The sequence below is a fragment of the Kitasatospora sp. NPDC058063 genome, from assembly GCF_042885395.1.
GTDB classification, from domain to species: Bacteria; Actinomycetota; Actinomycetes; order Streptomycetales; family Streptomycetaceae; genus Kitasatospora; species Kitasatospora lactacystinica.
Genome location: NZ_JBHVSD010000002.1, coordinates 569046 through 625440, shown reverse-complemented (window position 1 = coordinate 625440; position 56395 = coordinate 569046). Strand labels below are relative to the sequence as shown.

Below are 56395 nucleotides of genomic sequence, written 5' to 3'. Positions count from 1 at the left end.
CCCCTTCTCCATGGAGGGCATCCCGGACGCGCCGGGCGACGCACCCGCGGCCCGGCCCGCCGACGCCGCCCCGGTCGCCGACCCGTTCGGGACCACGGTCACGGCCGACCAGAAGGCCGATCCGTTCGGCACCACCCTCCCCTCGCAGGGGCCCGCCGTCCCGCCGCCGCCCTCGACCCCGCCCGTCGTCCCGGCCCAGGCCCCGCCCGTCGCGGTGGAAGCGGCGGCACAGGGATCGGAGCAGCCCGAGGACGCGGAGGAGGCGGGTCCGCGCAAGGGCACGCCGGTGATGGTCCCGCCGCCGGACTTCAACCCCTTCTCCATGGAGGGCATCCCGGCCCTGCCGACGGACGAACCGGAGCCGGTAGCCGCGGTCGGCGCCGAGCCGGAGAACCGCCCGTTCGGCTGAGCCGGAGGCGCGACGAGCCGCCGCACGGTGACACGGCGAACGGATGACGGCCGACAGTGAACAGCCGACAGATTTCAGATTTCAGCGAACGAAATCTGAAATCTGTCAGCTGTCATCCGTTACCCGCTTCCGGCCCCACTCCCCCCCCCGGCGCCGACTCCCCTGCCGCGAGCGCCGTCGGAGGTCGGCCGCGATCCGCTCCGCCGTCAACCGCCGCACACCGCCCACGGGTTCACCCACGCTCCGGGCGCACCTGCTCCGCCCCGGCCGGACCGGCTTCGGCGCTCAGCCCGCCCTCCGGCCCAGGTGCACCACGTCCGGCACTCCCCGGGCGACCGGGACCTCGTGCGTCACCACATCCGAGAAGCCCACCGCCCGCAGCGCGTCCTCGAAGGCCTGCGAAGGCTGCGCACTCCACACGGCCAGCACCCCGCCGGGCCGCAACCGGTGCCACAGCACCGTCAGCCCGTCCGCGCCGTACAGCCCGTCGTTGGACTCGGTGACGGTCCAGTCCGGCCCGTTGTCGATGTCGAGGCACAGCGCGTCGTAGCGCTCGCCGTCCGCCGCCGCGAGGTACTCCAGCAGGTCGGTGTGGAGAACCTCGACCCGCTCGTCGTCCAGTGCGCCGTCCGAGAAGACGCCGAGCGGGCCGGTCCGGTGCCAGTCGATGATCGCGGACTCCCGCTCGACGATGGCGATCCGCCCCCAACGCGGCTCGGCCGCCGCGTACGCCAGCGAGAATCCGACCCCGAGGCCCCCGATCAGCACCGACGGCCGCTCGACCGGACCGCCGCCCGTACGGTCCAGCTCGTCCAGCGCCGTCTGGATCAGCAGCCGCTCCGAGCGCCCGTCGGCGGTGTCCATCAGGAAGCAGCCGTTGGCGATGATCTCGAAGTCCCGACCGCGTTGCCGGAGCACCACCTCACCGTACGGGCCCTCCCGCCGGTCGAGCGTGACGACGGCCTCGCGGCCGTCGCGTTCGGGCAGTGCTGTGGTCATCCGTCCTCCTTGGCGGACTCGGGTGAACTCGGTTGAACTCGGCCGCACCACCGCCCTGGTACCGGCGGGCGGGGTGGGCTTGCGCCCGACAATAGCCGAGTCCGCACCGGGGTCCGTCAGGTCGTGACCAGCACCCCCGCGTACGAGACTCCCGCGACGACCACCCAGGATCCGAGCCCGAGCAGGGCGATCCGCCCGCCGGTGCGGGCCATGGTCGGCAGGTGCACCGCACTGCCGAGACCGAACAACGCGGCGGCCAGCAGCAGTTCCTGGGCGTCCGAGGCCAGGCCGAGCGCCCGCTCGGGCAGCACCCCGGTGGTCCGCAGGACGATCATCGCGAGGAAGCCCGCCACGAACAGCGGCACGATCGGCGGACGGTTGCCGGTCTTCACCGACTTCTCACCCGGCTTCCCGTCCGCCTCGCCCTCCGCCGGAGCCCCCGCCGCCGACGTCACCGCCGCCGAAGCCCCGGTCGAAACCCCCGCCGGAGCCCCCGCCGGAGCCCCCGCCGCGACCTTCACCGAAGCCACCCGCGCCATCCGCGCCGCCCGCAGGTTCCGCCGCACCATGACGGCCACCCCCGCGACCAGCGGCGCCAGCAGCACCACGCGCATCAGCTTGACCAGCACCGCCTCCCGCAGCGCACCGGCCCCACTGGCCTGCGCGGTGGCGACCACCTGCCCGACGTCGTGCACGCTCGCCCCGACCCAGCGCCCGAACTCCAGCTCGTCGAGCCCGAGCGGATGCTGGAGCAGCGGGAGCACGGCGATCGCCAGCGTCCCGCACAGGGTGACCAGCGCCACCGAGGCCGCGACGTCCTCCTCCTCGCTGCCCGCCGCCTGGCTGACCGCGCCGATCGCCGAGGCCCCGCAGATCGAGTACCCGGTGGCGACCAGCAGCGGCTGGTCGCCGGGCAGGCCGAGCCGCCGGCCCAGCCAGAGCGTGCCCGCGAAGGTGGCCGCGACCACGGCCAGCACCATGGCCACGGTGGCCCAGCCGAGGCCGAGCACGTCGTCCAGGCTGAGCTTGAGCCCGAGCAGCACGATCCCGAGCCGCATCAGCCGCTTCCCGGCCGTGGACAGCCCCGGCCGGGCGATCCCACGGACCACCGGGCGCACCCCGGGCAGGTGGGCCGCCGCCATGCCGAGCACGACGGCGGCGGTGAGCTTGGGCACGGCCGGCACCAGCGCGTGGACGCCGAGCGCGGCGGCCACCCCGAGGGCGGCGAGCAGCAGCCCGGGGGTGTCCCCCCGCATCGGGGGCAACGAGCGGGTACGGGCGGCGCGGTGCCGGAGGGTCAGTGCCACGCCGGGATCACTGCTGCCCGTCGGCGGGCATCCGGTAGACCCGCCGGATGCTGGTGCCGAGCCGGGAGACGTCCGCACCGTAGACGTGGATGGAGATCGCCGTGCTACTACAGGAGTTGCGCACCAGGTGGATGTCGCCGGGCGGGGCGAAGGCGGCGACGGTACCGGCCGGGCCGGCCACGTGCTCGGTCTCGACCAGCCGGGCGGTGGGGCCGCCGGAGACCAGCCGGTAGCGGGTCTCGCTCTCCTGCCCCTGGTGGACGCCGGCCACGCACCAGGAGACGTGGTCGTGGATCGGGGTCTGCTGCCCGGGGAGCCAGACCAGCGCGACGACGGAGAAGCTGCCGTCCTCCTCGGCGTGCAGGACGTGCTGGCGGTAGCGCTGCGGGTCGCCCTCGCGGTGGGCGGGGGCGAGCAGCGCGTCGGGACCGTCCGGGTCGGCGTGCAGGTGCGGGGCGAGTCGCTCGCCGACCAGGTAGGCGGTGAGCTCCGGCGGGAGTCCGCGGTCCACGACGGCGCGGATCTCACTGATCAGCGCGGTCATCCGCTCGGTGAGTCGGTCGCTGCCGACCGTGGCTGAGGGAGTCATCCCAGCAGGTTCGACCCTGGTGACCTATCACGTCCAAGGAGGGTTGGTAAGGAACCTCCCCACTAACGCTTATATGTCACCAGCCAGCCAGTCACCGGTCACCTACTGCCGGCTACCTACTGCCGCTCGCCCGTTACCGCCTGCCGGTCACCTGCTGCCGGTCGCCGACGCCCTCCTGCTGCCGGTCGCCGCCGGGAGTCGTCACCCGGGTCGGCGCTCAGCACCCGACCCGACTCGCCGCCGCCTGCCGCAGGTGGTCCAGCACCAGCCCGGTGGCCGGGATCCGGCGGTGCTCGCGCAGCACGTACGCACTCACCTGTCGCCGCAGGTGCGGTTCGACGGCCCGCCCGGTGACCTTGCGGTGGCACATGAAGGAGAGCACCAGTGCCGGCATCAGCGCGATCCCGACCCCGGCGGCGACGAGCGACTGCACCGCGAGGTTGTCGTCGGTGGAGAACACGATGTCCGGCGCGAACCCCTCCTCCGCGCAGACGTGCAGCAGGTTGGCCCGGCAGCGCGGACAGCCGGCGATCCAGCGTTCGCCGCCGAGGTCGGCCAGCCGTACGGCGTGCCGGCGGCCGAGCGGGTGCCCGACCGGCAGCAGCACCGTGAGCAGGTCCTCCATCAGCGGGATCTCGTCCACGCCCTCCGGCACCTCGGTGGCCACACCGGGGTAACGGAAGGCCAGCGCGATGTCGCACTCCCCGCGCAGCAGCCGCTGGACGGAGTCCGGCGGCTCGGCCTCCAGCAGTTCGACCCGCACGCCGGGGTGCTCGGCCAGCAGCCGGGCCATCGCCTCGGGTATCAGGGTGGCGTTGGCGCTGGGGAAGGCGCAGACCCGCACCCGTCCGGCGCGCAGCCGGGCGAGTGCGGCGAGCTGCTGCTGGGCGGCGGACATGCTGTCGAGGATCAGCTCGGCGTGCCGGGAGAGTGCCTCGCCGGCCTCGGTGAGCCGCAGTCCGCGCCCGGCCCGGGTGAAGAGCGGAACACCGACGGTGCGTTCGAGCGCCTTCATCTGCTGGGTGATGGCGGGCTGGGTGTAGCCGAGCTCGCGGGCGGCGGCCGAGTAGGAACCGGCCCGGACGACCTCGTGGAACGTCCTGATGTGCCGCGAATCGAACATCGGCTCCATGACCCCTCCCGCCCATCCGTTCTCGACAGCCCCGCTCCGGCCCCGTCCGGACCGTGCTCGGACCGCGCCCGGGCCTCGCCCGGACGCCCGAGAATCATAAGAGGAATTTGGAGGTATCGACCCCAACCCCACCCGTACCTATGGTTCAGCCCCGAACCGGGCTCCTCACTGCTGGGCCGACGGCGGCAGCCCCATCGCCACCTCGGCCTTGACCACCGGTGCCCCGCCGCGCACGCCCGGGCTGCGCCGGCTGCGCCGTTCCACGAAGCGGGCGAGCCAGGAGAGCAGCAGACACATGCCGATGTAGATCGGTGCGATCACCATCACCACCGGGATGAACGGCAGGTCGTAGTCCAGGTTGGTGGCGATCAGCTTGCCCGCGTGGAGGAACTCCTCGTAGGTGATCAGGAAGCCCAGCGAGGTGTCCTTGAGCGCGACCACCAGCTGGCTGATGATGGCCGGCAGCATCGCCCGGTTGGCCTGCGGCACCAGGACGTACGACATCACCTGGGTCTTGCGCATGCCCAGTGCGTACGCCGCCTCCCGCTGCCCCTTGGGCACCGCGAGCACGCCGGCCCGGAACACCTCGGCCAGCACCGAGCCGTTGTAGAGCACCAGCCCGGTCACCAGCGCCCAGAGCGGCTGCACCTTGAGCGCGACGAAGACGAAGAAGATCATCACCAGCACCGGCATGGCCCGGAAGAACTCCACCACCAGTGTGGAGAGCCAGCGCACCACCCGGTGGTCGGAGAGCCGCCCGGCCGCGAACAGCGCGCCGAAGGGCAGCGCGAACAGCACCGTCCAGCCGAAGGCCTTGAGGGTGTTGCCGAGCCCGCGCAGCAGCAGTTCCTGCACGCCCCGGTACTCGAACGGCTGCCACTTGGCGTACGTGAACTGGTTGGTGTGGAACAGCATGTAGATCACCCAGCCGATCAGCGCCGCGATCAGCAGCAGCGCGATCCCGCCGTACAGCCGGTGCCGGGCGAGCGCTTTCGGGCCGGGGATGTCGTACAGCGCCGAGGATTCAACGGTCATCGGGACACCGCCACTCGTCGTTCCAGCAGGTTGAAGACGGCGCTGATGGCCAGGGTGATGATCAGGTATCCGACGGCGATCCAGACGAAGGTCCAGACGATGCTGTAGCCCAGCTCGTTGATGGTCCGGTAGGTGCCCAGCAGCTCGGTGACGCTGAACGAGCCGGCGATCGCCGTGTTCTTGGCCAGCGCGATCATCACACTGCCGAGCGGCGCCACCACCGAGCGGTACGCCTGCGGCAGCACCACCAGGCTCATCGTCTGCCCGAAGCTCATGCCCAGGCTGCGGGCCGCCTCACCCTGCCCGGTCGGCACCGTGTTGATGCCCGAGCGCATCGACTCGCAGACGAAGGCCGAGGTGTAGCAGCCCAGCGCGAGCACCGCGAAGGTGTAGAAGGGCAGGGTGATGTTGAACCGGGGCAGGCCCAGCACCACGATGAAGAACAGCAGCGTCAGCGGCGTGTTGCGCAGCAAGGTCACCCACACCGTCCCGAACACTCGCAGCGGCTTGACCGGCGAGACCCGGAAGCCCGCGATCAGCACGCCCAGCACCAGCGACAGCACGGCACTCACCGCGAACAGCGAGAGCGTGCCGAGGAACCCCTCCCAGTAGGTCGACCAGTTGTCGATCAGCGTTTTCACGGCGCGGCCCTCTCAGTACCGGTCGATCTGCGGCGGGGTGGGCGCCGGCTCCCCGGAGAGGCCGAGGGTCGCCTCGAAGGCCCTCTGCCAGTCGCCGTTCTGGATGTGGTGCTCCAGCGCGTCGTTGATCGCGCCGCGCAGCACGGTGTCCTCCTTCGGCACCCCGATCCCGTACGGCTCGGTCGAGAACAGCGGGCCGACCACCTTGAGCTCGTCCGGCGCCTTGGCCGCGTACCCGAGCAGGATCGCGTTGTCCGTGGTCACCGCGTCGACCTGGTTGGTGATCAGGTTGTCCACGCAGGCCGAATAGGTGTCGTAGCCGATCAGCTCGGCCTTCGGGTACTTCGACTGGATCCGCTGGTACGGCGTCGACCCGGCCGCCGAGCAGACCTTCTTGCCGTCCAGGTCCTCCGGGCCGTGGATGGTGTCGTTGTTCTTGCGCACCAGCAGCGACTGCCCGGCGATGAAGTACGGGCCGGCGAAGCCGACCAGCTTCTTCCGGTTGTCGTTGATGGTGTAGGTGCCGACGTAGTAGTCCACCTGGCCGTTCTGCAGGGCGGTCTCGCGGTTGGCCGAGGCGATGGTCTTGAACTGGATCCGGTCCGGCGGGAAGCCCAGCGAGGCGCCGACCATCTTGGCGATCTCGATGTCGAAGCCGGAGTACTCGCCGGTGGCCGGGTTCTTCTGGCCCAGGTACGGCTGGTCCTCCTTGACGCCGACCACCAGGTGGCCCCGGCTGCGGGCGGCGTCCAGGGTCGGCGAGCCGGTGATCGCGGAGGCGTCCTGCACCTGGTAGCTGGGCAGAGCGCTGGGCTGCGGGCCCTTGGGCGGCGGGGTCCCGGGCTTGCCGCAGCCGGCCGCCAGCGCGGCGAGCAGCAGGGCGACGGCGAGCACGCGTCTGCCCGCCCGGGCGGCGGACCGCATCCCGGTCCGCGCGACCGGCCGCCCCGCAGGGCGCACCACGGGCGTCGTCTCACGGTTCACGGCGCCGCCTCAGTGCTTCAGGATCTTGGACAGGAAGTCCCGGGCGCGATCGCTCTCAGGGGCGCTGAAGAAGTCCTCCGGGGCGCGGTCCTCGACGATCCGGCCGTCGGCCATGAACACCACCCGGTTCGCGGAGGCCCGGGCGAAGCCCATCTCGTGGGTGACCACGATCATCGTCATGCCCTCGCTCGCGAGCTGGCGCATGACGTCCAGCACCTCGTTGATCATCTCGGGGTCGAGCGCCGAGGTGGGCTCGTCGAACAGCAGGGCCTTCGGCTCCATGGCCAGCGCGCGGGCGATCGCGACCCGCTGCTGCTGCCCTCCGGAGAGCTGCGCCGGGTACTTGGCGGCCTGATCGGCGAGGCCCACCCGCTCCAGCAGCGCGTGGGACTTGGCGTCCGCCTCCGCCCTGGGCCGGCCGCGGACCTTGATCTGCGCGAGCGAGACGTTCTGCAGCACGGTCTTGTGCGCGAACAGGTTGAAGGACTGGAACACCATGCCGACCTCGGCGCGCAGCCTGGCCAGGCCCTTGCCCTCCTCGGGCAGCGGGCGGCCGTCGATCAGGATGGTGCCGTCCTCGATCGGCTCCAGCCGGTTGATCGCCCGGCAGAGGGTCGACTTGCCGGAGCCGGACGGGCCGATGACCACGACCACCTCGCCGCGCCCGACCGTCAGCTCGATGTCCTGCAGGACGTGCAGGTCCCCGAAGTGCTTGTTGACCGCGCGCATCTCGATCAGCGGGGTGAAGGCCGAGGCGCCGGCCGGCGCCGGCCCGGGGGCTGCGGTCACCTGTTGCGCCGTCCCTTCAGCAACCAGCCCAGCGCGACGCCCGCGATCAGCGTGGCCAGCAGCGCGATCCAGAGCGGCGCGGTGACGGTGAAGACCCAGAACTGGATCTGGACCCTGTCGAGGTTGGCGAACAGGAACCACACGGCGAGGACGACGATGACGCCGATCCCGATGTAGCGCGTGGGGATGCCGCCGATCTCACCGCGCGGGGAACGGGATGGTCCGTCTGAAATCTTGGTCACCGGAGCAGTCTGCGGGCCTGACGGCCGATTTGCCCGGTTACGCGCTCTTCCGGGGCAGGGAGTAACCCGTACGGGGCAATCAGGCCCCGTACGGGTTTGAGTCCGCTCCGGTCCAGTCCGGCCCGCCTCCGGTCCGACTCCGGTCCGACTCCGGCCGGACCGGAGTCCCGCTACCGCTCGTCCCGCCAGGACCGCCAGAGCGCCGCGTACGGACCGCCCGCCGCGACCAGCTCCGGGTGGCTGCCGTACTCGCTGATCCGCCCGCCCTCGACCACCGCGATCACGTCCGCGTCGTGCGCGGTGTGCAGCCGGTGGGCGATGGCGATGACCGTCCGCCCCTCCAGCACCCGGGAGAGCGAGCGCTCCAGGTGGCGGGCGGCCCGCGGGTCCAGCAGGGAGGTGGCCTCGTCCAGCACCAGGGTGTGCGGATCGGCCAGCACCAGCCGGGCCAGCGCCAGCTGCTGGGCCTGCGGCGGGGTCAGTGAGGTGCCGCCGGAGCCGACCTCGGTGTCCAGGGCATCCGGCAGGGCGTCCACCCAGGCTCCGGCGTCCACGGCGTCCAGCGCGGCCCGCAGCTCGGTGTCGTCCGCCCCGGGCGCGGCCAGCCGCAGGTTGTCCCGCAGGGTGCCGACGAAGACGTGGTGCTCCTGGTTCACCAGGGCGACCTCCGCGCGCACCCGCTCGGCCGGCATCCGCGCCAGCGCCGCCCCGCCGAGGGTCACGCTGCCGCGGCCGGGGGCGTAGATCCCGGCCAGCAGCCGGCCGAGGGTGGACTTGCCCGCGCCGGACGGCCCGACCAGCGCGACCCGGCTGCCCGGGGGAACGTCCAGGCTGATCCCGTGCAGGACGTCGGCGCCCTCGCGGTACCCGAACCGGACGTCCTTCGCCTCGACCCGACGGCCGTCCGGCAGGACGGACTCGTCCCCCTCGTGCTCGGGCACCTCGCGCACGCCGACCAGCCGGGCCAGCGAGGCCTGGCCGACCTGGAGCTCGTCGTACCAGCGCAGGATCATGTCCACCGGGCCGGTCAGCATCTGCGCGTAGAGCACACCGGTGGTCAACTGGCCCACGGTGATCCAGCCTTGGACGGCGAACAGCCCGCCGAACAGCATGGTGGCGAGCACCGCCAAGGTGTAGACCGCGTCGATGGTCGGGAACCAGACCGAGCGCAGCCACAGGGTGTACCGCTCCCAGGCCAGCCACTCGCGCAGCTTGCGGTCGGTCATCCGGACCCGCTGGTCCCCCAGCCGCAGCGCCTCCACCGTCCGCCCGGCGTCCACCGTCTCGGCCAGCACGTTGCTCACCGCCGCGTACCCGGCCGACTCGCTGCGGTAGGACTGCGGTGCACGCCGGAAGTACCAGCGGGAGCTGACCAGCAGCAGCGGCAGCCCGATCAGCGAGGTCAGCGCGAGCAGTGGCGAGGTGACCAGCAGCGCGCCGAGCAGCAGCAGCAACGACACCACGGCGACGGCGAGTTCGGGCACCGCCTCGCGCACCGACTTGTCCAGCCGGTCGATGTCGGTGGTGCCCCGGGAGACCAGGTCACCGGTGCCGGCCCGCTCCAGCACGCCGGTCGGCAGGGCCACCGAGCGGACCAGGAAGTCCTCGCGCAGGTCGGCCAGCACCCGCTCGCCGAGCACCGCGCCGCGCATCCGCGACCAGCCGGTGAAGGCCGCCTGCACCACGAGTGCCAGCAGGTACCAGGCGACCGCCACCGCGATGGTGGACCCGACGGTCCCGGTGGCCAGCGACTCGACCAGGCGCCCGAGCACCCAGGGCCCGACCAGCCCGGCCACGGTCGCCACGGAGTGCAGCGACACCACCGCGGAGAACCCGGCGCGGTGCCGCCGCGCGAGCAGCAGCAGGTATCCGCGCACCGCGGCCGGGGAGCCGACCGGCAGGGTGGCGGCCGGCTCCTGTTCCTCCTGGAACGGAGGCTTCATGACGTGCTCCTCGCGTGCGTAGCAGGGAAGTTGACGATGTTCCTCATACGGCCTCACCCACCGGAGCGGCCACCTCATCACCGCGGGTGACCACGGCCCGGTAGGCCGGCTCGGTGCGCATCAGCTCGCGGTGCGGCCCGGCCGCGACGACCCGGCCCTCCTGCAGCAGCACCACCCGGTCCGCCCGGTCGAGCAGCAGCGGGCTGGTCGCGAACACCACGGTGGTGCGGCCCGCCCGGGTGTCCCGCAGCCCGGAGGCGATCCTCGATTCGGTGTGGGCGTCCACCGCGCTGGTGGGCTCGTCCAGCACCAGCACCGGCGGGTCCGCCAGCAGGGCGCGGGCCAGGGCGAGCCGTTGGCGCTGCCCACCGGAGAGCGAGCGTCCGCGCTCGGTGATCCGGGCGCGCATCGGGTCTCCCCCGCACTCCGGCGAGCCGTCCGCCAGGGCCGTCAGCACGTCCTCCGACCGGGCCGCCGCCAGGGCCGCGGCGGCCGTGACCCGCCCCGAGGACGGGATGTCGAAGAGCTCGGCCAGCGTGCCGGAGAGCAGCACCGGCTCCTTGTCGTGGACCAGCACCGCCGCCCTGGCCTCGGCCAGCGGCACCGCGTCCAGCTCCGTGCCGCCGAGCCGCACCGGGGCCTGCGCCCGCTCGCCCTCGGCCAGCGGGACGTGGCCGCCGAGCCGCTCGGCCAGCGCCCCCGCGAAGTCCGGGTCCCCGCAGACCACCGCGGTCAGCTCGCCGGCCCGCACCGTCAGCCCGCTCGCCGGGTCGTGCAGGTCGGCCTTGTCCGGCCGGACCAGTGCGGCCTCCGCCGTGCCGGCCGTCCGGCCGAGCGAGAGCACCCGGACGGTCCGCGCGGCGGAGACCCGGGCCACGCTCCACGCGTGCGCCGCCTCGCCCAGGATGCGCAGCGGGGCGGCCAGGAAGGCCGTGGCACCGTAGACCGCGATCAGGGTGCCGACGGCGAGCTCGCCGGAGGCCACCAGCCGGGCGCCGTACCAGGTGACGCCGATCACGAACAGGCCTGGCAGCAGGACTTGTTGAGCCTGCATCAGCGACTGGATCCGGGCCGAGCGGACGGCCGCGGCCCGGACCTTCTGGGAGGCGGCCCGGTACCGCTCCAGGAACAGCTCCTCGCCGCCGATGCCGCGCAGCACCCGCAGCCCGGCGACGGTGTCGGCCGCCAGCTCGGTGGCCTTGCCGCCGAGGGTGCGCTGCTGCTCGTAGCGCCGCTCGAACGGCCCGATCAACGGCCAGACGGAGGCCGCCAGCACCGGGACGCCGAGCAGCACCCCGGCCCCGAGCACCGGATCGACCAGCAGCACCGCCACGCTGACGGCCAGCCAGACGATCACCGCCGACCGGACCCGGGCGACCAGTTCGACGTACCAGCCGATCCGCTCGACGTCCCCGCTGCCGACCGCGACGACCTCTCCGGTGGCGATCCGGCGGGACAGCCCGGCCCCGAGGTGCGAGGCCTGCCGGGACACCAACTGCCGTACGTGGGTGGCCGCGTGGATCCAGTTCCAGACCGCCTGGCGGTGCACCAGCACGGCGCCGAGCGCGGCACCCGCGCCGAGCAGCAGCAGGATCCCGCCGGCCCGCCAGATCCCGCCGGCGTCACCGTCCACGGCGGCCTGCACGCCGACCCCGAGCGGTATCGGCAGGGCGGCCCGGCACCCCATCTCGATCAGCGACCAGAGGGTGGCGAGCACCTGCCCGCGCCGCTGGCGGCGCTGCAGCCAGCGCAGGAAGGCCGGGGGTGAGGAGAGGTCGGGACTGCCGGGATCGGCCAGCGGCAGGGGGGTGAGCAGCATGACACTCCGATACGAGCGGTGCGCGGCCACGAGCGCACAGGGGTTCGGGAGAGCTACAGGAGTTCGAGGAACGGCGCACACGGAGCACCGGGGTGACGTGCGCGCAGTGCGGACGGCAGCCCTACGGCGGGCGGCCCGACGAGGAGCGGCCCGAGCCGACAGGCGAATGACGCGCGGCACGGCAGCACGGCTGCGGCGCGACGTCGACGATGCGCCCGGAGCGGAGCCGGACGGGGTGGGATGGGCACGAAGGGCCCGAGAGTCAGGACGTCATGATCGGGAGCCTGCCAACCTCCGCGCGATCTGCGCAACGTGTTTTTCACCACGGCATTTCGCCCCGGCCCGCGCGCTCCGCACCCCGGCCACCGCGAGCCGGACCCGCACGCCCCCCGCACGCCCCGCCAGGGCGGTCCACGCCCCGCCCCGGGTCGGCCGACCCCTCGACCAAACCCCCGCAAAGCTTCACCCAAGATTCGCCCGTTCGGCGGGAACAATCACACCGGGACGCCAGTTGCCCCACTGGAACCACAGGACAATCAGGAGGGCACCCCTTCCCGTGAGCACCATCCCCACCGTCACCCTCAACGACGGCGCGCAGATCCCGCAGCTCGGCTTCGGCGTGTGGCAGGTCCCGGACGCCGAGGCCACCCCGGCCGTCCGCACCGCGATCGAGGCGGGCTACCGCTCCATCGACACCGCGGCCATCTACGAGAACGAGGCCGGCACCGGCGCGGCGATCGCCGAGGCCCTGGCGGGCGGCGTCGCCCGCGAGGACCTCTACATCACCACCAAGCTGTGGAACTCGGGCACCCGCGACTGGTCCGGCGAGCAGGGCCGCGACGCGGTGCTGCGCGAGTTCGACGCCTCGCTGGCCAAGCTCGGCCTCGAATACCTCGACCTCTACCTGATCCACTGGCCGCGCCCGATGCACGGCGACAGCTACCTGAACATCTGGAAGGCCTTCGAGCAGCTGAAGGCGGGCGGCCGGGTCAGGTCGATCGGTGTCTCCAACTTCGGCACCGAGCAGCTGAGCCGCCTGCTGGACGAGGCCTCCGTCGCCCCGGCCCTGAACCAGGTCGAGCTGCACCCGTACTTCCCCCAGGCGGAGCTGCGCGCGTTCCACGCCGAGCACGGCATCGCCACCGAGGCCTGGAGCCCGCTGGGCCAGGGCAAGGACCTGCTCGCCGAGTCCGCCCTGGTGAAGATCGCCGAGAAGCACGGCCGCACGGTCGCCCAGGTGGTGCTGCGCTGGCACCTCCAGAGCGGCGTGATCGCCATCCCGAAGTCGGTCACCCCGTCCCGGATCCGCGAGAACCTGGACGTCGCCGGCTTCGAGCTGGACGCCGAGGACCTCGCGGCGATCGCCGCCGTGGCCACCGGCAAGCGGATCGGCCCGGACCCGCAGGAGTTCGACTGGAACTGACGCCCGGCCCGGGGGCCCGGCCCCCGGACACCCGGATCGTCTGACGGCCGTCATGCCGAAGACCGCCCGCTCCCGTGGGGGGAGCGGGCGGCCTCAGGTGTACCCCGATCCGCCAAAGTCCATGGCCATGGACCCTCAGCGTTTTGGCGAATCGTTTTGGCTACTGCGGCGAAGTCTTGACCTAGAGCCTGCCCGCCTTCGCGATGAGCGCGAGCGCGGCCTCGTGCTCGCTCTCCTCCAGCGGGGCCAGCAGCAGCCGCTGGACCTCGGCCACCCCGGCGGCCGAGCGGTGCAGCAGGTCCTGTCCCGCCGGTGAGAGCGAGAGCAGGTTGCGCCGCCCGTCCGAGGGGTCGCGCCGGCGCTGCACCAGACCGCGGCGCACCAGTCGGCTGACCATCTCGGCCATCGTGGCCTTGTCCAGCGAGGCCAGCTCGCCGACCGTGCGCTGGTCGGCGCCCGGTTCCAGTTCCAGCGCGTCCAGCACCGCGTACTGCGGAGCCGTCAGCTCGGCGCCCACGTGCTCCGACCAGAGCTTGGTGTGCACCTGCTGGCTCACCCTGATCAGGTAGCCGATCGCCCGCTGGGCGTCCAGTATCGGCCGCGCGTCGGTGATGACGGCGACCGCCGCGGGCTCCAGCCTGGCTATCTTGGCCATCACCCGGACGATCTCGACCTGTTCCTCCGCCGTGAGCGGCTCGAACAGGACGCGCTGTACGCGGACCACACCACCGGTGGCCTCGCGCACCGCCTGGGCGCCGCTCTGCGAGAGCGCCAACAGTTTGCGCCGGCCGTCGGCCGGGTCGCGCCTGCGCAGCACCAGGCCGCGGCGGACCAGCCGCGCGACCATCTCCGCCATCGTGGCCTTGTCGAGCGAGGCCCGCTCGCCGACCGTCCGCTGGTCCGCACCCGGTTCCAGGGCCAGGACCAGCAGCACGGCGAACTGCGGAGCCGTGAGATCGGCTCCGACGTGTTCGGACCACAAACGGGTGTGGACCTGCTGTGCAACGCGAATGAGGTGTCCGGGCGACTGCTGCAGTCGCGCAGACACGCGGGTTGTCGGGATCTCCCCCAGCACCATGTATCCGTCCCGATGTCACACCCGGTGTGTGTGGGACACCCGGGTGGGGCAGTAACGGCGAGTGGGCGTCCAGCTATGAGGGAGGGCGCTCCAGCCGTGCAGCCGGTGGCTGCTGGCGGACACTATACAAACGGCGGGCCCTTGCTGGCAGGCAGGGGCGGATAGTAGACGCAGGTTCGGCAACATTGGCATATTTACGGACTGCGAACGGCTTGCAGTAACCCGTTCTCAGCAGAAAGCCGACCGGTCGGTCCTTACCCACCGTCACCTGCGTCTCTCCACCCTGGTCGCCCTCCCTACCCGCCGGTAGGGTGTGGCCACCCCTCTCCGGGGGCTCTCCCCGGGAGGCAACCCCGAGAGAGACGAGACCGAGCATGACCGAGCAGAGCACCGCCCCCCGGGTCGCCGTCGTCACCGGCGCCGCCCGCGGCCTGGGCGCCGCCACCGCCGTCCGGCTGGCCGCCGACGGCTACGCGGTCGCCGTCCTGGACCTCGACGAGGCGGCCGGCAAGGAGACCGTCGACCGGATCACCGCCGCCGGCGGCAGGGCGCTGGCCGTCGGCGCCGACGTCTCGGACGCCGAGCAGGTCCAGGCCGCCGTCGACCGGGTGGCCGCCGAGCTCGGCGCCCCGGTCGTCCTGGTGAACAACGCGGGCGTACTCCGCGACAACCTGCTCTTCAAGATGTCCGAGTCCGACTGGGACACGGTCATCAACGTTCACCTCCGCGGCGCCTTCCTGATGACCCGCGCCGTGCAGAAGCACATGGTCGACGCCGGTTTCGGCCGCATCGTCAACCTGTCCTCCTCCTCGGCCCAGGGCAACCGCGGCCAGGCCAACTACTCGGCCGCCAAGGCGGGGCTCCAGGGCTTCACCAAGACTTTGGCCATTGAGCTGGGCAAGTTCGGCATCACGGCCAACGCGGTCGCCCCCGGCTTTATCGCCACGGACATGACAGCAGCCACCGCCGCCCGGGTCGGCATGGACTTCGAAGACTTCAAGCGGGCCGCGGCCTCGCAGATCCCGGTCCAGCGGGTCGGTGAGCCTGAGGACGTCGCCCACACCATCTCCTTCCTCGCGAGCGAGGGCGCCGGCTTCGTCTCCGGCCAGGTGATCTACGTCGCGGGCGGCCCCCTCGACTGAGCACGGAACCTACACAGGGTTACCACGGAGTGGGAAGCCGGCCGCACCGGCCTCCCGCTCCGTCTGCTTTACCGGGGCTTTTGCAGAATCATTCGACGACCACACTGACTTTCGATCCTGGAATAGTGGAAATCACCCCCCGAGCCAGCCCCGATCGACCCAATTGTCGATTTCCCGGGAAAATGACAATTACCACCGGAATAGCCCTGTCCGGCTGGGTAAGGTCACCCCGTGCAATCCAGAAGTACCCACGCTCCCATTCCGCGCCAGAGGCCGGAGCGCCGCACCCCCGAACCCGACCGCCGGGAACGCCCCACCACCCCGGGACACACCCTCCCCCCGGCCGGCCCCGGCCCCGGTGAACCCGGCTGGCCCCCGATGGGCCGACGGCAGGCCGCCCTGCTCGCCGTCACCCTCGCCGGCTACCTGCTGGTACTGGCCGGGGTCCTGCTCAACACCGAGCTGGTCGACCTCGACTGGTCGGTCCGACTGCTGCGTCCCTACGAGCGGTGGCCCCGGCTGGAGCCGCTGCTCGACACCTGGGTGGTCGCCGGGCAACGCGGGCCCTCGGCGATCGCCGCCTTCTGCTGGCTCGGCTGGCGGGCCCGCCGCCTCGGCCGGCTGCGCCCGCTGCTGGTCATGGGCATCGCGCTGCTGTTGCTCAACGTCACCGTCGGCGCGGTCAAGATCGTCACCGGCCGGCTCGGCCCGCACTACGCCCAGTACGTCGGCTCGCCCGAGCTCTTCTCCGGCGGCACCATCTTCCCCTCCGGCCACACCGCCAACGCGGTGGTCACCTGGGGGGTGCTCGCCTACCTCGCCGTCCGCTGGCGGCGCACCGGCGCGCTGATCGCCGCCGCCACCGCCTGCTCGATCGGCCTGACCACGGTCTACCTGGGCACCCACTGGGTCACCGACGTCCTGGCCGGCTGGGCCGCCGGACTGCTCGTCCTGCTCTCGCTGCCACTGCTGGAGCCCCTGGTAGCCACCGCCGAACAGCGGCTCCACCGGCGCTTCGCCCGCCGGCACCTGCCCTGCTGAACCCGAACCCGAACCCGAATCGCACCCGACCCGAGCCGCCGCGAACCCCGAAGCCGAACCCGGCCCCCGAACCGACGGAACGGGCCGGACCTACCCCTCCCAGCTGCGCTCGACCACACCGTTGCGCACCGCGAGGTTGAGCCGCCCCTGGCGGTACTCCATGGTCATCAGGTCCCCCGGCTCCAGCACCCGGACCGACGCCCAGCCGTGCCTCCGGGCCAGCTCCCGGGCCCGCTCGATCCGCAGCCCCGCGTACCCTTCGCCGTCCTGGCCCCCCGCCCCCGCACCGGCGCCCGGACCCGCCGCGCCGGACCCCGCCCCCACCGCGCCCGAACCCGACATCGCGCCTCCCCGGCTCGCCTCCTCGGACGTACGCTGGAATCGTAGCCCGACCGGCGTGGTCAAGAGGTGAACGGCATGCGCACCACCACCCCGCGACGGTGGCGCAGCGGCACCGAGCCGGCCACCGCCCGCAGCGATCTCAAGCTCCGCTACCTGCTCTCGCTCACCTTCACGCCGCTGTTCGCACTGGCGACGGTGGGTTTCGCGCTCTGGGCGGCCGCCTCCCCCGCCAACGGCGCACCCAGCCGGGGCACCCTCACCGGCTTCGCCGTGGCCTGCGGCCTGCTCACCCTGTTCGCCGCCGTCGATCTCGTGGTGGTGATCCGGCGTCGCCGGACCGAACTCTGACGCGGTGTCTCCCATGGAGTGGGAAGTCGGCCCGGCCGACTTCCCACTCCGCACCGCGGACTTCCCACTCCCCCGCCGCCGATTCCGCGCCCCCGACTCCCGCTCCGCGCCGCCGACTTCCCGCGCCGCGCCACCCGCGGCCCCGGTCTCAGCGGCCGCCGACCGCCTGCTTGACCAGCGTCCGCCCGAAGTCCCACATCAGTCCGCTCCCCCGGTGGGCCTCGTCCATGATGTCGGTGAAGGCGTCCACGAACCGGTCCACATCGCGCTCGGTGATGATCAGCGGCGGGATCAGCTTGATCACTTCCAGGTGGTCGCCGGACACCTGGGTCAGGATGCGGTGCCGCTGCAGCAGCGGCACCACCACCATCTGCGCGAACAGCCCCTTGCGCGCCGCCTGGAGCGCGGTCCAAGCGGTGCGCAGCTTGAGCGACTTGGGCCGGCCGAACTCGATCCCGATCATCAGCCCGCGTCCGCGCACCTCGGCGAGCAGCTCGTAGGTGTCGACCAGTGCGGCCAGCCGTTCGCGGAAGTGGTCGCCGACCTTGCGGGCGTTCTCCACCACCTGCTCGTCGCGCATCACCTCCAGGGTCGCCAGCCCGGCCGCCATGGCCTGGGCGTTGGACCCGAAGCTGGCCGAGTGCACCAGCACCCGGTCCATCGAGGAGTACACCTTCTCGAAGATCCAGCCCTTGCCGAGCGTCGCCCCGATGGGCACGTACCCGCCGGACAGCGCCTTGGCCGCGCAGACGAGGTCGGGCAGGACTCCGTCCTCGTGCTGGTAGGCGAAGAACTCGCCGGTGCGGCCGATGCCGGTCTGCACCTCGTCGCAGATCAGCAGCGCCCTGTGCTCGTGCAGCAGGGCCTGGGCGGCGCGCAACCAGCCGGGCGGCGGAGCCTGGACGCCCTTGCCCTGGATCGGCTCGACGATCAGCCCCGCGACGTCGCCGCGCTTCAACTCCTTGGCCAGCGCGCCGAGATCGCCGAGCGGGATGGCGGTGTCCGGCAGCAGCGGGTCGAAGCCCTTGCGGAATCCGTTCTCCCCATTGACCGAGAGCGAGCCGGTGGTCAGTCCGTGGAAGGCGTGGTCGGCGTAGAGGATCCGCCGGCGTCCGGTGGCGTACCGGGCGAACTTGAGCGCGGTCTCCACCGCCTCGGTGCCGCTGTTGCCGAAGAACACCCGGTCCAGCCCGGGCGCGTACGACAGCAGCCGCTCGGCCAGCAGTCCGGGCAGCGGCGGGCAGTCGAAGCGGAGCAGGTCCGGCAGGTCGAGGTCCATCACCTGCTGGACCGCCGAGCGCACCACCGGGTGGTGGCGGCCGAGCGCGAAGATCCCGAAGCCTGCCAGCATGTCGAGGTACTCGTTGCCCTCGGCGTCGTAGAAGTACTGGCCCTCGGCACGCTCGTAGTACTTGTCGAAGCCGATGGTGTGCAGCATGCGCGGCAACTGCGGATTGAGGTATCGGCTCTGCAACTCGTAGCGCTCGCCGCCGCGTTCGGCGATCAGCGCGGCGAGGTCGAAGGGGCGGTCTGGGTCAGCCGGCATGGCGCGGGTTCGCTCCTCGGGTCGGTAGCAGGTTCTTGGCGAAGACGGCGGTCTGGGCGGCGACCCCGGTGCCGGTCAGTCCGGCCTCCTCCAGGATCTCCCCGCGCGAGGCGTGGCCGAGGAACTCCTGGGGCAGGCCGAGCACCCGCACCGGCACGTCCACGTCGGCGTCGCGCAGCGCCTGGGCGAGGACCGAACCGACGCCGCCGGTACGGCCGTTGTCCTCGACGGTGACCACCAGCCGATGGGCGGAGGCCAGTTCGGGCAGCGCCGGGTCGACGGGCTTGACCCAGCGCGGGTCGACCACGGTCGCGGTGAAGCCCTCGGCGAGCAGCAGCCGGGCCGCGTCCAGGCAGGCGGAGGCGGTGGTGCCGACCGCGACCAGCAGGATCTCCGGCACCCGCCCGGTGCGCAGCAGCACGTCCACCCCGCCGATCCGCTCCACGGCCGGCACCGCGGGCCCGACGTTCCCCTTCGGGAAGCGCACGACGGTCGGGGCGTCCTTGACCTCGACGGCCTCGCGCAGCTGGGCGCGCAGCTGTTCGGCGTCGCGGGGCGCGGCGAGCCGCAGGCCGGGGACCACCTGGAGGATCGACATGTCCCACATGCCGTTGTGCGAGGCGCCGTCCGGCCCGGTCACCCCGGAGCGGTCGAGCACGAAGGTGACGCCCAGCCGGTGCAGGGCGACGTCCATCAGGACCTGGTCGAAGGCCCGGTTGAGGAAGGTCGCGTAGACCGCGACCACCGGGTGCAGCCCGCCGGTGGCCAGCCCCGCCGCACTGGTGACGGCGTGCTGCTCGGCGATCCCGACGTCGAAGGTCCGCTCCGGGTAGGCCTTGGCGAACGGGGCCAGGCCCACCGGCTGGAGCATGGCCGCGGTGATCGCCACCAGGTCCGGCCGCTCGGCGCCGAGGGTGACCAGCTCGTCCCCGAACACCGAGGTCCAGGAGACGCCGCCGCTGGGCGAGATCGGCAGGCAGGTGTAAGGGTCGATCGGGTTGACCGCGTGGAAGCGGTCGGCCTCGTCCTGCTCGGCCGGCCGGTAGCCGCGCCCCTTGACGGTCAGGCAGTGCACGATGACCGGCCCGCCGAAGTTGCGGGCCTGGCGCAGCGCCTGTTCGACCGCGCCCAGGTCGTGGCCGTCGATCGGTCCGAGGTACTTGAGGCCGAGGTCCTCGAACATGCCCTGCGGGGCGAAGGCGTCCTTGAACCCCTTCTTGGCGCCGTGCAGCGCGTCGAAGATCGGCTGGCCGACCAGCGGAGTGCGCTGCAGGGCCTCCTTGCCGAGGGCGAGGAAGCGCTCGTAGCCCTGGGTGGTGCGCAGGGTGGCCAGGTGGTTGGCGAGGCCGCCGATGGTCCTGGCGTAGGAGCGCTCGTTGTCGTTGACGACGATGACCAGCGGCCGGTCGCGCGCCTCGGCGATGTTGTTGAGCGCCTCCCAGGCGAGCCCGCCGGTGAGCGCGCCGTCGCCGATCACCGCGACAGTGTGCCGGTCGTGCTGGCCGAGCAGTCGGGCGGCCTTGGCCAGGCCGTCGGCGTAGGAGAGCGCGGTGGAGGCGTGCGAGTTCTCGACCAGGTCGTGCTCGGACTCGCCGCGCGAGGGGTATCCGGAGAGTCCGCCGCGCATCCGCAGCCGGCTGAAGTCCTGGCGGCCGGTGAGCAGTTTGTGGACGTAGCTCTGGTGTCCGGTGTCGAAGACGATCCGGTCGTACGGCGAGTCGAAGACCCGGTGCAGCGCGATGGTCAGCTCCACCACGCCGAGGTTGGGCCCCAGGTGGCCGCCGGTGCGGGTGACGGCATCGATCAGGAAGTCGCGGATCTCGTCGGCGAGCAGCGGGAGTTCGGCCGCCGGGAGCTTGCGCAGCTCGGCCGGCGACGTGACGCGGGAGAGCAGTGACATGGGTACACCTCACGACTCGGAGCGGTGCGGTGGCGCCTCCGGCCGGCCCGGGCGGCGCGGGGCCCGGCCCGGTTCGGGAACGGACCCGGCCCGGTTGGGCGGAGCCGGCCCGGGCGCGGGGCCCGGGCCGGGGTGCCGACCCGGGGGCCGGCTCCCGTCTCAGCGGCCCTTGTTGCCGCTGACGGTCTCGGTGATGGCGCGCAGCGACTGCTGGAGCGAGCCCATCGTCGCGAGGACGGCGGTCGGCTCGTAGCCGCAGTGGGCCATGCAGTTCTCGCAGCGCGGGTCCTTGCCGCGGCCGTACTTGCTCCAGTCGGTCTTCTCGACCAGTTCGCGGTAGGTCGGCACGTAGCCGTCGGCCATCAGGTAGCAGGGCCGCTGCCAGCCGAACAGCGAGTAGTTGGGGATGCCCCAGGGGGTGCACTCGAAGTCGGCCTTGCCCTCCAGGAAGTCCAGGAAGAGCGGGCTGTGGTTGAGGCGCCAGCGCTTGCGGTTGCCGTCGGCGAAGGCCGTGCGGAAGAGCTCCCTGGTCTGCTCGACGCCGAGGAAGTGCTCCTGGTCTGGCGCCTTCTCGTAGGCGTAGGCGGGCGAGATCATCATCTCGTCCACCTTGAGCTCGTCGTTGAGGTAGTCCAGCACCTCGATGACGGTCTGCGGGGTGTCGGTGTTGAAGAAGGTGCTGTTGGTGGTGACCCGGAAGCCGCGGCGCTTGGCCTCCTTGATCGCAGCCACCGCCTCGTCGAAGGTGCCCTCCTTGGCCACCGATTCGTCGTGCCGCTCGCGCATGCCGTCGATGTGCACCGCGAAGGTGAAGTACGGCGAGGGCGTGAACTTGTCCATCTTCTTGCGCATCAGCAGCGCGTTGGTGCAGAGGAAGACGTACTTGCGGCGCTCGACCAGCTGCCGGACGATCTCGTCGATCTGCGGGTGCATCAGCGGCTCGCCGCCGGCGATCGAGACCATCGGGGCACCCGACTCCAGGACCGCGCCGACCGCCTGGGCCACGGGCATCCGCTGCTTCAGGACACCCGCCGGGTGCTGGATCTTGCCGCAGCCCTCGCAGGCGAGGTTGCAGGCGAAGAGCGGTTCCAGCTCCACGATCAGCGGGAACTTGTCCCGGCGCTTGAACAGCTTCTGCTGCATGAGGTAGGTGCCGACCCGCACGGTCTGGCGCAACGGCATGGCCATGGCTAGCTCGCCTCCTGGGGGAGCGTCGAGGATGTGGGGTGGTTCAGGTCTGCGGAGCCGGGCGCGCGCTCCTGCCGGTACCAGTCGACCAGGGCGGGGACCGTCGCCCGCAGGGTCCGCCAGGCACGCACCCCGGCCGGGAGGGTGCCGAACCGCAGCAGCTCGTGCTCGGGCGTGTCCACCACCACCCGCAGGACGGCCGCCGGCAGCGCGGGCCGCACCTCGCACAGCGCGGCCAGGACGGCGGCGGCCTCCATGTCGACGGCGAGCGCGCCCTGGAGGTGCAGGGCGCGCCGTTCGATGCCGCGCACCACGTGGTCGGCGGTGTGGTGGACGCCGGTGTGCACGGTCAGGCCGCGCTCCTTCAGCGCCCGGGTGAGCCCCGGGCCGGAGTCGACCGGGTACAGGTGGCCCTCGGCGTCGCGCACGCCGTCGGCGGCCACCACGTCGCCGGGCAGGACGCCCGGGCCGACCGCGGCCCCGAAGCCGGCCACCACCACGGCGCCGTAGCCGGTGGGGGCGGAGCCGAGCAGCCGTCGGACGGCCGTCCCGGCGCGCCGCCGGCCGACGCCGGTGCGCACCAGTACCGGGGAGCCGCCGACCGCGCCGCGCCAGTCACCGCCGCGCAGGGCCCAGACCTCGGGGCCCAGGGCGCAGAGCACCAGCAGGGGCGCGGTGGTCACCGGGCCGCCCCGATCGCCGGGGCGCCGTCGGGCCGGCCCGTGCCCGGGGCGCCGTTGAGGTAGCGGCCGAGCGCGGTGACCGGGAAGACCAGCCGGTACAGGTGGTAGTTGATGGAGAAGTCCCACGGGAAGCCGGTGCCGGTGAACTGCGGCTCGTCCCAGGTGCCCTCGGGCAGCTGGGTGCGCACCAGCCAGTCCACGCCGCGCTCCACCGCCGGGTTGGCCCGGCCCTGCGGCCCCTCGCCGGCCGAGAGCAGCGCCATCAGCGCCCACGCGGTCTGCGAGGCGGTGGAGTCGCCGCGCCCGGCCCAGCGCGCCGGGTCGTCGTAGGAGCGCATGTCCTCGCCCCAGCCGCCGTCGGCGTTCTGCCGGTCCTCCAGCCACCGCACCGCCCGGCGGATCGCCGGGTGCTCGTCCGGGACGCCGGCCGCCACCAGGGCGGGCAGCACCGAGCCCGTGCCGTAGATGTAGTTGGTGCCCCAGCGGCCGAACCAGGAGCCGTCCGCCTCCTGGTTGCGCAGCAGCCATTCGACGCCGCGCCTGGTCCGGGGGTCGCGGGAGCGGCCGGTCTCGGCGAGCATCTCCACCACGTGCGCGGTGACGTCGGCGGACGGCGGGTCGACCACCTCGCCGAAGTCGCAGAACGGCAGCCTGTTGGGCAGCGTGCCGGTGTTGTCCACGTCGAAGGCGCCCCAGGCGCCGTTCTTGGACTGCATGCCGAGGTTCCACAGCACGCCCCGGTCCACCGCCGCGTCGACCTTGCCCGGATCGGGGTGGGCGACCCGGCGCAGCGCGAGCACGACCTCGGCGGTGTCGTCGATGTCGGGGTAGGTGTCGTTCTCGAACTCGAAGGCCCAGCCGCCGGGGGCGAGCCCGGGCCGCTTCACGGCCCAGTCGCCGGGTTTGCGGATCTCCTCGCCGAGCATCCAGTCGACGGCGGAGACCAGCGCCGGGTGGTCGGCCGGCACCCCGGCGTCGACCAGGGCGATGGTGGCCAGGCAGGTGTCCCAGACCGGGGACTGGCAGGCCTCCAGCCAGCGCTTGCCGTCCTCGGTGTGCACGGTGAAGCGGTCGAAGGAGGAGAGCCCGGCCTTCACCACCGGGTGCTCCAGCTCGTAGCCCTCCAGGTGCAGGGCGATCAGCGAGTAGACCGCGGGGGGCTGGATGCCGCCCCAGCAGCCGTCGGCCTCCTGCCGTTCGACGATCCAGCGGCAGGCCTGGGAGACGGCCAGTCGGCGCAGCGGGCGGAAGGCCCGGCGGTGGTAGGCGTGCAGCGCCTTGTCGAGGCGTTCGAAGAGGCCGTCCCAGGTGGTGGCGGGGGCGAGCGGCCGGTGGGGGTACGGGTCGTTCGGGTCGGTGTGCAGCTCGGTGAGCGCGAAGGGGGCCGGACGGACCGGGCGGTGGGACGAGACGACGGTCAGCGGGACGATGGTCTGGCGGGCCCAGCAACCGAAGGCGTAGATGTTCAGCGGCAGCCACTTGGGCAGGAAGATGATCTCGGGCGGCATCTCGGGCAGCCGGTCCCAGGGCCACCAGCCGAACAGCGCGAGCCAGATCCGGGTGAACACCCGGGCGGCCGCGATGCCCCCGGCGGAGCGGACGTAGCGCGCGGCGGCCAGCATGTGCGGGGCGTCCGGGTCGTCGCCGGCCAGCTTGAGCGCGACGTACGCCTCGACGGTGGTGGACAGCTCGGGCGGTCCGCCGTGGAAGGTGGACCAGGTGCCGTCCTCGCGCTGCTGGGAGCGGATCCACTCGGCAGTGGCGTGGGTCAGCTCCTCAGTGCGGATTCCAAGGAACTGGCGGAGCAGTAAATCCTCGGCATCCATGGTGACGTTGGTCTCCAGGTCGCCCTTCCACCAGCCCTCGGACGACTGCAGGGAGAGCAGGTGGGTGGTGGCGCGGGCCAGGGCCTCCCGCGCGTCGGCCGGCCGCAGGTCCGCTCCACCGGCCGGCCGGAGCTGGTCGGTGTCCTCGGGCTGCCACCGCCCCGTGCCCAGCAGGGCCGGGGGGCGGTCGCCCACCGCGACCGGCTCGGGATCGTACTCAGGGTCGAGCCGGCCGTCCGCGGTTGCTGTCAACGTAACGTCACCTCTCTCGTACCACCACGAATTCGGCGAGTGCGACGAAGTGCTCGCGCACCTCGTCGGTCATGGGCACCTCGTCCAGGGCGGCGAGGGCAGTCGTGTGCTGGCGGCGGGCCTCCTCCCGGGTCCAGGCGCGGCCGCCGGCCTCCTCGATCAGCGCGGCCCGGTCGGCGAGCTCGGGCTCGCTCTCCTCCCCGCGTCCCTTCGGGTCGGCCAGTTGCTCGGCGAGCCGGCGCGAGGCCACTCCGCCCTCGGCCAGTGCGGCGGCCACCGGCAGGGACTTCTTGCGCTGGCGCAGGTCTCCCCAGTGCGGCTTGCCGGTGACCTCGGTGGCACCCCAGATGCCGAGCAGGTCGTCGACCGCCTGGAAGGCCAGGCCGAGGTGGTGGCCGTAGCGCTGGAGCGCGCCGGAGACCTTGTCGTCGGCGCCGGCCAGGACGGCGCCGATCGCCGAGGCGGCGGCCAGCAGTGCCGCCGTCTTGCCGCCCTCCATCTCCAGGCACTCCGCGACCGTGACGCTGTCGCGCTGTTCGAAGGCGACGTCCATGGCCTGGCCGTCGATCAGCCGGCGGGTCGCCGTGGTGAGCAGTCGGACGGCACGCGCGGCGTCGGTGGCGCTGGCGCCGCCGGTCACCGCGGCGTCGAGCAGCACCTCGGTGCCGAGCGTCGCCAGGGCGTCGCCGACCAGGATCGCCTGGGCCGGCCCGAAGACCGTCCAGGCGGTGGCCCGGTGCCGTCGGGTCTCGTCACCGTCCATCAGATCATCATGGAGGAGGGAGAAGTTGTGCACCAGTTCAACCGCGACCCCGCCGGGCACCCCCACCTCGGCCGCCGCGCCGGTGGCCCGGGCGGACAGCAGCGCCAGCGCCGGGCGCACGGCCTTGCCGCCGTCCCCCGTCACCGGCGTGCCGTCCCGGTCGATCCAGCCGAAGTGGTAGGCGGCGACGGTGTCCATGGGTGCGGCCAAACGGGCGACGGCGGCCCGTAGCGGCGGGGTGCAGAGCGTACGGCTGCGGGCGAGCAGCTCCGGCACCGAGACCGGTTCGGCGTGCGCCGTGCCTCCGACGGCGAAGCCGGTGCGTGACTCCACGTGCGTTCCCTCTCCCTCGTGGTGCCGGACCGCACGGGGCGGCCGGGTGCCGGCAGTGCGGCAGGTGTCGAATCGAGTGCCGGTGCCGATGGTGCCGGTGTCGGTGGTGCCGATATCAGTGGTGCCGGTGTCGGTGGCGCCGGTGCGGCCGGACGGGCCGCTGCCGGTGGTTGCGCCGATGCGCTCGACGGTACGCCCGTCGGCTCTGGCGGGCTCTCCGGCGGCGGGGCCCGCCGTCACCTGGGCCACCTCCCGTCGCCGCGGTCCACCGGCACCCGGGTGCCGGCCGCGGCGAGCGCGGCGTCCGCCGCGGCGTGGCCGCTGCGCACGGCCCCTTCCATGGTCGCGGGCCAGCCGGTGGCCGTCCACGAGCCGGCCAGCAGCAGGCCGACGACGTCGGTACGGGCCGACGGGCGCAGCGCCCCGTTGCCCGGGGCCGGGTCGAAGGTGGCGGTGCGCTCCCGGGTGACGAAGAAGTCCAGCACCTCCGCCTGGGCCGCGGCCGGCAGCAGCCGCCCCAGCTCCGGCAGGTAGCGGCGGCGCAGCTCGGCGACCGGGAGGTCGATCTCGTCCTGCGCGGCGGACTGCGACAGCGCCAGGTACTGGGCGCCCGGGTTGGCCCGGCCCAGCGGGGCGGCGGCCAGGCCGGAGTGCGCCGTGCGGTCGAAGACCCATTGGACCGGGGAGCCGAGCGCGGCGAAGAACGGCCGGCGCAGCACCTTGCGGTCGTAGATCACGTGCACGTTGAGGATCGGCGCGGTGCCGAAGCCGGCCAGCCGGTCCTGCCCGGAGATCGCGTTCGGCGGCAGCAGCGCGGCCGTGCTGTCCTGGGCGCCGGCCAGCACCACGGTGTCGGCGGTGAGCAGTTCCCCGCTCTCCAGCCGGACGTCGTGCTGCGGCGCGGCCGGCTTCAGTTCGGCCACCCGGGACCGCAGCAGCACCCGGACGCCGGCCCGCTCCAGCTCGGCGAGCGCCCGGTCGTGGTGGATCGTGCCGAGCGGGACGGCGGAGACGCCGATGTCCGAGGCACCCGGGTCGGAGAGCAGACCGGTCTTGAACACCATCCCGGCGAGAGCCATCGACACCTGGTCGGCCCGGCCGTTCAGGGTGGCGACGCCGACCAGGTCCCACAGGGCGGCCTGGGTGGCGGCGTTCTGCCCGTTGCGGCGCAGCCACTCGCCGAAGGAGATCGCGTCCAGCTCCGGGTCGGCGAGGTCCAGCCGCTGCAGGGCGAGCGCGCCGCGGACCACCCGGGCGCGGTCGGCCGGGGACAGGTGCGGGTAGCGGGCCAGGCTGGCGGCCAGGTGCAGCGGGACGGGCAGGCCGGCCCGGCGCAGCCGCCCGAGGGTGCGCACCGGGGCGGCCTGCGGCCCGGTGACGGAGAGCACCGGGATGTCGAGGCGCTCCTGGAGGTGGACCAGCCGGGTGGCGCCGAGCCGCTCCAGCAGGCCGCGGTAGGCGGTGCAGCAGCGCAGGTAGACGTGCTGGCCGTTGTCGACGGTCAGCTCGCCGCGCTGGAAGGAGAAGGCCAGGCCGCCGAGCCGCGGCCGCCCCTCGGCGAGGGTGACCCGGTGGCCGGCCTCGGCGAGGCGCAGTGCGGTGGTGATCCCGGCCAGACCGCCGCCGACCACGACGGCGGCCGGGCGCGCGGCATCGGCTCGCCCGGTCATCGGCCCTCCCCCTCGCAGTCGGTGGACCGCCCGCAGGCGGTCGCCGAAGCCGGTACTCGTCCGGTCGGCACGGATCTACCCGCACGTGATTCCACGCTGACACAGCGTGACAGAACTGGTGTGAGAATCAAGAACGCCCCCCGGCGAGCCCGGAAAGCGCCACGTACGCCTTCTCCCAGCCCGGCAGGGAGACCCGGCCGCGCAGCACCGACTCCGGGTCGGTGGCGATCCGGCCGAGCAGCCGGTGGTAGATCCCGGCCATCGCGGCGGTGCAGGCACGGCTGCGGCGGTCGAGCATCGGCAGCAGCCGCAGGCCCTCCTCGAAGGCCGCCTGGGCGCGGGCGGCCTCGAAGGCCACCAGGCCGGTGAAGTCCGCGCCGACCGGCGGCTCCGGCAGGGCGAAGCCCTGCTCGCAGCCGAACCGGACCAGGTCCTCGGCGGGCAGGTAGGTGCGGCCGTTCAGGGCGTCCTCGCGCAGGTCGCGCAGGATGTTGGTGAGCTGCAGCGCCAGGCCCAGGGTGTCCGCGTAGCGCGCCCCGAGCTCCGGGTCGTCGCAGCCGTAGACGCCCAGCGAGAGCCGCCCGATCGCGCCCGCCACGCAGCGGCAGTAGACCTTCAGCTCCTCGTAGGTCTGGTACTCGGCGCCCTTGAGGTCCATCTCGACGCCGTCGATCAGCTCGTCGAAGCCGCCGAGCGGGATCGGGAAGCGCCGGGCCGCGTCGGCCAGGGCGACCTTGATCGGGTCGGTGTCGTCCTCGGCGACGACCCCGGAGCGGACCTCGTCCACCAGTTCCCGGGTGCGCAGCAGTGCCTCGGCCTTGCGGTCGTCCGGGAGGTCGCCGTCTCCGATGTCGTCCACCCGGCGGGCCAGGGCGTACAGGGCCGACATGGCCAGCCGCTTGGGTTCGGGCAGCAGCCGGATGCCGTAGCTGAAGTTGCGCGCCTGCAGTCCGGTGACTGCCTCGCAGTACCGGTACGCCGCCATGACCTGGGCCGACGCCAGTGGTGATACCGCCACTCGGGCGTTCACCTTCCCTTCGCGAAGATGGCCGCCGCCTTCGCTGCGAGGCGGCGCTTGTCAGGCTTCGCCTGCTGGGCGAGCACGTCGTACCCGGCGTCCTCGACGGCCGCCAGGGCCGCGTAGCCGCCTGCGGTGAATCCCGCCAGGAGCAGTCGAAGCCTCCCCCGAACCGTACCTACCAATGGTGCGCCGCGGTCGAGCAGGGTGCGGGCCCGCTCGACCTCGAAGGCGATCAGCTCGCGCACCGCGCCGTCGGCGGAGGGGGCGGCGAGGTCCGCCTCGGTGACGCCGAAGCGGGCCAGGTCCTCGGCGGGCAGGTAGATCCGGCCGTGGGCGAGGTCCTCGGCCACGTCCTGGATGTGCTCGGCGACCTGGAGGCCGCTGCACACGGCGTCCGAGAGCTCGATCCGCTCGGGGGTGGAAACGCCGGCGATGGCCAGCACGAGGCGGCCGACCGGGTCGGCGGAGAGGGTGCAGTAGCCGAGCAGGTCGTCGAAGGTGGCGTAGCGGGCGGTGGTCTGGTCCACCCGGTTGGCCTCGATCAGACGGCGGAACGGCTCGGGGGTCAGGCCGTGCCGGTCGACCAGCGGGACGAGCGCGTCCAGCAGCGGGTGGCGGGGCTGGTCGGTGCCGGTTCCGGAGCCGCCGGCGGTGCGCAGCGCGGTCTCGAAGACCCGGTCGAGGTCGTGCTCCAGTCCGTCGAGCAGGGCGAGCCGGAAGGCGGTCTCCTGCGGGGTCGGCGGGCCGGGCTGGGCCGAAGGGGTGGCGGGGGGCGGCTGCTCGACCCCGAGCAGGCGGGCGGTGGCGGCCGGGTCGGCCAGGTCGCCGTCGCCGGCGTCGTCGACCAGGCGGGCGAAGCCGTACACCGCCATCAGGTCGTCGCGCCAGGCCGCGGGCAGGAAGAAGGGGGCTACGGGGAAGTTCTCCGCGCCCGCCTTGTCCAGGGTCTGTCCTGCGGAACCGTTCACCGGCGTATCTCTGGGCTGGGCCGAAGCCGACACTGCTGTCACTCCCCCGTTCTACACCGCGTGGCACGACCGGCCCGACTCGGACACGCGTCCGAGCGCGGGGGCCACGCACGGCACACCGCCCCCCGGGACCACCAGGCTGGCACGCCGGGGCCCGGCGGAAAAGAGCGCCCCGCCCCGGGCACCGCGCGCTCACCCCCGCGGCGGTGGGCCGGCCGGGGCCGCGCGGCGTACGGACCGGGCCGCGGGCACGGTGAAGGGCCGGCTCCGGAAGTTCCGGAACCGGCCCCTGGGGTGTGACGGAGACTACGGTCGGTCGCCGCGCTCGTAGCGGCTGACGACCTCCTCGGTGGGTCCGTCCATGACCAGCTCGCCGGCCTCGATCCATATGGTCCGCTCGCAGACCTCGCGGATCGAGTTGTTGTCGTGGCTGACCAGGAAGACCGTACCGGCGGACTTGCGCAGCTCGTCGATCCGGCGCTTGCTGCGCTGCTGGAAGGCCTGGTCGCCGGTGGCGAGGGCCTCGTCGATCAGCAGCACGTCGTGGGTCTTCGCGGCCGCGATCGAGAAGCGCAGCCGGGCGCCCATGCCGGAGGAGTAGGTGCGCATCGGCAGGGAGATGAAGTCGCCCTTGTCGTTGATGCCGGAGAAGTCGACGATGTCCTGGTAGCGCGCCTTCACCTGGGCCGGGGTCATGCCCATCGCCAGGCAGCCGAGGATGACGTTGCGCTCACCGGTGAGCTCGTTCATCAGCGCGGCGTTGACGCCCAGCAGCGAGGGCTGGCCGTTGGTGTAGATGCCGCCCTTCTCGGTCGGCAGCAGGCCCGCGATGGCCGCCAGCATGGTCGACTTGCCGGAGCCGTTGGAGCCGATCAGGCCGATCGCCTCACCCTTGTACGCGGTGAAGCTGACGCCCTTGACCGCGTGCACCTCGCGCACGCCGGAGGCGCGCTTGCGGCTGATGATGCGGCTCAGCGCCGAGGTGGCGCTGCCCTTGCCGGAGCCGGCGCCGTGCACCTTGTAGACGATGTGCACGTCGTCGACGACGACGGTGGGCTCGCGGGCCACGTCCGTGTCCAGGACGGTGTCGCTCTTGCTCAGGTCGATGTCAGCCACGGCCGTACTCCTCCTCGGCCTTCCAGAAGAAGACGTATCCGACGACGAACATGCCCACGCCCCAGGCGAGGCCGTACGCCCACTGGTGCGGCGGGAGGGCCTGGTGCACCGGCTGGTGCGGGTTGTAGATGACCGGCGCGAAGGCGTGCCGCAGCAGGTCCATGTAGATCGACGCCGGGTTGAGCGACATCAGCGTCTGGATGTAGTGCGGCCAGTGGGTGATCTTGTCCTGGATGCTGAACATCACACCGGACAGGAACATCCAGGCGCGCATCACGAACGGGATCAGCTGGGAGATGTCGCTGGTCCGGGAGCCGATCCGGGCCATCACCAGCGAGATGCCGGTGTTGAAGAGCGTCTGCAGGAGCAGCGCCGGGATGATCAGCAGCCAGGTCCGGCCCGGGGTGATGCCGGCGGCGAGCACGGTGACGACCAGCACGACCATGGAGATCAGCAGCTGCTGGAGCTGGATCACGGTGAAGGCGATCGGGAGGCTGGCCCGGGGGAAGTGCAGCGCCCGGATCAGCCCGAGGTTGTCGGAGATCGCCCGGGTGCCGGCCTGCACCGCGTTCTGGGTGAACTGGAAGACGAAGACGCCGATGCAGAGCCAGGCGATGTAGGTGTTGTCCGGGAAGCCCTGCTTGCTCGCCAGGATCACGCCGAAGACCAGGTAGAACACCGCGCAGTTGAGCAGCGGGGTCACCACCTGCCACAGCTGGCCGAGCTTGGCGTTGGTGTACTGGGCCACCAGGCGGGCGGTGGCGAAGGCCCAGATGAAGTGGCGCCGGGCCCAGAGCTGCTTGGAGTAGGCGAACAGGCCGGGACGGGCACCGCTGACCGCCAGACCGTACTTGTCCGCAAGCTGCTTGGGGGTCAGGCCCGCGTCCACCCCTCTGGGGGCCGAGAGGCTGACGGGTTCACTCACTGTCGACACATTCGTCCTTCACGCGGGATCGGTCGGGGCGGCCGGTCGGCGAGGTCCGCCGGTGCACCGATGGGGATCCACTGGGATCTCGGGGGAGCCGGCCGGTGTGTGGGCACCGGCCGCAGCGATCGGGCATTCGATGCGGGTGCCATCGGATGCGATCAGATGATCGGTGGTCGGCCCAGCCTGGTCAGTCGCCAGACGGTACGCCACCGCATGGGCCGCCGCGGACCGCAGGGTTCGCGCCAGCCCGCCCGGAACCCGCCCCACCAGGCCTTCAGCGCCTCCGGGGAGGGGCGGCGGGCCAGGGTCAGCAGGAACCAGGTTCCCGGATAGAGAGGCACCAACAGGGCCGGAAGGTTCCGCCTCGCGAGCCAGACCCGGTTGCGGGCCACGTTGTGGAAGTAGGTCGCGTGGCGGGCCGGCGAGGTCGTGGGGTGGTGCAGCACCACGTCCGCCCGGTAGTCGATGGCCCAGCCGGCGTCCAGCGCGCGCCACGCGAGGTCGGTCTCCTCGTGGGCGTAGAAGAACTCGGCGGGCAGCTGCCCGGCCTGCTCGAACACCTTGCAGCGCACCGCGCTCGCGCCGCCGAGGAAGGTCGTCACCCGGGACGAGCGCAGCGGGTCGCTGGCGCGCAGCCGGGGGACATGGCGGCGCTGGGTGACCCCGGTGTCCGGATCCGCGATCCGGAAGGCGACGATGCCCAGCTCCGGGTCGGCGGTGAAGGCCTCGCGCAGCAGGCGGGCCGAGTCGGTGCGCGGCAGGTTCCCGTCGTCGTCCAGGAAGAGGACCGCGTCGATGTCCGCCCCGTCCCGGCCGAACAGCTCGATGCCGACGTTGCGCCCGCCCGGGATGCCCAGGTTCTCCGGCAGCTCGACGCTGCGCACGCCCTCCGGCAGCGGGGGCAGCTTCGCGCCCTGGCCGACCACGGCCAGTTCGACCGCCGGGCCCTCCTGGGCGCGGACGGCCTCGATCAGGGCGTTCAGCTCGGCCGGCCGGTTGCCCATGGTGATGATCACGGCGCCGAGGCGGAAGTTCTCCGCGGTGGTCCCGTTCATCGCAGCCTGCTGGAGAGGACGATGCTCAGCAGGTGCAGCACGGTCTGGAGCATCGCGATCGCCGCCAGGACGACCACCGCGAGCCGGGTGAAGAGGAGTCCGCCGTGCACGGCGTCCGCGACGCCGGCGGCCAGGACGAACAGCGAGGCCTCGACCGCGCCGACCAGGCGGTGGAACTTCAGGAAGGAGGCCGCCCGGCGGGCCCTGGCGACGGAGGACGACCGCGGCACCGAGGCGCTGTCCTCGACGGCCGTCATGCCGCTGCGCGCCCGGGCCACGTCCACCAGGTCGGTCTCGGACTTGATCAGGATCGCGCCGAGCGCGGCCAGGGTGCCGAGGAAGGCCCACTCCCAGTGCGACCCGGCGCCCTCGCGGTGCAGCAGGTCGGTGGCGCGCAGGCCGAGGCCGGTCAGCAGGGCCGCCTCGGACATGTAGTGGCCGACCCGGTCCAGGTAGACCCCGGTGAGCGAGGTCTGCCGGCGCCAGCGGGCCACCTCGCCGTCCACGCAGTCCAGCAACAGGTAGACCTGGATCAGCAGGGCGCCCAGGACGGCGCCCGCGATGCCCGGCACGACCAGCGCGGCACCGGCCAGGATGCCGGTGAACATCATCAGGTACGTCAGGCCGTTGGGCGTGATCGCCGTCATGGTGGAGAGCACGCGGGTGATCCGCAGCGAGATCTTCCGCATGTACAGGCGTCCGGCCCAGTGCTCGGCGCTGCGGCGCTGGAGCATGCCCTCCGGGTGGATCACCGCGCGCAGTTCCTCGATCGAGGGCCTGCGGCTCAGGTCCACCGGGGGCCGTTGGGCTCCCGCGGTGGAGGGGTCAGCTGTTGACGGCTTGGACATAGTCGGCGTACGCGTCCCTGATTGCGGAAGGGGAGAGGTCGAGGTGTTCGAGGATGGTGAAGCGCCCCGGTCGGGTGTTCGGAGCGTAGTGCACCGCTTCGGTGAACTCCGCCTCGGTGAAGCCGATCTGAGCGGCGGTCACCGGCAGTCCGTGGCTCGCCAGGCGCTCCACGATCAGACCGGTCAGCTCGCGCTCGCCCCGCAGGAAGCTGGCGAAGGCGGCACCGAGGCCGACCTGCTCGCCGTGCTGGGCGGACCGCTTGGGATACAGCACGTCCAGGGCATGCGAGATCTCGTGGCAGGCACCCGACGAGGGCCGGGTGCTGCCCGCGATGTTCATCGCGATGCCGGACAGTACCAGGGCCTCGGCGAGCGCCGTCAGGAGGTCCTGGTCCTGGGTACCGCCCGGGTGCCGCAGCAGATTCTCGCCCGCCGAGCGGGCCATCGCCACGGCCAGTCCGTCCACCGGCTCACCGGTCACCGCGTGCGACAGCTCCCAGTCCGCGCACGCGGAGATGTTGGAGACGACGTCGCCCACGCCGGCCGCCACGAAGCGCGGCGGGGCCTGCCGGATCACGTCCAGGTCGACCACGATGCCGATCGGGCTGGGCACCCCGTAGGAGCCGCGCCCGGCGTCGTTGTCCAGGGTGGAGACCGGCGAGCAGATGCCGTCGTGGGCCAGGTTGGTGGCGACCGCGACCAGCGGCAGGCCGACCCGGGCCGCGGCGTACTTGGCGGCGTCGATGATCTTGCCGCCGCCAAGGCCCACGATCGCGTCGTAGTGCCCGCCGCGCATCGCCTCGGCCAGCCGCACCGCGCTGTCCAGGCTGCCGTCGTCCACGTTGTACCAGTCGGCTCCGGGCAGGGCCGGCTCCAGGCGACGGCGCATGGCCGAGCCGGAGCCGTTGCTGATCGCGACCGCGATCCGGCCCGAGGCCGACAGCCGCTGGTCCGCGAGGATGCCGCCGAGCGCGTCCAGCGCGCCCGGGCGGATCTCGACGAACAGCGGCGACGGAACCAGTCGGGTCAGTACCGGCACGCGATCTCCCGCGCCTTCGCCAGGTCGTCGTGGTTGTCGACCTCGACCCAGGAGACCTCGCCGATCGGCTGCACGTCGATCCGCAGGCCGCGGTTCACCATCTCCTGGTAGCCGTCCTCGTAGTACAGCTGCGGGTCGCGCTCGTAAGTGGCGCGCAGCGCGTCGGTCAGGTCGGCGGCGGCGGACGGGTTGATCACCGTGACGCCGATGTACTCGCCGGTCGCCTCGGCCGGCTCCATCAGCTTGGTGATGCGGCGCATGCCCGTGGCCGGGTCGACGATCACCTTCATCTCCTCGTCGGCGAGCTTCTTCACCGTGTCGAGGGCGAGCAGGATGCCGGGGGCGGTGCCGGACTCGGTCAGCCGCCGGTTGCCCTCCAGCATGGTCCGCTGGACGGAGACCGGGTGGACGGTGTCGCCGTTGGCGAGCAGCAGGCCCTCGGCGAACAGCTCGCGGGCGCACCACAGCGAGTAGGCGTTGTTCCACTCCTCGGCCTTGTCGTTCTCGACCAGGTGGAGCTTGACGCCGTACTTGTTCTCCAGGGCGTCCTTGCGGTCGTACACCGCCTCCTTGCGGTAGCCGACGACGATCGCGGCCTCGCGCAGTCCGACCTCGGCGAAGTTGCCGAGCGTGAGGTCCAGGACGGTCCGTTCCCCGTCGACCGGCACCAGAGCCTTGGGCAGGGTGTCGGTGTACGGGCGCAGCCGGCGGCCGGCGCCGGCTGCCAGAACGAGGCCGATCATGCGGGTCTCCTGATCCGTCGTGCTGTGCGCGGATCTGTGCCGGAGGTCGGCGGCGCCACCGGTTCGCCCGGACCGGCGTTCGACCGGGGCGGGCGGCGGCGCGCCGGTGCCGGCACAGATCCGGGCACCGTGTCGTATGTGATGGTAGGCGACCGGGGCGACCGGCCAGAACGCGCCCGTGGGCCCGGGGCGGCCGACGGGGCGGCGGGACCGGGGCTGCGGGCGGGGTGGCGGGCGGGCAGGACGGCGGCCGGAACGGCAGGCGGAACGGCGGCCGCGGCGGCGGTGGAGCGGCCCGAGGTGACGGTGGAACGGCCCGGGGTCCGCACCGGCTCCGCCGGGCCGGTCGAACGGGCTCCGAACGCGCGGCGAACGGTTCTGCGATTTCCGTGCCCCTTTCGGGGGCTTCCCGGATCCTTCTCTGGCCGGTTTCCGATTCCTCCGGGTCATGATCCGTCCGGTTGTGCGTGGGACCCCTGGCGAGTGCCACCCATACGGCAGACTGGAGCCCGACGCCGGCGCCGGTGCCCCTGCTGTGTCCGCCGCACTCCACCCGGTGCGTCGGAGACACCCGATGCTCCCGTTGCTCCCGCTCCCGAAAGAGGCCCCATGCCCCAGAGTCTGCCGACCGACCCGACGCACTTCGCCGCCGAGATCGACACCGGTCTCGACGTGGAGACCGATGTCACGGTCGACCCCCGGGCCACCGGATCCGCCCCGGCCGGAGCCGAGATCCTGCTGGAACTGGTCGACGACGAGGGCGTCACGATCGGCACGGGCGAGAAGCTCTGGGCCCACCAGCAGCCGGGCCGCCTGCACCGGGCGTTCTCCGTCTTCCTGTTCGACCGCCAGGGCCGGCTGCTGCTCCAGCGCCGGGCGCTCGGCAAGTACCACTCCCCCGGCGTCTGGTCGAACACCTGCTGCGGCCACCCGTACCCGGACGAGCCGCCGTTCGTCGCCGCCGCCCGGCGCACCGCCGAGGAGCTGGGCGTCGCCCCGGCGCTGCTGTGCGAGGCGGGCACCGTCCGCTACGACCTGCCGGACGAGGCCTCCGGGCTGATCGAGCGGGAGTGGAACCACCTGTTCGTGGGACTTGTCACCGCGCCGGTCGAGCCGACCCCGGAGGAGGTGGACGACTTCGCCTTCGTGACCGCGCAGGAGCTGCGGGAGCTGCGGGCGGAGCGGCCGTTCTCGGTCTGGTTCGAGACGGTCTTCGAGGCCGCGCTGCCGGGCATCCGGGAGATCGCCGGGCGGGACTGGTAGTCCTGGTCCGACCGCCCCGGCCGCTCCGACCGTCGACCCGACCGTCGGCCCGGTCGTCGGCCCGGCCGGTCAGTGGCCGGGCTCCGGGGGGACGGGCAGCGAGGCCCAGATGACCTTGCCGCCCTCCCCGGTGTGTTCGACGTCGCACACCCCGCCGGCCTGCAGGGTGACGCTCTTCACCAGCAGCAGGCCGCGCCCGCCGGTGCTCGCGGTGTCGTTCTCCAGCGCCTTCGGCCGGTACGGATCGCCGTCCTCGACCGACACCCGCACCGAGGCCCGGCGCACCGACAGCTCGGTGACCACCTCGGGGGACAGCTCGGCGGCGTGCGTCACCGCGTTGCTCACCAGCTCCGAAACGATCAGCAGCAGGTCGTCCACCAGCTCCTGGTAGCGCACCCCGGCCATGCCCTGGGCCAGCAGACGGTCCCGCACCGCGTGCCGGGTGAGCGGCACCGAGGCCTCGGTGGCGGGCACCGGGAAGCGCCACACGCCCTCGGCGGGACCTCCGGAGACCGTGGCCCCGCCCCGGCCCTCCACCCGCCTGTCGCGTCTCGGTTCGGCCTTCGCCGCTCCGCTGATCTGCTCCACGTCCAGCCGCCCTTCGTCCGCGACCCGGGAATCAGGCGATCCGCTTCATGGCGCCCTCGGTCCACAGACGCTACGAGAGCCGTCGCGGCGGCCGTGGCACCGTCGACAAGTTGCCCGTGTCGGACCGATTCCGGCCGCAACCGACCGCGGCCGGTGCGGGAGTCGACCGGTTCCTTCGCGGACGCCACCGGTTCGGGCCGGATTCGAGCGCGTTCCCAGGCCGTACCAACCTGTGCGGGCCGCACTCCGGGCCGTGTGCGGGCGGTACGGGCCGCGTTCCGGGCACGCTCCGGGCTCGCCGCGGACCCGCTGCGGGCGCGGTACGGCCCGGGCGCCGCGGCCCGCGGGGGCCGGACGGGCCTCGGACCAGGATGTCCGGTGGCCCCGCCCCGAGGAAGCGCAGGTGAGAAGCACTCCAGAACCCTGGTAATGTTCTCTCTGTCGCCGAGGGGGCGAGGAAAAAACCCCCGAAGCACACACCCGGTCCGGGTGGCGGAATGGCAGACGCGCTAGCTTGAGGTGCTAGTGCCCTTTATCGGGCGTGGGGGTTCAAGTCCCCCCTCGGACACAGCCGAATTCCCCGTGGGAGCCGAAAGGCACCCACGGGGAATTTCGTTTTTCGGGCCGCCCCTTTCCCGGGCCGGCCCCGGTCGCCATCCCCGGCCACCACTCCTTCCGGGCACTGTGGCCTCGGTCTCCTCGCCGGTCCGCACCGGCCCGGACGCCGGACACGAGATGGCAACAATCGGACGGTTTGAGCTTCCTCTGAGGTATTCGCCCGTTTTCGGAACATAGGCTGCTCTCCGTTTGTCCGAAATAGCGACTCAAAATCGCAAAAACACCGACACCACCCGATGAACCACGAGCGAGAGGACCGATACGTTGAGTGAGCCCGAATCGTCGACGGCATCACACCAGAACTACCGCCGATCGCTCGGCACGATCAGCCTGACCGCGGTCGGGCTGGGGTCGATCATCGGCTCCGGGTGGCTGTTCGGTGCCGAGCGGGCCGCCAAGCTCGCCGGACCCGCCTCGATCCTCGCCTGGGTGATCGGTGCCGCGGTGGCGCTGACCATCGCGCTCACCTACAGCGAGCTGGGCTCGATGTTCCCCAAGGCCGGCGGCATGGTCCGGTACGGCCAGTACTCGCACGGGTCGCTGGCCGGCTACCTGGCCGCCTGGGCCAACTGGATCGCCATCGTCTCGGTCATCCCGGGTGAGGCCACCGCCTCCGTGCAGTACATGAGCTCCTGGCACTTCGGCTGGGCACAGGGGTTGTTCGACGGCAAGGAGCTGACCCTCAGCGGAGTGGCGCTGGCCAGCGTGCTGCTGCTCGTCTACTTCGCCCTCAACTGGTTCGCGATCACGCTGTTCGCCAAGACCAACACCGCGATCACCGTCTTCAAGGTCGTCGTCCCGACGGTGACCGCCGGTGCGCTGCTCTTCGCGCACTTCGACACCGCCCACTTCACCGACCACGGCGGCTTCGCGCCGAACGGCTGGAGCTCGGTGTTCACCGCCGTCGCGGTCTCCGGCATCGTCTGGGCCTTCAACGGCTTCCAGTCCCCGCTCAACCTGGCCGGCGAGGCCCGCAACCCCGGCAAGTCGCTGCCGAAGGCCGTCATCGGCTCGATCCTGATCGCCCTGGTGATCTACGTCGCGCTGCAGATCGCCTTCCTCGGCGCCATCCCCGGCGGCGACCTGGCGAACGGCTGGAGCAACCTCTCCTACACCTCGCCGCTGGCCGACCTGGCCATCGCCTGGGGCCTGAACTGGCTGGCGATCACGCTGTACGCGGACGCCTTCATCTCGCCCTCCGGCACCGGCATGATCTACGCCGCCACCACCTCGCGCATGATCCACGGCGTGCAGGAGAACGGCCACCTGCCCAAGATCTTCGGCAAGGTCGACGCCAAGACCGGCATCCCGCGCCCGGCGCTGGTGCTCAACCTGGTGGTCGCCTTCCTGTTCCTCGCGGTCTTCCGCGGCTGGGGCTCGCTGGCCGAGATCGTCTCGGTGGCCACCGTGATCTCGTACATCACCGGCCCGGTCGCCGTGATGGCGCTGCGCCGCCTGGCCCCGGACCTGCCCCGGCCGGTCCGGCTGCGCGCCATGCCGGTGATCGCCCCGGTCGCGATGGTGTTCGGCTCGCTGGTGCTCTACTGGGCCCGCTGGCCGCTCACCGGCAAGGTCATCCTGCTGATGGCCGCCGGTCTGCCGATCTGGGCCTGGTACGAGCTGCGCAAGCCGTTCGCCGAGCTGAAGCCGCACCTGAAGGCGGGCGCCTGGATGGTCGCGTACCTGTTCGTGATGGCCGGCGTCTCCTGGGCGGGCAGCGCCGACTTCGGCGGGCACGACTACCTGCCGCAGGGCTGGGACCTGCTGATCGTCGCCGCGATCGGGCTGGCGTTCTACCGCTGGGGCGTCGCCAGCGCCTGGGCCAACCCCTCGCTGGCCGCGGTCCGCGAGGAGATGGCCGAGGAGGCCCGGAGCGCCGCGCCGGACGACGCCACGGAGCCCTCGCGGGTCTGAGGCGCCTGAGCGCGTGAACTCACGGTGAAGGGCCGGTCGGAATCCTCCGACCGGCCCTTCGGCGTGCGCGGGGACCGTGCGCGGGGACTGTGTGCGGGGACCGTTCGCGGGGACTGTGTGCGGGGACCGTTCGCGGTGCGCTCCGTTCCCGGTGCGCTCCGTTCCCCGTGTATGTCCATCCTGCCGTGGCGGGCACCCCCGGGTCACCGTCTTCGGGGATGATCTTCGTCGCGGTTTCCGCGCCTAGCGTGGTCGCGGGCGGTCCTCGACGGGAGGGCCCGGGCAGGGAGCGTCGTCGACGTGACGGAAGCGCAGCAGTACGGTCAGGATCCGGCCCTCGTGCGGGAGCTGACCGGGATGATGGCCGAGGACAGCGCGGCCGCCCGGCTGGCGAACAGTCCCGACCTGGCCGATCAGGCGGCCTGGCGCCGGCTCACCGCCCGGCACGGCGACCGGCTCGCGGAGATCATGGCGGCGCACGGCTGGCCGACCGAACGCACCGTCGGCCCCGAGGCCGCCCGGGCGGCCTGGCTGGTGGCGCAGCACGCGGACCGGCAGCTCGACGTCCAGCGGCGGGCGGTGGCCCTGATGGGCGGGGCCGTCGCCAGGGGCGAGGCCAGCGCCCGCGACCTGGCCTTCCTCCAGGACCGGCTGGCGGTCAACGAGGGCCGGGAGCAGCGCTACGGGACGCAGATCGGCGCGGTGACGGACGGCCGCCCGGTGCCGTGGCCCTGCGAGGAGCCCGAGCGGCTGGACGAGCGGCGGGCCGAGGTGGGCATCGAGCCGTTCGACGAGTACACCGCGCGGTTCGCCCCGAAGTAACCGTCACGTCCGCCGGTCGGGATTGACTCTTGCGCGCGGCCGTCCGCGCCGCATTGACTGACCTCCGACCAGCGCTGCTGGTCGAGGGTCGGCTGAGTGGACGAGAGGACGATCGGTGCGGCAGTACGCGCAGTACCCGGAGCACGGCGACCAGTACATCGACGGCGAGTGGCGGCCCTCCGGTGACACCGGATCGATCACCGTGCTGAACCCGGCGACCGAGCAGGTGCTGGCCACGGTGCCGGCCGGCGGTCCGGCCGACATCGACGCGGCGGTGACGGCGGCCCGCCGGGCGGCCCGGAGCTGGGGCTCCACCACCCGCGAGGAGCGGCTGGCCCTGCTGACCCGGCTGCGGGACGGGATCGCCGCCGCGCAGAACGAGATCACCGAGACCGTCGTCGCCGAGCTGGGCTCGCCGGTCGGCTTCGCCGGGGCCGTGCACGCCGGGCTGCCGCTCTCCGTGGCGACCTCCTACCTGACCCTCCTCGCCGAGCACCCCTTCGAGGAGCGGATCGGCAACTCGGTGGTGCACGCCGAGCCGGCCGGGGTGGTCGCGGCGATCACGCCCTGGAACTACCCGCTGCACCAGATCGTGGCCAAGGCCGTCCCGGCGCTGGCGGCCGGCTGCCCCGTGGTCCTCAAACCGGCCGAGGACACCCCGCTGGTGGCCCGGCTGTTCGCCCGGCTGGTGCACGAGGCCGGCTTCCCGGCCGGCACCTTCCACCTGGTGACCGGCACCGGCGCGGTGGCGGGCGCGGCGCTCGTCGGGCACCGGGAAGTGGACCTGGTCTCCTTCACCGGCTCCACAGCCGTCGGCCGGCAGATCGCCGAGACGGCCGGCCGGGGGCTGAAGCGGGTCTCCCTGGAACTGGGCGGCAAGTCCGCCAACGTGGTGCTGCCGGGTGCCGACCTGGCCCGCGCGGTCAAGGCCAACGTCGCCAACGTCTTCGCCAACTCGGGCCAGACCTGCAGCGCGCTGACCCGGCTGCTGGTGCACGAGGACCAGTACGACGAGGCGGTCGCCCGGGCCGAGGAGCTCGCCGCCCAGTACCGGCCGGGCGACCCGACCGACCCGCGGACCCGGATCGGCCCGCTGGTCAACGCCAAGCAGCTGGACCGGGTGCGCGGCTACATCGACGGCGCGCTGGCCGAGGGCGCCCGGCTCGTCGTCGGCGGCTCGGAGCCCGTCGCCGAACTGCCCACCGGCTACTACGTCCGCCCGACCGTGCTCGCCGACGTGACCCCGGAGATGACGGTGGCCCAGGAGGAGGTCTTCGGCCCGGTCCTGGCGATACTCCGCTACCGCGACGAGGACCACGCCGCCGAACTCGCCAACGGCACCCCGTACGGCCTGGGCGGCGGCGTCTGGGCCCGCGACACCGACACCGCCGCCGCCTTCGCCCGCCGCCTCGACACCGGCCAGGTGGACCTCAACGGCGGCCGCTTCAACCCGCTCGCGCCCTTCGGCGGCTACAAGAACTCGGGCCTCGGCCGGGAGCTGGGCCGCCACGGGCTGGAGGAGTTCCTCCAGTACAAGTCCCTGCAGTACTGACGGCATCCCTGGCCATGGCGGTGCGCGGGCCGTTCGGTCCGCCACCTCCGGGCCGGCTCGCACCGACCGGCTCATCCGGGCCGGGAAGTGACGCACATCTCGGCGGATCGGCAATCCACTGGGCAGTGCGGAACCAAGATCGCGCGGAAACTGGGGCCACAGAGACCCGTACACCGAGGGAAGGCCCCGTCATGCGAGCGATCCGTCCCCTTGTCACCGGTCCGGCCGGCCCTCAGACTCCGCGCCGGATGGCGTCGTCCACCCAGGAGGTCATGGCAGAGCTGCAACGGAGCGACGCCAAGGCCACCGGCATCGGAGCCGCGGCCGTCGGCGGCATCACCATGGCGACCGCGCTGAGCAGCGCGCTGCCGCCGTTCTCCCCGCTGGCCAAGGCTACGCTCCTGGGCGTCCTCACCCTCCTGATCGGCTCGCTCGCCCTGTCCTTGGCAGCCGCCAGGCCCCAGCTCCGCCACGACGGCCACCGCGCTCTCTCCTACTTGGAATTCGCCGGTTTGACGCCGGAACAGTTGGTCGAATCGTTCTCGGAGCGGAATTCCGGTGATCTCGCAACGGCGCACGCACAACGCCTGGTGGAGCTTTCCCGGCTCGTCCTGCGGAAGTACCGCCTTCTCCGGCGTGCGGTCGATCTGCTGTCCTGTGGGCTGGTGTTGGGCACACTGGCCGCCGGTCTGATGCTTGCGGCACACTGAGCGGATCATGGTGTCGGCCGGCAACTCGGTGATCCGCCGACCGTGAACCCGGCCACCGGAGGCGCCACATGCAGGAGTCACACCGAGAGTTCCTGAGTGACGAGAATTGGATCCTCCTCCAGCGGCTGGCGCCGGTGCGCTACCGCGCGTCCCGCGCCACCCTGCTGCGGCAGGACGAACCCGCCACCTGTGTCGTGCTCCTGGAGACCGGCAGCGTGATGGTGACCGCCGACGGCCCTCGTGGCAGCGAGCAGCTGCTCGCGGTCCGCGGCAACGGCGAACTCCTCGGTGAGATGTCGGTGTTGGCGGAGGGAGTGCGCAGCGCGACCGTACGGACCCTTGAGCCCTGCCAGGTCCGCGTGATCCCGGCTGTGGACTTCACGGACTTCATCGAATCGCAGGGCCTGTTGCGACCGTTGCTCAGGCATTCCTACAGTCGGCTCCGCGAAGCCGACCGGACCAAGCTGGAACTCGCGACCGGATCCGTCGCGCTCCGGCTGTCCGGTCTTCTCATGCGGCTCTCCGGCCCGGCAACGCCCAACGGCCCGTCCCGGATCCGGCTGCCGCAGGAGGACCTCGCCAGGCTCATCGGTGCCTCACGCAACGCCGTCGGCAAGGTCCTGAAGGAGTGGAGCCGACACGGCTGGCTGACCACGGCTCCGAGCGGTGGTGTGACGGTAACCGACGTACGGGCGCTGTGTGCGCACGCCGCCGAGCAGTAGCACGCCGACGTCTCCTTGGAGTGGCGCAGGTCACTTCCGCTCTGCCCTCCGTTGGGCAGCACCGACCGCCCGGTCGGAGGCATGATCGCTGCCTGGCACACGGACCTCGGATTCGCCCCCGCACCAGGAGGACAAACAGGCATGCTCCCCGCCCCCGTTGACATGGACGACCTCCCACCCGACCTGGCCATCCTCGTGGTCGACATCGTCGGCTACAGCAAGGTGCCGGAGACCGCAATGCCCGGCATGCGGGCTGCGCTGGACAACGCCGTCGCCGAGACCTTCACCCACATCGGCCTGGCCGCGCTCTGGGCCGACGAGCGCCGGGGCAGCGACACAGGTGACGGCTGGATCAGGATCGTGCCCGCCGCGAAGGTCGTACGGCTGGTCGACCCGGGCATCGCGCTCCTGGAGGACGCTCTGCGCCGCCATGACCGGGCGCGACGCGCTCACGATCCGGTCCTGCGGACCCGGCTGAGCATCCACCTCGGCCCGCTCTCCCCCGATCACCGGGGCGACGCCATCAATGACGCCTGCCGCCTGGTGGACAGTGAGGAGGTCCGCGTCGCGGCCGACGTGGCCGCAGAGCACGAATCGTTCGTCGCGGCGATCCTCTCGGACGAGGTCTACCGACGAGCCGTCGCGGCCGCTCGCACGTACACGCTGGCCGAGCGGGACTTCCTGGAGGTCTCGGCAGTCGTGCCGAAGAAGCAGTTCCGCCGCACCTCCTGGGTCCACGTGCCGCGACTCGCGCCCGTGACGATCAAGGCGTCCCTCGGCCGGGGGGAACCGCCCGTGGAGCCCGCACCGAGCCCCGCGCCCGGTCCACAGCTCACCTTCAACGGCAGCGTCGGCACGGCCATCGGAACAGTCGCGACGCTGAACATGGGGGGCGTCAACCTCGCATGACCAGGGACGACTTGGAGCGGATCCAGGCCTTCCTGCCCGCGCCGGTCCGCACTGCTCCGGCCGGTGCCACCAGGAAGCCCGTCACGCCGGAGCACACTGCGCCCTCGTTGACCTTCATGGCGGACGTCGGGGTCGCCATCGGCCAGGTCGACAGGATGTATCAGGAGATCCGACAGGACTTCCTGGAGGCCCGGAGGCTGGACCGCACCAAGCTGCTCGAGTCCCGGACGTTCGCCCTTCCCTCCGCTTGGAAGGCCGTCCGGGCCCAGCTGGCCGACGCCTTGGCGGACCCCGAGGTCCGGGTGATCATCATGGTGGCGCCGCGCGGCTACGGCTCGACCACCTTCGTCCACCATGTCCTGGCGCACCACACACCGTTCGAGACGAAGCTCGTCGAACTCGAACCGGACGGGCCGCGCCCGAAGGTGTCGAGGATCCGCCGGGAGCACGGGCGCGCCTACCAGTTGGACCTCAAGGACCCGCTCACCGACCACCCATCGACGGCGTTCCTCGACGACCTCGCTGCGAGCGTCCCGGAGCTGAAGCAGGTCAGCTCGACCTGGGTCCTCAACATCGCCGCGGATCTCTGGACCGAACAGCGAACCTGGCCCGTCGCCCCCGGGGTCCGGGTGGTAGAACTCCGTTCCCCGCCGGAGCCGTTCGCCGTCGCGGAACGCCATCTGACCGCAGCCGGCATGCCCTGGCTCGTGCCGTACCTCCGGTCGGACACCGCCCGGGTCCATCTGTCGTCCCTGCGCAACGCGGTGGAGGCCGTACGCGCCGCCGGCGCCGTGGCCGAACAGTGGCTGGAGTTCAAGCGCGACCACTCGGAGGAGGCCCGCTGGATCGAGGAAGGAAAGCTCGGCCGGCCCGATGAAGCGGGCGACAACGCGTGCCATCCCGAACTCCGCACGAGCATCGAGAACGCCCTCGGTGACTGGCGCACCGAGTTGGACGGCGTCTTCGCACACGGCGGCGACACCGGCGGTGCGCTGTCCCTGCCCGACCGGTGCCTGCTGCTCTCCCTCGCCCTCCACCGAGTCGCGCCGGCCGCCAAGATCTCACGGGATGCCCGTGCCCTGGAGGACCTGATCGCCAAGAAGGACCGGACGCACGCTCCGACGAACCTCGGCCAGGTCTTCGCCGGGCGCGGACTTCGGCAGAGGCTCACCGCCCTCCATGCGACGGTGAGTTCCCAGGACATCGCCGCGTTCAGTCGCCCGGGCTACGCCCAGGCCGTCCTCACGTACGTCTGGGACAACTACGAGGACATGCGATCCGTCCTGTTGGAGTGGCTGATCTCGACCGCCCCGGCCGAGCGGGCCGAGGCGGACAAGAGCATCTCCGCGCTGACCACGCTGGCTGCCCGACACCAGGCGCCGACGGTTCTGACCGAGATCCGCGACACCGCCCACGAGTCCGGACGATCGGACATGTGCGCGGCCGTCATGACACGCGTGCTCAAAGACGCGGGGATGGAGCGGGCCGCGTGGGCCCGGCTCTACGACTGGGCCGACGACCGCCGCCTTGGGACGCAGTCCGTGGTTGTCGACGTGGCCGAGCACGTCCTGACCGCCGAAGACCCCGGGGGCAGGGACCACCGAAAGGCGATGACGCGGCTGCGTCGGGTTGCCTCGACCTCGAAGGACCAGTCCCTCCTCGCCGGTGTCCTGGCCGTCTTCCACCGTCTCGGCCACCGGGAGGAGGGACGGAACCTGCTGCTCTCCGAGGTGCTGCGCTGGCGCGAGAAGAAGGCCCGCCGATCCGGGAAGATCGCCTTGCTGGGGCTGATGGCGCAGTTCGACGGCCCGCGGCCCTGGCTGCTCGGCACGGCCAATGAGAAGGCCCGTACCGAGATCGACGAAGGCCTGCGGGACCTCCTGGCGGACCCGCAGTTCGAGCCACAGGCGGTCCCCGCCATCTGCGCGTGGTTCAAGGCCGCGGCAACCGACACCGCGGCGTACGCCGCCGTCCGGAACCGCGTCGTGCCCGCGCTGGGCGGGCAGTCGTCACGGGACGCCGGCATCGACCTGTTCCACCAGGTCGGCCGACTGCTCCTGCCCGATGGCACCCAGGTCGGCGACGACCTCTGGGCCTCGCTCGTCCGGCTACGGCGCTCCTGAAGCCCGCGTCACCGGCAAGGGAAGTGCGCGGAGGACCGCCAGCGGCCGACAACTTTCAGCGAACAGATGACAGATTTCGAAATCTGTCATCTGTTCGCCGTCTGCCGTCCGCCGTCAGACCAGGTCGACGCCCGGGTAGAGCGGGTACGGGGCGAGCAGGTCGGCGGCGCGCTTGGCGGTGGCGTCGCGGAGGGCGGCGTCCAGGCTGTAGGCGGCCTTGGACGGGGAGCCCTTGGCCGTGGTGGTGGGGGCGGTGGCGCTCAGGACGGTGTGGATCAGGTCGGCGATCTCGTCCATCTCCGCGGTGCCGAGGCCGCGGGTGGTGAGGGCCGGGGTGCCGAGGCGGACGCCCGAGGTGTACCAGGCGCCGTTCGGGTCCAGCGGGACGGAGTTGCGGTTGGTGACGATGCCCGAGTCGAGCAGGGCCGCCTCGGCCTGGCGGCCGGTCAGGCCGTAGCCGGAGACGTCGGCGAGGACCAGGTGGTTGTCGGTACCGCCGGTGACCAGCTTGCCGCCGCGGCGCAGCAGGCCCTCGGCGAGCGCCTGGGCGTTGGCGACGACGGCGCGGGCGTAGGCCTGGAACTCGGGGCGGCGGGCCTCGGCGAGGGCGACCGCCTTGGCGGCCATGACGTGCGAGAGCGGGCCGCCGAGCACCAGCGGGCAGCCGCGGTCGACGTGCTCGGCCAGTTCGGACTGGCACAGCACCATGCCGCCGCGCGGGCCGCGCAGGGACTTGTGGGTGGTGGTGGTGACGATGTGGGCGTGCGGGACCGGGTCGTGGTCGCCGGTCAGCACCTTGCCCGCGACCAGGCCGGCGAAGTGCGCCATGTCGACCATGAGGGTCGCACCGACCTCGTCCGCGATCTCGCGCATCCTGCGGAAGTTCACCAGGCGCGGGTAGGCGGAGTAGCCGGCGACGATGATCAGCGGGCGGAAGTCGCGGGCGGTCTCGCGCAGCGCGTCGTAGTCGATCAGGCCGGTGGCCGGGTCGGTGCCGTAGCTGCGCTGCTCGAACATCTTGCCCGAGATGTTGGGCCGGAAGCCGTGGGTGAGGTGGCCGCCGGTGTCCAGGGACATGCCGAGCATCCGCTGGTTGCCGAGCTCCTGGCGCAGCCGCGCCCAGTCCTCCTCGGTGAGGTCGTTGACGTTGCGCACCTCGGCGCGCTCCAGGGCCGGGCTCTCGACCCGCTGGGAGAGGACGGCCCAGAAGGCGGTGAGGTTGGCGTCGATGCCGGAGTGCGGCTGGACGTAGGCGTGGTCGGCGCCGAACAGCTCGCGGGCGTGCTCGGCGGCGATGCTCTCGACGGTGTCGACGTTGCGGCAGCCCGCGTAGAAGCGGCGGCCGACGGTGCCCTCGGCGTACTTGTCGCTGAGCCAGTTGCCCATGGTGAGCAGGACCGCCGGGGAGGCGTAGTTCTCGCTGGCGATCAGCTTGAGCGAGGCGCGCTGGTCCGCCAACTCCTGGCCGATGGCGGCGGCGATCCGGGGTTCGACGCCGGCGACCACGTCGAGAGCGCTGCGGAAGGCGGTGTCGGCCGCGGCGGAGGCGGCGGTGTGGGGCTGCTGGGCCATGGCGGTCTCCTGGTGGGGATGCGGGGGCCCAGGCGCTCGGCAAGTTCACGTGAGGATTCACGGGGCCGCTTCCCGATGGTTGATTCCATCCCTACGCGCCAGTTGCGGCCCACCGGGATCGTACCAACACCGGAGGGACTGTGGCGGAGGTCTCAGAATGCGGAACGGGCAGTCCGCTATGTTCCGCTATGTCCGTTCTTTTGCAACACCGGTGTTTCGGCGAAATGAAGCCGCCACATATCCCGAAACAGTTCCGCAGGAATGACCCGAACGACCGCCGAAGGTGATTTGCGGAACCTCGGACGCATCCGATCCAATGGCGCTCGAACGGCCACCGGGAAAACCCCGGGACGCCGTACCGGAAATGCACACCAGCGCACCCTCACCCATGGGGCGGCGGAGAATTCGGGGGTTACGCCTCATGGCAGCGGTCGACACCGTCCCAGGCACCACGGCCGGGCCCGCGCCCGCCGCCGACCCCGGCCCGCTCCGCCGGATCCTGCGCGACCGGGTCGGCGCCGCCGCCCTGGCTGTGGTGGTGCTGTTCCTGCTGCTCGCCCTCGGCGCCCCGCTGGTCGCCGCGCTGTACGGGAAGAACCCGGTCGACCACTACGGCCAGAACGTCCCGGGCCTGCTCAGCGACAGCGGACTGCCGATGCTGCCGAACGGCGGGATCTCCGGCGACTTCTGGTTCGGCCTGGAGCCCGGCCTCGGCCGGGACGTGTTCACCCAGCTGCTGTACGGCATCCGCACCTCGCTGCTGATCGCCTTCGCGGCCGCCGCGGTGACCACCACCCTGGGCGTGCTGGCCGGCGTCGCGGTCGGCTACCTGGGCGGGATCACGGACCGACTGTTCGGATTCCTCGCGAATGTGCTGCTGGCCTTTCCCACGCTGCTCCTGCTGCTCGCGCTCAGCCCGGTGATCCAGTCCCGTTTGGTCGACCCGGGCACCGCGGAACCGGAGTGGATGCAGTTCCTGGTGCTGATCCTGGTTTTCTCGGCGTTCGGCTGGATTCCGCTCGCGCTTTCCCTGCGGGCCACCGTCCGCTCGCTCCGGGAAAGGGATTTCGTGCAGTCCGCACGGGCCCAGGGCGCCGGCCGGTTCCATGTCGTCGTCCACGAACTTCTGCCGAATGTGCGCTCGCAGCTGCTGGTGCACGCCACCATGGCGGTGCCGACCTTCGTGGCCTCGGAGGCCGCGCTGTCCTTCCTCGGTGTCGGCATCACCGAGCCGGTCCCGGACTGGGGGCGGATGATCGCGCGCGGCTCCGAGGTCTTCCGGGCCGACCCCACCTACATGGTGTTCCCCGGCGTGGCGCTGCTGCTGTTCGTCATCGCCTTCAACCTGCTCGGCGACGCCGTCCGGGACGCGCTGGACCCGCGCGCCCGCACTGCCCGCTGACCCCCTCGCCTCCTCCCTTCCATCAACCCGAGCCCGCCCCGGCACGATCCGCCGGGGCAAGGAGAGATTCGCCATGCGCTGGACCAGACCGTCCCTCGCCGTCATCGCCACCGCCCTGCTGGCGACCTCCTGCTCGGCCGGCGCGGGCAGCACCACCGGCTCCGGCGGCGCCGCCGGGGCCTCCGCCAAGGAGACCTCCCCGCTGACCGCCGTGCTCGGCAGCGAGCAGGAGAGCGCCGGCCCGGCCCCGGCCGTCCCGGGCGCCCGCGCGGGCGGCACGGTGAACGTGTACAACAGCGTGGAGTTCCGCCACCTCGACCCGCAGAAGGTCTACGCGGGCGCCACCTACAACGCCTCGCTGCTCTGGGGCCGCCAGCTGACCCAGTACCAGGTCGTGGACGGCAAGGCCAAGCTGGTCGGCGACCTGGCCACCGACACCGGCACCCCGGCCGACGGCGGCCGCACCTGGACGTACCGCCTCAAGCCGGGCGTCGCCTGGGAGGACGGGCAGCCGATCACCGCCCAGGACGTCAAGTACGGCATCGAGCGCACCTTCGGCAAGGGCTACGAGGTCGGCCCGCCGTACTGGCCGCAGTGGCTCACCGGCGAGGCCAGCTACGAGGCGGCGCGCACCAAGTACGCGGGCCCGCAGGCCGGCGACCTGGACGCGATCGAGACGCCGGACGAGCGCACGATCGTCTTCCGCTTCCCGCAGCCGCAGGCCGACGTCCCGTACATGGCCGCGCAGTCCTCCTCCTCCCCGGTGCGCCGGGACAAGGACACCGGGACGGACTACGACCGGCTGCCGTTCGCGACCGGGCCGTACCGGATCGTCGAGCACGTCCAGAACACCCGCATGGTGCTGGAGCGCAACCCGGCCTGGAAGCCCGAGACGGACCCGATCCGCAGCCAGTACCCGGAGAAGTTCGTCTTCACGTACGGCAAGGAGGCGCTCAACCTCAACCAGGAGATCCTCTCCGGACGGGACGGCGGCGCCAACGCCACCACCGCCTCCGACACCCTCTCCGCCGAGCTGTACCAGACCACCGACACCGACCCGAAGGCCAAGGAACTGGTGGTCTCCGGACGGCAGGGCGCCTTCGTCACCCAGCTGATGATCAACAACGAGCGGGTGCCCGACGTCGAGGTCCGCAAGGCGCTGCACCTGGCCTACCCGCGCCAGCAGGCCCGCCAGGTCCAGGGCGGCGCCCGGACCGGCGAGCTGGCCACCACGCTGAGCTCCCCCGCGCTGATCGACTACCAGAAGTACGACCTCTACCCGGCCAGGCCCGAGGGCGACCCGGAGGCCGCCAGGGCCGCGCTCGCCAAGGCCAAGCAGGCGCCCGGGAGCCTGACCTACGCGTACCGCAACACCCCGACCGGGCAGCGCGTCGCGCAGGTGCTGGTCGATGGCTTCGGCAAGGCCGGGATCACCGTCGTGCCCAAGCCGGTCGACCCCAAGGCCTTCCTGGACGAGGTGCACCGCACCGACTCCCCGTACGACTTGTTCGAGGAGACCAGCTCGGTCGACTGGCCGACCCCGTCCACCCTCGTCCCGTTCTCCTTCGACGGCCGGGCCGGCAGCGACATCAACTCCGCGCGCTACCGCAACCCGGAGGTCGACAAGGAGATCGACCGGATCAACCAGATCGGCGAACCCCGCGCCAAGGCCAAGGAGCTGTACGCGCTGGAGCAGACCGTGATGAAGGACCTGCCGGTGCTGCCGTTCGCCTACCCGACGGTCAATCAGCTGCGCGGCAGCAACGTCGGCGGGGCGTTCGTCCACCCGATCTACGGGACCGTCTCGCTGGCCTGGCTGTACCTGAAGTCCTGAGTGCCGGGGCCCGCTCCCGCTCCCGTTCCTGTTTCCCGGGTTCCACGGGTTCCACGAAATCCACGGCGGAACGGGGGCGGGCCCCTTCCCCGCTCCCCGCTCGCCCGCTCCCTCCCGCCCGCTTCCCGCTCAGCTGCTCGCCCTCCGCGCGCCTCCCCCGTCACGTCGACCCCGGATCGGCCATGCTCTCCTTCGTCCTGCGGCGGACCGCCCAGGCCCTCGCGGTCCTGGTCGCGGTGTCCGCCGCCGCCTTCGCCCTCTTCTACGCCGCGCCCGCCGACCCGGCCCGCGCCGCCTGCGGCCCGCGCTGCGACAGCGGGCAGGTCGCGGCGGTGCGCCAGAGCATGGGTCTGGACCAGCCGCTGCTCACCCAGTACACCGACTACCTGGTCGGCGTGGTCGCCGGGCGGGACATCGGCGACGTGGACGGCTCGACCATCCACTGCGACGCCCCCTGCCTCGGCTACTCCTACCGGCTGCACCAGCCCGTCACCGAGGCACTGGCCGACCACCTGCCCGTCACCCTCTCGCTGACCGCCGGGGCGCTCGCCGTCCTGCTGGTGTTCGGCCTCGGCACCGGGTTCGTCTCCGCGCTGCGGCACGGGCGGCGGACCGACCGGCTGCTCTCCGGCTTCACCCTGGTCGGCGCAAGCGTGCAGATCTACTTCCTCGGGTACGTCGCGCAGTGGCTGCTGGTGTACTCCACCGGGCTGCTGCCGCTGCCCTCCTACACCCCGCCGGCCGAGGACCCGGCCGCCTGGGCGGGCGGGATGCTGCTCCCCTGGTTCGTCCTCGGCTTCGTCAACTCGGCCGTGTTCGCCCGGCTTTCGCGCTCGCAGCTGCTGGAGACGATGAACGAGGAGTACGTCCGCACGGCCCGCGGCAAGGGCCTGGGACGGCTGCGCGCCCACCTGAAGTACACCTCGCGCGGCGCCGCCGGGCCGCTGGTGCAGCTGATCGGGCTGGAGGCCGGGGTGCTGCTCGGCGGAGCCGTGATCACCGAGACGGTGTTCGGCCTGAACGGGGTCGGGCGGTTCGCCGCGGAGGCCGTCGCCGGGCAGGACCTGCCCGCCGTGGTCGGCGCAGTGCTGCTGGCCGCCTGCTTCATGGTGCTGTTCGTCGCGCTGGCCGACCTCGCGGTCGCCTGGCTCGATCCGCGTGTGCGGCTGAGCTGATGGGGAGTCCTTCGATGAAATCCACTGTTCCCGGGGACGGCGTGCGGCACGAAGGGGCGAAGGGCACCGCGGCGGGGAGCGACGAGCCGGTGCTGAGCGTCCGCGACCTGACCGTCGCCTTCGCCGACCCGCGCGGCGGCGCACCCGTGACCGCCGTCCGGAACCTCTCCTTCGACCTCGCGCCGGGTGAAGTCCTGGGCCTGGTCGGCGAGTCGGGCTCCGGCAAGTCGACCGTCGGGCTCGCCGTCCTCGGCCTGCACGACCCGCGCACCACCACCGTCACCGGCTCGATCCGGCTGGACGGACAGGAGGTCGTCGGTGCCGAGGAGTCCGCGCTGCGCGGGGTGCGGGGCGGACGGGCCGCGCTGGTCTTCCAGGACGCGCTCACCGCGCTCAGCCCCTTCCACGGCGTGGGCGCCCAGCTCGCCGAGATATACCGGCTGCACCACTCGGGCACGGGCCGCGCCGAGGCGGGCCGGCGGGCAGCCGAGATGCTCGACCGGGTCGGCATCCCGGCGGTCCGGAGCCGCGACTACCCGCACCAGTTCTCCGGCGGCATGCGCCAGCGGGTGATGATCGCGATGGCGCTGATGAACGACCCCCGGCTGATCATCGCGGACGAGCCGACCACCGCCCTGGACGCCCGCGTCCAGCGGCAGGTCCTCGACCTGCTCGGCGAGTTGCAGCGCGAGCACGGGACGGCGGTGCTGCTGGTCAGCCACGACCTGGGTGTGGTCGCCGGGACGACGGACCGCACGCTGGTCATGCGCGGCGGGGCCGGGATCGAGTCCGCTCCGACCGCCGAGCTGCTGGCCGCGCCGCGCGAGCCGTACACCCGGGCCCTGGTGGGCGCGGCGCTCCGGCTGGACTCGGTACCGGGCACCGCCCTGCCGACGGTCGACGAGCCGACACCCTCGCGGACGTTCCGGCCGCGGACCGTCGGGCGCCCCGAGCGCTGGCTGGTCGAGGTGGACGACCTGTCCGTGCACTTCCCGGGGCGCCGGCGCTTCCCCGGCCTGCGGGCCGAACCGGTCCGGGCCGTCGAGGGCGTCGGCCTGCGGATCGCCCCGGGCGAGACACTCGGGCTGGTCGGCGAGTCCGGCTCCGGGAAGTCCACCACCTCGCGGGTCCTGGCCGGACTGCAACGACCCACCGGCGGAAGGGTGCTGTACGACGGCCAGGACGTCACCCGGCCCGACCGGGAGCTCCGGAAGCGGCTCAGCCGCGAGATCCAGCTGGTCTTCCAGGACCCGTACGCCTCGCTCAACCCGCGCCGGACGATCGGCCGGACCCTGGACACCCCGCTGCGCCTGCACACCGCGCTCGGCCCGGCCGAACGGCGGGAGCGCTCCGTCGAACTGCTGGAGCAGGTCGGGCTGGAGGCTGGTCACCTGGACCGCTACCCGCACGAGTTCTCCGGCGGGCAGCGCCAGCGGATCGGCATCGCCCGGGCGCTGGCCCCGCAGCCGCGGCTGATCATCGCCGACGAGCCGGTCTCCGCGCTCGACGTGTCGGTGCAGGCCCAGGTGCTCAACCTGCTGATGGAGCTGCGCGAACGGCTCGGCGTGGCCTTCCTGTTCGTCTCCCACGACCTCGCGGTGGTGCGGCACTTCTGCGACCGGGTGGCGGTGATGCACCGGGGCCGGCTGGTCGAGTCCACCGACCGGGACCAGCTCTTCGAGGCGCCGCACACCGCGTACACGAGGGAACTGCTGGCGGCGGTGCACTGAGACGGTCCGGGCTGCCGGGCCGTCCGCCGGGCGAGCGGCTCGACGGACGGCCCTGCGGCCCGGCGGCCCGGCGGCCCGGCGGACGGCTCGGCGAGTGGCGTGGGAGTGAACGGGCAGGTCGTTCGCCGTTCGTTCGGCTGCGCCGGTCCGGCTCAAGACGCTAGCGTGCAGGCGATGTGACGTAGGAGACCCGAGCAAGGAATCACCAACCGAGGAGGCACATTTGTCGGACGACCTGCTCATCGCAAAGATCAACCACGGCTTCGATCACCTCGACGCCGACGGCGACGGCCTGCTCACCGAGCGGGACCACGTCCTGATGGGCCTCTCGGTGGCCCGCTCGCTCGGCCATCAGGAGGGTTCCGAGGCCGAGGCCGTGATAGTCCGCGCCTACCTGACGACCTGGCACGACCTGCACCTCGCCCGGCTGCCCGCCGGCACCGAGGCGATCACCCGTCAGCAGTTCGTCACCTCGACCGGCTCGCTCGCCGACGACCCCGAGGCCGCGCGCGAGATCCTCGGCGCGCTCGCCGAGGCCTTCCTCGCCGTCGCCGACGCCGACCGCAGCGGGACGGTGGACGCCGGTGAGTTCTTCGTCTTCCAGCGCGGCCACTTCGCCGGCCTCTCCCGCGACGACGCCGACGAGGCCTTCCGCCACCTCGACACCGACGGCGACGGCGTGCTCTCCGCCGCCGAGTTCACCACCGCGATCATCGAGTTCTGGACCAGCCGCGACCCGGACGCGCCCGGCAACTGGTGGACGGGCAAGCCGCCGTACGCCTTCTGAGCCGTACCGCGGACGACCCGCCCCCGTGAGCCGGAAGCGCGGGGGCGGGCCGCCGTTGACGCCGTGGCCGCCGTGGACACCGTGAGCAGCGTGGCCGTCGTCCGGGGCGGTGGTGGTGGGCCGGGCTCAGCTCCGAGCGGTCGGCTCCTTCGCCGGACGGGCCGGACTCCCGGCGCGCGATGAGCCGCCCGAACGCCGGCTGACGCTCACCACCAGGCAGACGCCCGCCACCACGATCGCGCCGCCCGCGAGGGTCGGGCCGGTCAGCGGTTCGGCGAGGATTAGCCAGCCCAGCAGCACCGCGACCACCGGGTTGACGTAGGCGTAGGTGGCGACCAGGGTCAGCGGGGCCGACCGCAGCAGCCAGGCGTACGCGGTGAAGGCGAGCAGCGAGCCGAACATCACCAGGTAGGCGAGGGCCAGCCAGGACCGCCCGGAGACCGTTCCGAGGTCCAGCCCGTGCTGCTCACCACGGCCCAGTCCGATCACCAGGTCGCCGACTCCGCCGACCAGCATCTGGTAGGCGCTCGCGGCCAGCACGTTGTCGGGCATCGGGATCTTCTTGGTCGCGAAGGAGCCGGTCGCCCAGAGCAGGGTGGCAGCGATGATCATGATCACGCCGGCCGGCTCGATCGACCCGCCGATCGCGGGCGCCGACAGGACGCCGAGGCCGACCAGTCCGAGCAGCACCCCGGCCAGCTCGGCGGGCCTCGGACGCTCGCCGCCGACCGCCGTGAGCACCACCATCCACAGCGGGACCGCGGCCACCAGCAGGGCGGCCAGCCCGGAGGGGACGGAGGTCTCGCCCAGGACCACCAGTCCGTTGCCGCCGGTCAGCAGCAGCAGGCCGACCAGGGCGGAGGAGGCCAGCTGCCGCTTGGTCACCTTCAGACCGGCCGGGCCCTGCCGCACCAGGAGGTAGCCGGTCAGCAGCAGGCCGGCGACGAGGAAGCGCGCGGCGGCGGAGAGGAAGGACGGCATCGTCTCCACGGCGATCCGGATCGCGAGGTACGTCGACCCCCAGACGACGTAGACCACGAGGAGGGCCACCCAGACCGCGCCGCCGAGGCGGGGGCCGCGGGTGGGGGCCGCCTTGGCCCTGACGGCGGCGTCGGCGGCGACGGCCGCGTCGGCAGGGACGGCGGCGTCGGCGCGGACAGGGGCGTCGGCGGGGACGGGAACGTCGGGAGCCACGCCGGGGGTCGGGCCGGGATCCGCGGCCGGTTGGGAGGGTGAAGCGGGCGATGTCATGGGTGTCCCCCTTGGACGGTGCTGGCCGAACATCCGACATGACAGCGCATGGACGGCCCGGTGCGCCAGTCCGTATCGGAACCCGGACCGCGGGACGTACGGTGGGCGATCCCCGACGAGGAGGTCGAACCCGTGCCCGCATCCGAGGAGTCCCTGCCGTTCTTCGTGTACGGCACCCTGCGCAGCGGCGGCCGCAATCACGCCGCCCACCTGGCCGGACGCTGCGCCGAGATCCGGCCGGCGGTCCTGGAGGGTGCCGCGCTGCACGAGGGTCCCGGCTT

50 protein-coding genes, 1 tRNA gene and 1 riboswitch (2 of these 52 only partly in view) are annotated in these 56395 nt (G+C 72.4%); of the genes, 20 read left to right on the top strand and 31 right to left on the bottom strand.

The window, feature by feature from the left end; genetic code table 11:
• Positions 1–409, top strand: partial view of a hypothetical protein gene (locus tag ACFVUY_RS06440; RefSeq protein WP_387727748.1) — the 3' portion only. 1520 nt of this gene lie to the left of the window's left edge; the window shows 409 of its 1929 coding nt (coding positions 1521–1929); the start codon falls outside the window, past its left edge; it ends in the stop codon at positions 407–409.
• A gap of 285 nt (positions 410–694) precedes the next feature.
• Here the strand turns inward: ACFVUY_RS06440 and ACFVUY_RS06435 are convergent, their stop codons facing one another.
• The 11 genes from ACFVUY_RS06435 to ACFVUY_RS06385 form a co-directional block, all read right to left on the bottom strand.
• A complete protein-coding gene (locus tag ACFVUY_RS06435; RefSeq protein ID WP_387727746.1) occupies positions 695–1408 on the bottom strand; it encodes a spermidine synthase in 714 nt (237 codons plus the stop codon).
• A gap of 116 nt (positions 1409–1524) precedes the next feature.
• The gene (locus ACFVUY_RS06430) at positions 1525–2664 is read right to left on the bottom strand and encodes a YeiH family protein (protein ID WP_387727831.1); all 1140 of its coding nucleotides are present in this window, start codon (positions 2662–2664) and stop codon (positions 1525–1527) included.
• A gap of 58 nt (positions 2665–2722) precedes the next feature.
• Positions 2723–3304 (bottom strand): cysteine dioxygenase family protein, encoded by a 582-nt coding sequence (locus ACFVUY_RS06425; RefSeq protein ID WP_359911665.1) that lies wholly within the window; start codon positions 3302–3304, stop codon positions 2723–2725.
• Between the two features lie 217 nt (positions 3305–3521).
• On the bottom strand, positions 3522–4427 hold the full coding sequence (locus ACFVUY_RS06420; RefSeq protein ID WP_359911662.1) for a LysR family transcriptional regulator: 906 nt from the start codon (positions 4425–4427) through the stop codon (positions 3522–3524).
• Positions 4428–4601: 174 nt separating this feature from the next.
• A complete protein-coding gene (locus tag ACFVUY_RS06415) occupies positions 4602–5471 on the bottom strand; it encodes an amino acid ABC transporter permease (protein WP_359911659.1) in 870 nt (289 codons plus the stop codon).
• Positions 5468–6112: an amino acid ABC transporter permease gene (locus tag ACFVUY_RS06410; RefSeq protein ID WP_359911656.1), complete on the bottom strand. Its 645-nt coding sequence runs from the start codon at positions 6110–6112 to the stop codon at positions 5468–5470. Before ACFVUY_RS06410 ends, ACFVUY_RS06415 begins: the two co-directional genes overlap by 4 nt.
• Before the next feature lie 12 nt (positions 6113–6124).
• Positions 6125–7036 carry a glutamate ABC transporter substrate-binding protein gene (locus ACFVUY_RS06405; protein WP_387685371.1) on the bottom strand — a complete coding sequence of 304 codons (912 nt, stop codon included), beginning with the start codon at positions 7034–7036 and terminating at the stop codon, positions 6125–6127.
• Positions 7037–7105: 69 nt separating this feature from the next.
• Entirely contained in the window at positions 7106–7834 is a 729-nt protein-coding gene (locus tag ACFVUY_RS06400; RefSeq protein ID WP_387727829.1) for an amino acid ABC transporter ATP-binding protein, read from the bottom strand.
• A gap of 47 nt (positions 7835–7881) precedes the next feature.
• Positions 7882–8127, bottom strand: a complete 246-nt coding sequence (locus tag ACFVUY_RS06395) for a LapA family protein (RefSeq protein WP_359911650.1) — start codon at positions 8125–8127, stop codon at positions 7882–7884.
• A gap of 170 nt (positions 8128–8297) precedes the next feature.
• Positions 8298–10070, bottom strand: a complete 1773-nt coding sequence (locus ACFVUY_RS06390) for an ABC transporter ATP-binding protein (RefSeq protein ID WP_387727744.1) — start codon at positions 10068–10070, stop codon at positions 8298–8300.
• Positions 10071–10113: 43 nt separating this feature from the next.
• Complete coding sequence (locus ACFVUY_RS06385) at positions 10114–11889, bottom strand: ABC transporter transmembrane domain-containing protein (RefSeq protein WP_387727743.1); 1776 nt, start codon at positions 11887–11889, stop codon at positions 10114–10116.
• A 556-nt stretch (positions 11890–12445) separates the two neighbouring features.
• Here ACFVUY_RS06385 and ACFVUY_RS06380 point away from each other — a divergent pair.
• Positions 12446–13312: an aldo/keto reductase gene (locus ACFVUY_RS06380; RefSeq protein ID WP_387727741.1), complete on the top strand. Its 867-nt coding sequence runs from the start codon at positions 12446–12448 to the stop codon at positions 13310–13312.
• A 181-nt stretch (positions 13313–13493) separates the two neighbouring features.
• On the opposite strand, the gene ACFVUY_RS06375 is transcribed toward ACFVUY_RS06380, so the two are convergent.
• Complete coding sequence (locus tag ACFVUY_RS06375; protein ID WP_387685267.1) at positions 13494–14294, bottom strand: MarR family winged helix-turn-helix transcriptional regulator; 801 nt, start codon at positions 14292–14294, stop codon at positions 13494–13496.
• Positions 14295–14764: 470 nt separating this feature from the next.
• On the opposite strand from ACFVUY_RS06375, the gene fabG reads away from it, so the two are divergent.
• Together fabG and ACFVUY_RS06365 are read left to right on the top strand one after the other, a co-directional pair.
• Entirely contained in the window at positions 14765–15532 is a 768-nt protein-coding gene (gene fabG / locus ACFVUY_RS06370; protein WP_387685265.1) for a 3-oxoacyl-ACP reductase FabG, read from the top strand.
• A 231-nt stretch (positions 15533–15763) separates the two neighbouring features.
• Positions 15764–16573 carry a phosphatase PAP2 family protein gene (locus ACFVUY_RS06365; RefSeq protein WP_387727739.1) on the top strand — a complete coding sequence of 270 codons (810 nt, stop codon included), beginning with the start codon at positions 15764–15766 and terminating at the stop codon, positions 16571–16573.
• Positions 16574–16663: 90 nt separating this feature from the next.
• Here ACFVUY_RS06365 and ACFVUY_RS06360 read toward each other — a convergent pair whose 3' ends face one another.
• Positions 16664–16915, bottom strand: a complete 252-nt coding sequence (locus ACFVUY_RS06360) for an I78 family peptidase inhibitor (RefSeq protein ID WP_387685261.1) — start codon at positions 16913–16915, stop codon at positions 16664–16666.
• 75 nt (positions 16916–16990) lie between these two features.
• Between ACFVUY_RS06360 and ACFVUY_RS06355 the strand changes: the two genes are divergently transcribed.
• Positions 16991–17263, top strand: coding sequence for a DUF6343 family protein (locus tag ACFVUY_RS06355; protein WP_387685259.1), 273 nt, complete (start codon positions 16991–16993; stop codon positions 17261–17263).
• A gap of 148 nt (positions 17264–17411) precedes the next feature.
• On the opposite strand, the gene ACFVUY_RS06350 is transcribed toward ACFVUY_RS06355, so the two are convergent.
• The 15 genes from ACFVUY_RS06350 to ACFVUY_RS06280 form a co-directional block, all read right to left on the bottom strand.
• Positions 17412–18809, bottom strand: a complete 1398-nt coding sequence (locus ACFVUY_RS06350) for an aspartate aminotransferase family protein (RefSeq protein WP_387727737.1) — start codon at positions 18807–18809, stop codon at positions 17412–17414.
• Positions 18799–20709, bottom strand: coding sequence for a 1-deoxy-D-xylulose-5-phosphate synthase (gene dxs, locus ACFVUY_RS06345; protein WP_387727735.1), 1911 nt, complete (start codon positions 20707–20709; stop codon positions 18799–18801). Before dxs ends, ACFVUY_RS06350 begins: the two co-directional genes overlap by 11 nt.
• Before the next feature lie 159 nt (positions 20710–20868).
• Entirely contained in the window at positions 20869–21897 is a 1029-nt protein-coding gene (hpnH, locus tag ACFVUY_RS06340) for an adenosyl-hopene transferase HpnH (protein ID WP_359901601.1), read from the bottom strand.
• Between the two features lie 2 nt (positions 21898–21899).
• Positions 21900–22580: a 1-hydroxy-2-methyl-2-butenyl 4-diphosphate reductase gene (locus ACFVUY_RS06335; RefSeq protein WP_387685253.1), complete on the bottom strand. Its 681-nt coding sequence runs from the start codon at positions 22578–22580 to the stop codon at positions 21900–21902.
• Positions 22577–24514 (bottom strand): squalene--hopene cyclase, encoded by a 1938-nt coding sequence (gene shc / locus ACFVUY_RS06330; RefSeq protein ID WP_387727827.1) that lies wholly within the window; start codon positions 24512–24514, stop codon positions 22577–22579. Before shc ends, ACFVUY_RS06335 begins: the two co-directional genes overlap by 4 nt.
• Before the next feature lie 151 nt (positions 24515–24665).
• Positions 24666–25754 carry a polyprenyl synthetase family protein gene (locus ACFVUY_RS06325; RefSeq protein ID WP_387727825.1) on the bottom strand — a complete coding sequence of 363 codons (1089 nt, stop codon included), beginning with the start codon at positions 25752–25754 and terminating at the stop codon, positions 24666–24668.
• 236 nt (positions 25755–25990) lie between these two features.
• Positions 25991–27424 carry a hydroxysqualene dehydroxylase HpnE gene (hpnE, locus tag ACFVUY_RS06320; RefSeq protein WP_387727733.1) on the bottom strand — a complete coding sequence of 478 codons (1434 nt, stop codon included), beginning with the start codon at positions 27422–27424 and terminating at the stop codon, positions 25991–25993.
• A gap of 127 nt (positions 27425–27551) precedes the next feature.
• Entirely contained in the window at positions 27552–28409 is an 858-nt protein-coding gene (hpnD, locus tag ACFVUY_RS06315) for a presqualene diphosphate synthase HpnD (RefSeq protein WP_380539628.1), read from the bottom strand.
• 41 nt (positions 28410–28450) lie between these two features.
• Entirely contained in the window at positions 28451–29413 is a 963-nt protein-coding gene (gene hpnC / locus ACFVUY_RS06310) for a squalene synthase HpnC (protein WP_387727732.1), read from the bottom strand.
• A 306-nt stretch (positions 29414–29719) separates the two neighbouring features.
• The gene (locus ACFVUY_RS06305; protein WP_387685246.1) at positions 29720–30529 is read right to left on the bottom strand and encodes an ABC transporter ATP-binding protein; all 810 of its coding nucleotides are present in this window, start codon (positions 30527–30529) and stop codon (positions 29720–29722) included.
• On the bottom strand, positions 30522–31463 hold the full coding sequence (locus ACFVUY_RS06300; RefSeq protein WP_380348796.1) for an ABC transporter permease: 942 nt from the start codon (positions 31461–31463) through the stop codon (positions 30522–30524). Before ACFVUY_RS06300 ends, ACFVUY_RS06305 begins: the two co-directional genes overlap by 8 nt.
• Positions 31464–31615: 152 nt before the next feature.
• Positions 31616–32512: a glycosyltransferase family 2 protein gene (locus tag ACFVUY_RS06295; RefSeq protein ID WP_387727730.1), complete on the bottom strand. Its 897-nt coding sequence runs from the start codon at positions 32510–32512 to the stop codon at positions 31616–31618.
• Positions 32509–33246, bottom strand: a complete 738-nt coding sequence (locus ACFVUY_RS06290) for a CDP-alcohol phosphatidyltransferase family protein (RefSeq protein ID WP_359901747.1) — start codon at positions 33244–33246, stop codon at positions 32509–32511. The genes ACFVUY_RS06295 and ACFVUY_RS06290 overlap by 4 nt, the downstream gene beginning before the upstream one ends.
• Before the next feature lie 91 nt (positions 33247–33337).
• Positions 33338–34399: an iron-containing alcohol dehydrogenase family protein gene (locus ACFVUY_RS06285; protein ID WP_359901620.1), complete on the bottom strand. Its 1062-nt coding sequence runs from the start codon at positions 34397–34399 to the stop codon at positions 33338–33340.
• A complete protein-coding gene (locus tag ACFVUY_RS06280; RefSeq protein ID WP_359901623.1) occupies positions 34387–35142 on the bottom strand; it encodes a phosphocholine cytidylyltransferase family protein in 756 nt (251 codons plus the stop codon). Before ACFVUY_RS06280 ends, ACFVUY_RS06285 begins: the two co-directional genes overlap by 13 nt.
• Before the next feature lie 609 nt (positions 35143–35751).
• Here ACFVUY_RS06280 and idi point away from each other — a divergent pair.
• Positions 35752–36405, top strand: coding sequence for an isopentenyl-diphosphate Delta-isomerase (idi, locus tag ACFVUY_RS06275; RefSeq protein WP_387685241.1), 654 nt, complete (start codon positions 35752–35754; stop codon positions 36403–36405).
• Between the two features lie 69 nt (positions 36406–36474).
• Here idi and ACFVUY_RS06270 read toward each other — a convergent pair whose 3' ends face one another.
• The gene (locus ACFVUY_RS06270; protein ID WP_387685362.1) at positions 36475–36942 is read right to left on the bottom strand and encodes an ATP-binding protein; all 468 of its coding nucleotides are present in this window, start codon (positions 36940–36942) and stop codon (positions 36475–36477) included.
• 534 nt (positions 36943–37476) lie between these two features.
• Between ACFVUY_RS06270 and ACFVUY_RS06265 the strand changes: the two genes are divergently transcribed.
• The 8 genes from ACFVUY_RS06265 (at position 37477) to ACFVUY_RS06230 (ending at position 46363) form a co-directional block, all read left to right on the top strand.
• A tRNA-Leu gene (locus ACFVUY_RS06265) sits at positions 37477–37561 on the top strand.
• A gap of 314 nt (positions 37562–37875) precedes the next feature.
• Positions 37876–39525: an APC family permease gene (locus ACFVUY_RS06260; RefSeq protein ID WP_387727728.1), complete on the top strand. Its 1650-nt coding sequence runs from the start codon at positions 37876–37878 to the stop codon at positions 39523–39525.
• Positions 39526–39882: 357 nt separating this feature from the next.
• The gene (locus tag ACFVUY_RS06255; protein ID WP_387727823.1) at positions 39883–40347 is read left to right on the top strand and encodes a DUF6624 domain-containing protein; all 465 of its coding nucleotides are present in this window, start codon (positions 39883–39885) and stop codon (positions 40345–40347) included.
• 115 nt (positions 40348–40462) lie between these two features.
• Positions 40463–41899 (top strand): aldehyde dehydrogenase family protein, encoded by a 1437-nt coding sequence (locus tag ACFVUY_RS06250; RefSeq protein ID WP_387685237.1) that lies wholly within the window; start codon positions 40463–40465, stop codon positions 41897–41899.
• A gap of 272 nt (positions 41900–42171) precedes the next feature.
• A complete protein-coding gene (locus ACFVUY_RS06245) occupies positions 42172–42609 on the top strand; it encodes a Pycsar system effector family protein (protein ID WP_387727726.1) in 438 nt (145 codons plus the stop codon).
• A 68-nt stretch (positions 42610–42677) separates the two neighbouring features.
• A complete protein-coding gene (locus ACFVUY_RS06240; RefSeq protein WP_387685233.1) occupies positions 42678–43331 on the top strand; it encodes a Crp/Fnr family transcriptional regulator in 654 nt (217 codons plus the stop codon).
• A 141-nt stretch (positions 43332–43472) separates the two neighbouring features.
• The gene (locus ACFVUY_RS06235; RefSeq protein WP_387685231.1) at positions 43473–44240 is read left to right on the top strand and encodes a hypothetical protein; all 768 of its coding nucleotides are present in this window, start codon (positions 43473–43475) and stop codon (positions 44238–44240) included.
• The gene (locus ACFVUY_RS06230) at positions 44237–46363 is read left to right on the top strand and encodes a hypothetical protein (protein ID WP_387727724.1); all 2127 of its coding nucleotides are present in this window, start codon (positions 44237–44239) and stop codon (positions 46361–46363) included. Before ACFVUY_RS06235 ends, ACFVUY_RS06230 begins: the two co-directional genes overlap by 4 nt.
• A 114-nt stretch (positions 46364–46477) precedes the next feature.
• Here the strand turns inward: ACFVUY_RS06230 and ACFVUY_RS06225 are convergent, their stop codons facing one another.
• Positions 46478–47935 carry a glycine hydroxymethyltransferase gene (locus tag ACFVUY_RS06225; RefSeq protein WP_387727722.1) on the bottom strand — a complete coding sequence of 486 codons (1458 nt, stop codon included), beginning with the start codon at positions 47933–47935 and terminating at the stop codon, positions 46478–46480.
• 19 nt (positions 47936–47954) lie between these two features.
• A riboswitch (ZMP/ZTP riboswitch) is annotated at positions 47955–48051 on the bottom strand.
• Positions 48052–48356: 305 nt separating this feature from the next.
• On the opposite strand from ACFVUY_RS06225, the gene ACFVUY_RS06220 reads away from it, so the two are divergent.
• The 5 genes from ACFVUY_RS06220 (at position 48357) to ACFVUY_RS06200 (ending at position 54863) form a co-directional block, all read left to right on the top strand.
• Positions 48357–49337: an ABC transporter permease gene (locus ACFVUY_RS06220; RefSeq protein WP_387727720.1), complete on the top strand. Its 981-nt coding sequence runs from the start codon at positions 48357–48359 to the stop codon at positions 49335–49337.
• 73 nt (positions 49338–49410) lie between these two features.
• A complete protein-coding gene (locus ACFVUY_RS06215; protein ID WP_387685223.1) occupies positions 49411–51171 on the top strand; it encodes an ABC transporter substrate-binding protein in 1761 nt (586 codons plus the stop codon).
• A gap of 182 nt (positions 51172–51353) precedes the next feature.
• Entirely contained in the window at positions 51354–52346 is a 993-nt protein-coding gene (locus tag ACFVUY_RS06210) for an ABC transporter permease (RefSeq protein WP_359901642.1), read from the top strand.
• Positions 52347–52360: 14 nt separating this feature from the next.
• Positions 52361–54076, top strand: coding sequence for a dipeptide ABC transporter ATP-binding protein (locus tag ACFVUY_RS06205; protein WP_387727718.1), 1716 nt, complete (start codon positions 52361–52363; stop codon positions 54074–54076).
• Between the two features lie 223 nt (positions 54077–54299).
• Entirely contained in the window at positions 54300–54863 is a 564-nt protein-coding gene (locus ACFVUY_RS06200; RefSeq protein ID WP_359901645.1) for an EF-hand domain-containing protein, read from the top strand.
• Positions 54864–54989: 126 nt separating this feature from the next.
• Here ACFVUY_RS06200 and ACFVUY_RS06195 read toward each other — a convergent pair whose 3' ends face one another.
• Complete coding sequence (locus ACFVUY_RS06195; RefSeq protein ID WP_387727716.1) at positions 54990–56057, bottom strand: EamA family transporter; 1068 nt, start codon at positions 56055–56057, stop codon at positions 54990–54992.
• A 189-nt stretch (positions 56058–56246) separates the two neighbouring features.
• On the opposite strand from ACFVUY_RS06195, the gene ACFVUY_RS06190 reads away from it, so the two are divergent.
• A protein-coding gene (locus tag ACFVUY_RS06190; protein ID WP_387727714.1) for a gamma-glutamylcyclotransferase family protein crosses the window boundary here: on the top strand, positions 56247–56395 show its 5' portion. It continues 292 nt past the right edge of the window; 149 of the gene's 441 nt are visible here — the first part of the coding sequence; the start codon lies at positions 56247–56249; its stop codon lies off the right edge, out of view.

What these genes read in the sequence shown, in the direction of transcription:
- idi (WP_387685241.1), top strand. Translation starts at nt 35,752, where the DNA reads ATGCCCCAGAGTCTGCCGACCGACCCGACGCACTTCGCCGCCGAGATC.
- ACFVUY_RS06240 (WP_387685233.1), top strand. Translation starts at nt 42,678, where the DNA reads ATGCAGGAGTCACACCGAGAGTTCCTGAGTGACGAGAATTGGATCCTC.
- ACFVUY_RS06290 (WP_359901747.1), bottom strand. Translation starts at nt 33,246, where the DNA reads ATGCTCCAGCGCCGCAGCGCCGAGCACTGGGCCGGACGCCTGTACATG.
- ACFVUY_RS06255 (WP_387727823.1), top strand. Translation starts at nt 39,883, where the DNA reads ATGATGGCCGAGGACAGCGCGGCCGCCCGGCTGGCGAACAGTCCCGAC.
- ACFVUY_RS06245 (WP_387727726.1), top strand. Translation starts at nt 42,172, where the DNA reads ATGGCAGAGCTGCAACGGAGCGACGCCAAGGCCACCGGCATCGGAGCC.
- dxs (WP_387727735.1), bottom strand. Translation starts at nt 20,709, where the DNA reads ATGTCACTGCTCTCCCGCGTCACGTCGCCGGCCGAGCTGCGCAAGCTC.
- ACFVUY_RS06425 (WP_359911665.1), bottom strand. Translation starts at nt 3,304, where the DNA reads ATGACTCCCTCAGCCACGGTCGGCAGCGACCGACTCACCGAGCGGATG.
- hpnE (WP_387727733.1), bottom strand. Translation starts at nt 27,424, where the DNA reads ATGACCGGGCGAGCCGATGCCGCGCGCCCGGCCGCCGTCGTGGTCGGC.
- ACFVUY_RS06415 (WP_359911659.1), bottom strand. Translation starts at nt 5,471, where the DNA reads ATGACCGTTGAATCCTCGGCGCTGTACGACATCCCCGGCCCGAAAGCG.
- hpnD (WP_380539628.1), bottom strand. Translation starts at nt 28,409, where the DNA reads ATGGCGGCGTACCGGTACTGCGAGGCAGTCACCGGACTGCAGGCGCGC.
- ACFVUY_RS06295 (WP_387727730.1), bottom strand. Translation starts at nt 32,512, where the DNA reads ATGAACGGGACCACCGCGGAGAACTTCCGCCTCGGCGCCGTGATCATC.
- hpnH (WP_359901601.1), bottom strand. Translation starts at nt 21,897, where the DNA reads ATGGCCATGCCGTTGCGCCAGACCGTGCGGGTCGGCACCTACCTCATG.
- ACFVUY_RS06225 (WP_387727722.1), bottom strand. Translation starts at nt 47,935, where the DNA reads ATGGCCCAGCAGCCCCACACCGCCGCCTCCGCCGCGGCCGACACCGCC.
- ACFVUY_RS06350 (WP_387727737.1), bottom strand. Translation starts at nt 18,809, where the DNA reads ATGCCGGCTGACCCAGACCGCCCCTTCGACCTCGCCGCGCTGATCGCC.
- ACFVUY_RS06220 (WP_387727720.1), top strand. Translation starts at nt 48,357, where the DNA reads ATGGCAGCGGTCGACACCGTCCCAGGCACCACGGCCGGGCCCGCGCCC.
- ACFVUY_RS06230 (WP_387727724.1), top strand. Translation starts at nt 44,237, where the DNA reads ATGACCAGGGACGACTTGGAGCGGATCCAGGCCTTCCTGCCCGCGCCG.
- ACFVUY_RS06420 (WP_359911662.1), bottom strand. Translation starts at nt 4,427, where the DNA reads ATGTTCGATTCGCGGCACATCAGGACGTTCCACGAGGTCGTCCGGGCC.
- ACFVUY_RS06210 (WP_359901642.1), top strand. Translation starts at nt 51,354, where the DNA reads ATGCTCTCCTTCGTCCTGCGGCGGACCGCCCAGGCCCTCGCGGTCCTG.
- ACFVUY_RS06355 (WP_387685259.1), top strand. Translation starts at nt 16,991, where the DNA reads ATGCGCACCACCACCCCGCGACGGTGGCGCAGCGGCACCGAGCCGGCC.
- ACFVUY_RS06360 (WP_387685261.1), bottom strand. Translation starts at nt 16,915, where the DNA reads ATGTCGGGTTCGGGCGCGGTGGGGGCGGGGTCCGGCGCGGCGGGTCCG.
- ACFVUY_RS06215 (WP_387685223.1), top strand. Translation starts at nt 49,411, where the DNA reads ATGCGCTGGACCAGACCGTCCCTCGCCGTCATCGCCACCGCCCTGCTG.
- ACFVUY_RS06385 (WP_387727743.1), bottom strand. Translation starts at nt 11,889, where the DNA reads ATGCTGCTCACCCCCCTGCCGCTGGCCGATCCCGGCAGTCCCGACCTC.
- ACFVUY_RS06435 (WP_387727746.1), bottom strand. Translation starts at nt 1,408, where the DNA reads ATGACCACAGCACTGCCCGAACGCGACGGCCGCGAGGCCGTCGTCACG.
- ACFVUY_RS06405 (WP_387685371.1), bottom strand. Translation starts at nt 7,036, where the DNA reads ATGCGGTCCGCCGCCCGGGCGGGCAGACGCGTGCTCGCCGTCGCCCTG.
- ACFVUY_RS06430 (WP_387727831.1), bottom strand. Translation starts at nt 2,664, where the DNA reads ATGCGGGGGGACACCCCCGGGCTGCTGCTCGCCGCCCTCGGGGTGGCC.
- ACFVUY_RS06390 (WP_387727744.1), bottom strand. Translation starts at nt 10,070, where the DNA reads ATGAAGCCTCCGTTCCAGGAGGAACAGGAGCCGGCCGCCACCCTGCCG.
- ACFVUY_RS06235 (WP_387685231.1), top strand. Translation starts at nt 43,473, where the DNA reads ATGCTCCCCGCCCCCGTTGACATGGACGACCTCCCACCCGACCTGGCC.
- fabG (WP_387685265.1), top strand. Translation starts at nt 14,765, where the DNA reads ATGACCGAGCAGAGCACCGCCCCCCGGGTCGCCGTCGTCACCGGCGCC.
- ACFVUY_RS06280 (WP_359901623.1), bottom strand. Translation starts at nt 35,142, where the DNA reads ATGATCGGCCTCGTTCTGGCAGCCGGCGCCGGCCGCCGGCTGCGCCCG.
- ACFVUY_RS06205 (WP_387727718.1), top strand. Translation starts at nt 52,361, where the DNA reads ATGAAATCCACTGTTCCCGGGGACGGCGTGCGGCACGAAGGGGCGAAG.